The organism is Streptomyces sp. AJS327 (genome assembly GCF_013450295.1).
Classification (GTDB): domain Bacteria; phylum Actinomycetota; class Actinomycetes; order Streptomycetales; family Streptomycetaceae; genus Streptomyces.
This window is the reverse complement of the sequence record NZ_SKBR01000001.1, coordinates 190001-247671: the sequence shown is the minus strand read 5'-3', so window position 1 is coordinate 247671 and position 57671 is coordinate 190001. Positions and strand designations below refer to the sequence as shown.

Below are 57671 nucleotides of genomic sequence, written 5' to 3'. Positions count from 1 at the left end.
GTGTCACCGCCCGTGTCGCCGCCCGTGTCACCACCGGTGTCACCGCCGGTGTCCCCACCTGTGTCGCCACCGGTGGAGCCCCCGTCGTCACCGCCGGTGTCACCGCCCGTGTCGCCACCGGTGTCGCCACCGGTGTCACCGCCGGTGTCGCCGCCCGTGTCACCGCCGGTGTCGCCACCGGTGGAGCCGCCGTCGTCACCGCCACCGATCACACCGAGGATGGCGCCCTCGCTGTCCTCGCCGCCGCCGATGACCCCGACGATGCTGCCCTGCTTGGTCTCGTCGTCGGCCTTCGGCTCGTCCTGCTCGGCCTTGGTGCTGATGTCCGAGTCGGGGTTCTTCTCCCCGCCCAGACCCGCGGCCTGAGCGGCTCCCGCGGCGGTGAGCGAAGCACCGGCCGCGAACACCGCCCCCGCCGCGATGCGCGCCACACGCAGGCGCGTCTTCGAGTTCGTCATCTGCCAACTACCCCCAGTAGCTGTACTTGTCGATAGAAGAGCAGCTGCGCACCGGGCCGCGAATTCGGGCTCCCTCGGACGGGCACGGCTGGCCCGCTCCGGCTCGGACGCCGCCCCTCGCTCGTCGCCGGGGCGCCTTCGGCGCCCCGCACACGCGCCCCCTGACACAGGCATGCCGAGCGAACAGCTTTCCCATATTTCACATCGTCGTCAAGCGGGGGTTGTGTGAAATGTCCACGCTGGACCGGCAGTTGGCCCGCCCCACCCGGAACCGTCGGGGAACCCGCACGTCAGCACGGACGAACGGCCGTACGACGGGCCGAGTTCACGGGAGACGGGCGGAGGCGCGGGCGCGAACGGCGGGAGAGCGACGGGGCGGGAAGGGAGGGAGGGGCAGAGAAAGAGGAGAGGGAGGGGCGGCGAGGGGGGAGAGCGGGCGCCGCGAGACGGAACGGCGCCGGACTTACTCGCCCTGCTGCTCCTGCTGCTTACGCCAGCGGATCCCGGCCTCCAGGAAGCCGTCGATATCGCCGTCCAGCACGCCCTGCGGGTTACCGACCTCGTACTCGGTGCGCAGGTCCTTCACCATCTGGTAGGGGTGCAGCACGTACGAACGCATCTGGCTGCCCCAGGAGTTGCCACCGTCTCCCTTGAGCGCGTCCATCTTCGCCTGCTCCTCCTCGCGGCGGCGGGCGAGCAGCCGGGACTGGAGCACCTGCATGGCGGCGGCGCGGTTCTGGATCTGGGACTTCTCGTTCTGGCAGGAGACGACGATGTGCGTCGGCAGGTGCGTGATCCGGACGGCGGAGTCGGTGGTGTTCACCGACTGCCCACCGGGACCGGACGAGCGGAAGACATCGATCCGGATCTCGTTCTCCGGAATGTCGATGTGGTCGACCTGCTCCACCACCGGCAGCACCTCGACGCCGGCGAAGGAGGTCTGGCGGCGCCCCTGGTTGTCGAAGGGCGAGATCCGCACCATGCGGTGGGTGCCCTGCTCGACGGAGAGGGTGCCGTAGGCATAGGGGGCCTTGACCGAGAAGGTCGCGGACTTGATGCCCGCCTCCTCGGCGTAGGAGATGTCGTAGACCTCGGTGGGGTAGTCCCGCCGCTCGGCCCAGCGCAGGTACATCCGCATCAGCTGCTCGGCGAAGTCCGCCGCGTCCACCCCGCCCGCCTCGGCACGGACGTTGACCACGGCCTCGCGCGGGTCGTACTCGCCGGAGAGCAGGGTGCGCACCTCCAGCTCGTCCACCGCCTTGCGGAGGGTGGTCAGCTCCTCCTCGGCCTCGGCGCGGGTGTCGTCGTCGTCCTCCGCGTCGGCCAGCTCGAAGAGGACCGCGACGTCGTCGATCCGGCCGCGCAGCTCCTCCGCCTTGCGCAGCTGGCCCTGGAGGTAGGACAGCTTGCTGTTCACCTGCTGCGCGCGCGCCACGTCGTCCCAGAGGTCGGGGGCCGCCGCCTGCTCTTCCAGCTCGGCGATATCGGCCCGCATCCGGTCCAGGTCGAGGACGCTCTCGATCGACTCCATGGTCGAGGAGAGGGACTTCAGCGCTTCGGAAACATCAAGGACTGCCACTCCTCCACCCTAACGGCTGGCCGGGCCGGCGGACCCCGAGCGTGCCCTCCACACTGACGAGAACCGGACAGCTCCCCGTTCCGCCGCCCCGGACCGGGCCACCGCGTGCGGACCGCAGCCGTCCGGTCACGGACGGCGGACCACGCGGCGACCGGGGCCGGGGGCGGGGACGACGGGGGGCGACGGGCTACTTGACGGCGCCCGCCATCACGCCGGAGACGAACTGGCGCTGGAAGGCGAAGAACACCGCGAGCGGGATCAGCATCGACAGGAAGGCGCCGGAGGCCAGGATGTCGATGTTGTTGCCGAACTGCCGGACCTGCTGTTGCAGGGCGACCGTCACCGGTGGGTTGGAGTCGTCCGCGAAGATCAGCGCGATCAGCATGTCGTTCCACACCCAGAGGAACTGGAAGATACCCAGCGAGGCGATGGCCGGACCGCCCAGCGGCAGCACGACCCGGGTGAAGAGCCGCAGCTCGCCCGCGCCGTCCAGCCGGGCCGCCTCCAGCAGCTCACGGGGGATCTCCGCGAAGAAGTTCCGCAGGAGGAACACCGCGAACGGCAGCCCGAAGGCCGTGTGGAAGATCACCACACCGATCGTGGTGCCGAAGATGCCGAGGGTGTCGAAGAGCCGCGCGACCGGGATCAGGGCCACCTGTACGGGGACCACCAGCAGTCCGACGACGACCAGGAACCACCAGTCGCGGCCGGGGAAGTCCAGCCAGGCGAAGGCGTAGCCCGCCAGCGCCCCGATGAGCACCACCAGCACCGTGGCCGGAACGGTGATCAGCACGGTGGTCAGCAGCGAGTCGGTGACCTGCTCGTTGGAGAGCAGCGCGTCGTAGTTCCCGGTGGTCAGCTGACCGCCGTCGAGGATCCAGGGAAACTCCGCGCTGAACCCGAAGATCTGCCACCAGCCGCTGCTGGAGATGTCCGCCGGGTCACGGAGCGAGGAGCTGAGCAGCCCGGCCGTCGGCAGCAGCCAGACCAGGGCGATGACGACCAGCGCGAACCGTACCGCCCAGTGCCCGGTGAACGAGGCGATCCGGGAGGCGAACGAGCGCCTGGCGCGGGCGACGGGGGGCCGGGGCGGTGCGGGCAGCGCCTCGCCGTGTCGCTGGGGGCTGACCGTGGTCACCGTCGGGACTCCCTCCGCAGGCGGCGGATATTGACGATCATCACCGGCACGACGAACAGGAACAGGACCACCGCGATCGCGCTGCCCAGGCCCTGGTTGGCGGACGCGCCGAAGGAGGACAGATACAGCTCCAGCGCGAGGACGTTCGCGTCGGACTGGGTGGCGCTGGGCGCGATGATGTACACGAGGTCGAAGACCTTGAGCACGTTGATCATGAGTGTGACGAGGACGACGGCGAGCACCGGCGCGAGCAGCGGCACGGTGATCTTGCGGAAGACCTGCCACTCGCTGGCGCCGTCCACCCGGGCCGCCTCCATCAGCTCCCGTGGGACGCTGGCGAGCCCGGCGGCGATCAGCACCATCGCGAAGCCCGCCCACATCCAGATGTAGGAGCCGATGATCGCGGGAGTGACGAGCGCCGGGCCCAGCCAGTCCACGCCGTTGTACGGTTCCGCGAAGTTGGCGGCGGGCAGGCGGAGCTGGGCGCCCTCGGCCGCCCTGGGCAGAGTGAAGGTGCCGTCGCCCGCGGTGGTGGCGCTGGCCACCCGCTTCCCGTCCTTGACGGCCTGCACCTCGATCCCGCCGAGGCCCTTCTCCCCGCCGTCGATCACCCCGTGCTCGCTGGCGCCGCCCTTGACGAAGTCCAGCCAGACGGTTCCGGTGACCTCGCCGTCGGCGGGTTTGGCGGGCACCGCCTTCTCCGCGTCCGCGACCTCCTTCGGGGGCAGCCCGACCAGCGGCAGCGCCGCCGGGTCGCGGGAGCTGACGGTGGAGCCGGTGGTGAAGTCGCCGTCGCCGGTGGGCTTCAGGTCCGCGTCGGCGCGGGGGCGGGCGCCCGGGAACGGCGAGGTCTCCGCGAAGGTGTCGTGCACCCCCGTCCACACGGCGTTCGCGACGCCGCGCTCCGGGTCCTGCTCGTAGACGAGGGTGAAGATGATCCCGGCGGCGAGCATCGAGATCGCCATCGGCATGAAGATGACGAGCTTGAACGCCGCGCCCCAGCGCACCCGTTCGGTGAGCACCGCGAAGATCAGGCCGAGCGCCGTCGCCAGGGTCGGCGCGACGATCACCCAGACCAGGTTGTTCCGCAGGGCGGTGAGGATGCCGTCGTCGGTGAATATCTCGGTGTAGTTGTCCAGCCCGACGAAGCCCGAGCCGGAGGCGTCGAACAGGCTCCGGTACCCGGAGTAGAGGATCGGGTACACCACCAGGACGCCCAGCAACAGCAGCGCGGGCAGCAGGAAGCAGAGCGCCACCCAGGGGCGGCCCCGGGTGACCGACGATCCGCCCCGGCCGGGCGTGCCCCCGCCCCGTGCCGCGCCGGAGGGCGGGGCTCCGCCACCGCCCTCCGGCGGCGCGGGCTCCGCCGCGTCCGTCGGACGGGACGCCCCCTCGGGCGGCGGGCTGGTGGTCGGGCTCGGCATGACGGTCTCCCTGTCCGGTCCGGCCCCCGGTGGGGCCGGATCCGCCAGTGCGGTCGGCTAGTTCTTGTAGGACTGGGCCGCGGCCGACTCCAGGGCGCGCTGCGCGCCCCGCACGTCGTCCGGGTTCTTGAGGAAGTCCTGGAGCGCCTTCCACTCGCCCTTGCCCTTGGTGCCGCCGAAGGCGGCGGGGGCCTGGTCGGACATGTCGAAGCGGAAGTCGTCGCCCGCCCTGATCAGCGCGGTGGCGATCGCGCGCTGGACGTCGTTGGGGTAGGCGGAGCGGTCCAGCTTCCGGTTGGGCGAGAGGTAGGCGCCCGCCTCGGCCCAGATGCCCGCCGCGTCGGTGGAGGCGAGGAAGGTCAGCAGCGCCTGCGCGCCCTCGCCGCTCTTCAGCGCCACCGCCGCGTCGCCCGCCGTCACCACCGGCGGCTTCGCGCCGACCGCCGGGAAGGGGTGGACCTGCGCGTCCTCGCCGATCCGGGCGTTGGTGTCGCCCTCGATGTTGACGCCGACGAAGTCGGCCTCGAAGACCGAGGCGGCCTCGGGCGAGGCGATGTCCGCGAAGGGCTGGGCCACCGAGTCGGGGAAGGCGGTCTTGAGCGCGCCGGTGTTGCCACCGGCCAGCAGCTGCCGCTCACCGAAGAGCTGGGCCAGCGTCCGCAGCGCGCGGCCGACGGACGGGTCGGTCCACTTGATGCGGTGCTCGGCGAGCTGGTCGTACTTCTCGGGACCAGCCTGGGAGAGGTAGATGTTCTCGAACCAGTCGGTCAGCACCCAGCCGTCGGCCCCGCCCACCGCGACCGCCGGGACCCCGGAGTCGGAGAGGGTGCGCGCGGTGGAGACGAACTGCTTCCAGGTCTTCGCCGGACGCGCCCCCGCGTCGGCGTAGGCGCGGGTGTTATACCAGATCAGCGACTTGTTCGCGACCTTGTAGTAGACGCCGTACTGGGTGCCCTCGTGGGCGCCGAGGTCCCGCCAGCCGGGCGAGAAGTTCTTCCGCAGCTGCGCCCTGGCCTTCGCCCCGAGCGGCTTGATCCACTTCTTCTCCGCGAACTGCCGCAACACACCGACCTGCGGCAGCATCGCCACGTCCGGTGGCGAACCGCCCTCGATCCGGGTACCGATGTAGGTGGCGACGTTGTCCCCGGTCGGCACGAACTCGACGGTGGCGCCGGTGCGTCGCTCGAACTCGGCCAGCACCTTACGGAAGTTGGCCTGCTCCTCCCCCGTCCACACGGCGGCGACCTGGAGCTTCTGCCCCTTCAGATCGGGCAGTTCGACGGTCGGGCGGTGGTTCCTCGCGTACGCGCTCTCCTCGCCGCCGCTCTCCCCGCCCGCGAGGGTCGCCAGGCCCACCGCCGACACGGCGACGAACACCACCAGGCCGCGCCCGGTGTTCCGGAGCCGCCGTGCGACGAGCCGCCGCTTGCCACGGAACGCAGTCCGCATCTGTCTCCCCGCCGTTTCCCAAGGCCCCGTCGGCTTCCGGTGGCCCCACCCCGGGGCCGCGCCGCACGTCATGTGCGGGACAGTCCTACGCCGGGGCCGGGCACCGCGCAATACTCAAGTGCCCCCCTACGCGGGCTTCTTGATCGGTCCGTGACTTGTACGGGACACCTTTCTCGCCGGGGTCCCACCGGTTCCGACGGCTTTCCCCGCACTTCCCCGTCCCGTCCCCGGCGAGGGTCCGTCCCGTCTCCGGCGAGAGGCGAACGCCCGCCCTCGGCGGCGCCCGCGTCCCCGCCCGCCCTCGCGCGGCAGGCCCCCGCCGGTCCGCTCCGTACGGCGACTACGCGGTGGAGCGGGCCGCCCGGCCGACCGCGCTGGCCAGCAGCGCGAGATCGGTCGGCCCGTTGCCCAGCTCGCGGACCGGCCGACGGCTCGGCGGATCGCCAGCGCGGGCCCAGTCCAGCGGGACGACGGTGGGGCGCAGCGTCGCGGTGCGGGGGATACGGCCGGTGATCCGCCCGGCCTGGAACGGCAGGGACTCGGCGGCCACGTTGAACACCCCCCGCCCCGGCGGCACTTCCGCCTCCGCCTCGGCTCCCCCACTCAAGTCGACACGGTAGAAGGCCACATGGGCGAGGGCCGTGCCCTCGGTACCCTCCGGGTGGCCGGTCGAGGCGACCAGGTGCACCCCCAGCCTGGCCCCCTCACGGGCCACCGACTCCAGCGCCCGGACGACCGAACCGGCCGCCGGGCGCCCGGGGTTGCCCAGCGCCGGATCGACCAGGGTGTCCAGATCGTCGACGAGCACCACCAGCCGGGGCAGCGGCTCGGCCTCCAACGGCTCGCCGCCGTCGGGCCGTTCGCCGCCGGGGCCGTCCGGCCGCCCGGCGAGCGCGGTCCCCCCGGAGCCCGCCGCCGCGCCAGCCACCTCCGCGGGGCGGGCCGCGGCCAGCGGGGCCGGACCGCGCCCGGCGCCGCCCGCGTGCGCGTACGCGGCGGGGCGCTCGACGGGGTCCGGCGGTGCGGTCTCGTGCCGCGCGTACTGCTCGTAGGTCCGGCCGCCGCCGATGAGCTGGGCCCGACGCTTCAGCTCGGCCGTGAGCGCCTGGGCGAACTCCCGCATCCGCAGTGGGTCACCGGCCGTCAGATGCCCCGTTACGTGCGGGAGTTCGGCGCAGATCCGCAGCCCCTCACCCTCGGCCCCCGGCACCCGGCCGTCCACCAGCAGCAGCCCGAGTCGCGCCGGGCGCTCCCCCGCCGCGAGCGAGGCGGCCAGCGAGCGCAGCAGCTCCGTCTTCCCCGCCCCCGCCGCGCCGGTGATCAGGGCGTGGCCGCGCGCCGCGGACAGCTCGGCCTCCACCGGGCCGCGCGGCCCGGCGCCCAGCACCAGCGCCGCCCGCCCCGGCACCGCCTCCGCCACCGGAGACCAGCGGGCCAGCAGCGCCGTGGGCGTGGCGCGGGCCAGCCCCAGTTCGTCCAGCAGGCGGCAGCTGCGCGGAAGTTCGGCGACCGCGCCGGAGGCGGCGCCCTCGCCCGGCACGGCGTCCGGCTCGCGGAGCGGTGCGAGGGCCCGCGCGAAGCGCTCGGCCCAGGCGGCCGAGACCCCGTCCGCCGTGGCGATCGGGCCGGACGGCGGCTCCGCGCCCGGCCGCGACGGACCCGCCGGGAGCGTGCCCCGCGGAGGCCCGCCGGGTATGCGCGCGGCCTCCGGCGCTCCCGCCCGCGCGCCATCCCGGCGTATCAGCCGGACGGCCGTGGCCACGTCCCCGCTCAGCACGGCGACCGCCCCGCAGTCGGCGAGCCCCACGGAGGCCAGCAGGCCCTCCTCCACCGGGGAGTTCGGGGTGGCGGGCGGCGTCTCGGCGAGGCGGAGCAGATGGACCCCGGTCGCGCCGCCCTCGGCGGCCAGCTCCCCCACCGCCGTGCGTATCGCGTCCGCGCCGGGATCGCCGTCCACCACCAGCAGGGTGCGCGGGCCCCGCGGTTCCGCGCCCGCGTCGGCGGGCGAGCGGCGCTCCTCCACCACCCGCCGCACCAGCTCCGCGACCCGGGCTCTGGCCTGCTCGGCGTCGTAGGCCAGCAGCAGACGGCAGTGCTGGCCACGCCCCGGGCGCAGGTGCGGCAGCCAGCCCAGCCAGGACCACTCGGCGGCCCGCTCCTCCACCGGCTGCCGCGGATCGGCGCTGAGCAGCACGATCTCCAGGGCGTTCGGCCCATGCCAAGCGGCGAGTTGGGCCAGCACGGCACGCGCCAGCCCGGCCAGCCGGGGGCGCGGGCCGGCGAGGCCCAGCGCGCCCACCGCGCGCAGGTCGACGGTGAGCGGCCGGGTGCCGCCGTCCTCCCGGGGGACGCCGCCGACGCGTACGGACAGGGCGTCCCGGTCGCCGGGGTCGCGCCGCCACAGCAGCGGGCCCGGGCCGAGCGCCGTCAGCAGCACCGCCGCCGGATCCGGCCAGCGCTCCGCCGCGGCCAGCGCGGCGGCGTCCGGCGGGGGCGGAGCGGAGGCGAGACCGGGGGGCGCGGGGTGCCCCGCGCCGCCACCACGCGCCGTGTCGGAGGCGGAGGGGGTCTCCCATCGCCCCTCGCGGGGGGCGGCCTCGCCCTGCCCGGCGCCAAGTCGCCGCGCCCAGGCGCCGATTCCCCGCGACCGCCGCGCCTCCCCCTCGTCCGAGGGCCGCGTCGGCCGCCGCACGGTACTGGACCGCCGGGTGACCGCGGGCTCGTCGAACTCGGCGGAGGCGGGGAACGGTTCGCCCGGCGGATGCCCGGGCGGGCCGGGGGCGCTCAGGGGAGCGCTGACGGGGGCGCCGGGGGCGGGCGGCGGCTCCGGCGGCGCGGGCACGGGCGAGAGCGGCGCGGGCGGGAGCGGAGGCTCCGCCTCCTCCCGAACCAGCCGCAGGGTGCCCTGCCCCTCGGCGACGGTGCGCAGCGGGGCGGGCAGCGCGGTGGACCCGGACTCCGGGGTGCGGGGCGGGCCCGCCGCCTCCAGCCGGAAGGCGGTCTCCCCGAGACGGAGCACCGAGCCGGGGCGGAACAGCACGGGCCGGGTGCCGACCGGACCACCGTCGATGGTGGTGCCGTTGGTGGAGCCGAGGTCGGTGACCGAGACGGCGCCGCCGTCAGTGACCGTCACCGCGCAGTGCGTACGGGAGACGTCCGGATCGTCCACCGGGACGTCGGCCTCGGCGGAGCGGCCGAGGTGCACCCGGCCGCCCTGGAGCAGGTGGATCCCGCCCGCGTCCGGCCCGGCGACCACGTGCAGCCGGGCCTTGGCGGGGCCGTAGGCGGAGACGGCGGTCAGCGCGGCGGCCGGGCCGTGCAGCGAGATCACCGCGCCGTCCACCAGCGGCGGTTCACCGATCACCTGCCGCTGGGGGTCGAGGCGCTGGGTCCCGGCGTAGACCGCGACGGACTCCTGCGGTGGGGCGGGCTCGGGCGGCGTGGCGCCGCCACCGGAGGCGGGCGCGGCGGAGGCCGCGACGGCGGTCGCGGTGGTGGCCAGCGCCCCGGCCACGGTGGCCAGCACGGTGCCCGCGGGAGCGGTCACCAGGACGTCGGCACGCGCCCCCGGTACCGGTGGCGCCGACTGTGCCGGTTGCACGGGTCGCGCCGGTGGTACTGGTGGTGCTGGTTGTGCCGCCCGCGCCGAACGTGCCCCCGAGCCCCCCGCGCGGTGGTTGCCACCGCGCGCCCCGAGCACGACAGTCAGCCGGATCTGCATCGGCCCTCCCGGTCCCGTCCGCGCGGTGCCCGACGAGCCGCCAACTCCCCCGCGCCCGCGGCGTTCCCGCGCTTCACACCCGCACGCTGTCGAGTGCTGGGAGCATCCTCGCACCCGCCGCCGACAACCCGCGCCACTTCCCCCATCAATGATCTTGATATCGGCCACCGGAGCGCAAGACCGTGCCCCTTCCCCGCCCTTTCGCCGCCCCCTCTCCCCTCCTTCCCTCCTCCCCTTCCCTCCCGCTGCTCCGCCCCCGTCCCCGGCGGCCGGCCCCGACGTCCGGTGCCCGGCCCGGGGCGACGTCCGGTGCCGCGCGGCGGGAACGGCCGCCGCGCAACTGGCGTGGGGCGGCCGAGCGTCCATGGGGATGGCCGACCCACCACGGTCGACGCCGTGTGGGGGCGCCGACCGGACAGCGTGGAGCGAAGGAGGCGTACCGGACATGGCCTGGCGACAGACGATCACACAGGCGTTCGCGGCGGTGGGGGCCGCGTTCGTCGCGGTGCGGGTGACGAGAGCGCTGAGCAACCGCTTCGCGCCGGGGGCTCTCCTCAAGCGGGCGGAGAGGGAACTGGACAAGCGGGATCGCGCGCTGCGCGAGGAGCCCCCTGACTCCGTGGCGCTCCGGCACCGAGCCCACTACCTGAGCGAGATCGGGGACCTGGCCGGCGCCGTGGAGCTCTCCGAGCAGCGGCTGGCCGGGCGGGTGCGGGCGCTGGGCGAGGACCACCCCCAGGTCCTCACCACGCGGCACAACCTGGCCAACCTGCGCGGCAGGGCGGGAGACGTGGCCGGTGCCGCCGCGGAGTTCGAACAGCTGGCGCTGGACATGGAGCGGGTGCACGGGCCCGACTACGTCTACACCACCGAGGCCCAACGCGCCGCCGCCCGCTGGCGGGAGAAGGCGGAAGGCGACGCCCGGAACACCGAGGACGACAACGGGACCACCTCCACGTAGCCGCCGAGGCCCGGCCGCTCACCACCGGCCCGGCAGAGCACCGCGCCACCGGAGGCCTCCGGACGGTCCGCGGCCCGGCGGCACATGAGCCCCTCCTCCACCCAGGGGGTCGGGGGCGGGGTCGTACGAGGACGGCGGGGCGCGGGCGGAACGCGGGGCGGCGCGCTCGGGGCGTGGGGGGGCGGCGTACTCGGGCGGGCGGGGTGGCGTCCTCGGGGCGTGTGGCGGCGCGGCGCGACGGGTTACGGCCGTGCCGCAACCGTCGGTGGACGTGCCGCGTCTCCCTCCGGACCACGTCCGTCCTCCGGCGTGCACCCGCCGTCCGATGGCGGTCGCTCCGCGTATCGGATGCGGCCACTGCCGCCACCCCGGTCGGCAGTATTGTGGGCGGGACACTCGCGACAGGCGGACAGCAGTACGAGACCAGGGAGCGCATGACGTGCGGCCGGTAGGCAGCAAGTACCTGCTAGAGGAGCCGCTCGGGCGCGGCGCCACGGGCACCGTGTGGCGCGCCCGTCAGCGGGAGACGGCGGGCTCCGAGGCCGCGGTCGCCGGGCAGCCCGGCGAGACCGTGGCGATCAAGGTCCTCAAGGAGGAGCTGGCGAACGACCCTGACGTGGTGATGCGCTTTCTCCGGGAGCGCTCCGTCCTGCTGCGTCTGACCCACCACAACATCGTCCGCACCCGCGACCTGGTCGTCGAGGGCGATCTGCTGGCCCTGGTGATGGACCTGGTCGACGGCCCCGACCTGCACCGCTACCTGCGGGACAACGGCCCCTTCTCGCCGGTCGGCGCCGCCCTGGTCACCGCACAGGTCGCCGACGCCCTCGCGGCCAGCCACGCGGACGGCGTGGTGCACCGCGACCTCAAGCCCGCCAACGTGCTGCTGGCCGACGGCGAGGACGGCATGCGGCCGATGCTCACCGACTTCGGCATCGCCCGGCTCGCCGACTCCCCGGGGCTGACCCGCACCCAGGAGTTCGTCGGCACCCCGGCGTACGTGGCGCCCGAGTCGGCCGAGGGCCGTCCGCAGACCTCCGCCGTCGACATCTACGGCGCGGGCATCCTGCTCTACGAACTGCTCACCGGGCAGCCTCCGTTCAGCGGCCAGAACACCCTCCAGGTGCTGCATCAGCACCTGGGCGAGGAGCCCGCTCGCCCGCCCGGCCTGCCCGACCCGATGTGGACGGTGCTGGAGCGCTGTCTGCGGAAGCGCCCCGAGGAGCGGCCGAGCGCGGAGAACCTCGCGCGGGCGCTGCGCACCGTCGCCGAGGGGATCGGCGCGAGCGCGACCCCGGCCCAGGCGAGCGCGGCGCTCGGGGTGGCCGCGCTGCTGGCGCCCGACCCGTCCCCCGCCACCGTGCCGGACGCGAACGGCGCCACCACCGCCGCCTCCGGGGACGGCTCCGGCGCCGGGGACGCCGACCCGACGCAGGCCCTGCCGCACAGCGGCGCCACAGGGGGACACGACCCGGCGGCGGAGACGAACGTCCTGCCGCGGACGGCGGCTCCGGGCGGGCCGGGCGCCGGGGGCAACGCCGATCCGACGCAGGTCATGCCGCCGGTTCCGGGTGGCCCACCGCAGCAGCCGGACGGCCCGCATCCGTGGCAGAGCCAGCTCCGGGCGGCGCGGGACCGCAACGAGCAGACCCAGGTGCGGCCCGTCGACCCGGAGCTGGACCCGCTGCGGCGGCGTCCCACGCGGCGCCCGGCCCCACAGCAGCAGGCGTACGGCCAGCAACAGGCGTACGGCCAGCAGCACGCGCCGCAGCAGCACCCACCGCAGCAGCAGTACGCGCCGCAGCGTCCGCCCGCGCAGCAGCCGCCCCAGCGCTACGAGCCGCGGCAGGCGCCGCAGCGGGAGCCGCGCCCCCGGCGGGAGCCCCGGCAGCGCAGCGCCAACCCGATGCGGATCCCGGGTCTGGGCTGCCTGAAGGGCTGCCTGTTCATGGTGCTCATCCTGGTGGTGATCGGGGTGCTGGTCTGGAACTTCACGCCCGTTCCCGAGTGGTGGGCCGAGGGCAAGAGCTTCTGGGAGTCGACGAAGGACTTCTTCACGAAGATCGGCGACTTCGTGAAGGACCTCAACAACTGACCCGTCCGTCCCGTGGCGCGGTCTCCGTCCCGGCGTGCCCCCGACGGCCGGAGCCGTGCCCGGGATGACGGGCGACTCGGCTCCGGCTCGCTCCGCCGGCCCTCCCTCGCCGGAGGCCCCCGGCCCCTGCGCGCGCGGCCTCCGTCCAACCGGCCAGCGCCGTACGGCGGTTGACTAGCGCTCCGGCCGAACCCCGCCCGCGCCGCCCGTCTTGTCCCGCCGTCGCGGCGCGCGGTTCGGTGACGGGTGGGGCGCCGCCCACCGCGCCGTCCGCCCGGAAGCGGCCCCGGAACTGACACCGGCCCCGACTTCGCGGCGGCGCCGGGAAGCGGGCGGAGGCGGGCGGGGTGCGACGCCGGACGGGCCGGGGCCCGGGTGGGGCGGGACCCGAACGGAGCGGCGACATCGGAGATTTGTCGACTCCCAGGGGGCGAAATCCCGTACAGAAGTGACGGTTACCCCGCACCGGGCCTGCCAACTGGCGCGTCGCGGCGTAGCTTTGCGGCTATGGCTAGGAAGATCGGCAGTCGCTATACCGCCCTCCAGGTCCTGGGACGCGGCAGCGCGGGCACCGTGTGGTTGGGCGAGGGTCCCGAAGGGGCCGTCGCCGTCAAGCTGTTGCGTGAGGACCTGGCCTCCGACGAGCGGCTGGTCGAACGGTTCGTGCGGGAGCGGAGCGCGCTGCTCTCCCTCGACCACCCCCGGATCGTCGGCGTCCGCGACCTGGTGGTGGACGGAAACGACCTCGCCCTGGTGATGGACCTGGTCCGCGGTACGGATCTGCGTACCCGGCTGGAGCACGAGCGGCGGCTCGGCCCGGAGGCGGCCGTCGCGATCGCGGCCGACGTCGCGGAGGCCCTGGCCGCGGCGCACTCCGCGGGCATCGTGCACCGGGACGTCAAGCCGGAGAACGTGCTGCTGGACGCCCTGGCGCTGGTGGGCCCGGGTGGGGCGCCCCCGGCGCTGCTGACCGACTTCGGGGTCGCGAAGCTGATCGACTCCCCCGGCCGCACCCGGGCGACGAGCGTGATCGGCACCCCCGACTACGTGGCGCCCGAGCTGGTCGAGGGGCTGCCACCGCGCGCGGCCGTGGACATCTACGCGCTCGCCACCGTGCTGTACGAGCTCCTCGCCGGATTCACGCCGTTCGGCGGTGGCCACCCCGGAGCCGTCCTGCGGCGCCATGTCACCGAGACGGTCGCGCCGTTGCCCGGCGTCCCGGACGAACTGTGGCAGCTGATCCACCAGTGCCTGGCGAAGGCCCCGGCCTCCCGGCTCCGCGCCGCCGAACTCGCCTCCCGCCTGCGGGAGTTGCTGCCTTCCCTGGAGGGGATGCCCCCGCTCGACATCGACGAGCACCCGGACGACGGCTACGCGGACGGCGACACCGGTGAGGCGCGCGCGCCCGGCGAGGGCGAGGGCGAGCCGGGGGCGGCGGGTGCGGAACCACCGCGCGGCGCCGTCCCGTTGGTGCCCAGCGGCGCCAGCCCGGACGCCAACCGCGACACGCACACGAGCATGCGCGTCCCCGAGGCGGACGAACTCGCCGGCGGGGCCCACGGAACGGCACGCGCCCCACGCCCGGCCGGGGAGCCGCGCGCGGGTTCCGCCAAGCACCGGGCGGCGCTGCGGCGGCGCCGGGCGCGGGTGGGCGCGGTGGCGGCCGGGGTGCTCGCGGTGGCCGGGGTGGGCGGCTGGCTGGCCCTCTCCGGGGACGACGACGAGGGCACCACCCAGCCCGCCCCGGCCGTCGAACAGCCCGACGGCCCCTGAGCGTTCAGCCGTCGTCGAGCGGGGTGTCCCGCTCCGAGAGCCGGGTCTCGCGTCGCGTCGGCTGCTCGGACAGCAGGGTGAGCAGGTCCCGCAGCACGTCGGCGCGGTGTTCGGCCACGCAGTGCAGCCGGATCCGCTCGTCGGGCTTCAGCTTCCGCCGGACGCCGGGTGTCAGGAACTCCTCGACGAGCGGGGCGGCGAGGCCGAAGTTCTCCCGCCAGACCGGGCCGGGCTCCCGCAGCAGCCGTGGGCCGAAGGGCCGCAGCACCTTGAGCCGGAAGGGCCGCACCATCGCGGTGTCCCGGTTCGGCCCGGGCGGCACCAGCCGCGTGATCAGCTCCAGTTGGGTCCGCGCGGCGAGGAAGCCCTCGGCCCGGCTGCCCGCGCTGGTGAGGTTGCCGCCGTCGGTCCGGCCCACGATGTAGAGGCAGGGGTAGTCCGCGACGATGGAGATCCCGTCGGCCCGCAGGCTCGCCTCCAGGGTGAAGCAGGTGTCCTCCCCGTGGTGCAGGTCCTCCATGAACCGGATGCCGTGCCGCTCCAGCAGCTCCCGCCGGAAGAGCTTCTCCGCGCTCATGGTGTTCAGCACGTGGTTCTCGAAGACGCTGGTCCGCTCGGCGTTGGCGCGGAACATGGAGCGTGGGGCCCGGCGGTTCACCCCGGTGATCCGGCCGAGGACCATGTCGGTGTCGTTGCGGTCGGCCATCGCCACCATGCGCTCCAGCGCCTCCGGGCCGAGGTGGTCGTCGGCGTCGAGGATGAACACGTAGCGCCCGGTGGCCAGGGAGAGCCCGACGTTCCGGGGGCCGCTGGGGCCACCGGAGTTGGGCTGCCGCACCACCCGCGTCGGCAGTTCCGCGTCGACCGCGAACTTCTCCGCGTACTCACCGCTGCCGTCGGTCGACCCGTCGTCGACCACCACCAGCTCCAGACGGTCCGGCCCGATCGACTGCCCGCTGACCGACTCCAGGCATCTGGTGAAGTACGGCAGGCCGTTGTAGACGGCGACGATGACTGTCACATCCGGAACTCGCACAGCACTCTCCCTGGACCGACGGACTGATCCGCTCTCCGGCTCGCTCCCCCACCCGCTCCCCGGCACCCCCGGCCGTACTCCGCCCCGCTGGGCCCCCGCCGGTCACCACAGCACGTAGGGGTCGTCCGCCTCCGGCTCCGGCTCCGGGGTCCCGGAGCGGGGCAGGTCGGCGCTGCTCAGTCCGGCGGTCAGGGCGTCGAGCAGGTCCTCCTGCACCTGCTCGACGGGCCGGTCCAGCGCCGAGACGTGGTCGATCCACTTCAGGTCGCCCCCGACCACCAGGTCGTTCGGCAGCCGTACGGCCGGAATACCCCAGGACTGGGCGGTGATGAGGCCGTGCAGCGAGGAGGTGGCGATCGCCGCGCAGGAGCCGATCTCCTCGATGACCTCGCTGACCGGCCGGGTGACGTCGATGACCCGGTCCGCCCAGGCGAAGGTGCGCCGGTCCACGTAGTGCGGCACCACCCCGAGCCGGTACCGGACCGGGGGCCGCTTCCACAGCCGGGAGACCAGGAGTCCCGGATCGCCCAGCGGCACGTCCGCGCCGAGCGTCCGCGCGGTGATCCGGCCGCGCAGCGCGCAGATCCGGAAGCGGTGCCGGGCGTCGTGCGGGATCCGCAGCAGCCCCGAGCCCCAGACGACGAGGCCGTGCGGCTTGCGACGGAGCGCCGAGCCGAGGATCGAGCCCACGGTGATGATGTCGGCGGAGCCCAGCGGGGCCCGCCGCACGCGGTAGCCCAGCCGCTGAAGGATCTCCGGTCCCAACTCGTCGCCGAAGTTGGGCTTTCCGGTCTTCTTCGACCGGAACCAGTGCGTGGCCAGTTCGCTGTCGTTCGGCATGGCTCCTCGGCATTCACGGCGGGCGCCGGCACGGCACACGGTGCGGCGTTCCAGGGGACGGGGTTCCAGCGGGACGGGGATCCGACGGACGGGGATCCAGCGGACGGGGATCCAGCGGGACGTGCGGTCCCGCTCCGTCCGGCACCCCGGTGCAGTCCCCGGTACCCACCGGTACTACGCGTCGGCCGTCCCGCTTCCCTCCGGTGGCCGCAGCCGCGCCCCGCGTACGCCGGGGACGGGCCGGGAGGAGCCGTCCGTCGTCCCGTCCGCCGTCCGGTCCAGAGACCGGTCCGCCACCCCGTCCGCCGTCCGGTCCAGGGGCCGGTCCGCCGTCCGGAAGCGCACCGCCCGAGGGGGCCGCGGGCCCGGCCACCGGCGCCCGGTGAAGACCAGCGGAGGCTCGTCACGCCTGGTCAGAAGGGGGAAGCGGGGGTCGGGGAGCCGCCCGTGAACGACCGGTGCCCACCGCGCTCCGGGGCCGGTCGGCGAGTCATACGGGTGAGATTCCGCGCGGTCCCTCATAGCGAGCACCGCAGCCAGTAATTCATATGAACGGAGAACTGTGGAGCCGCGGAGCGACTCACCGGGACGGCACACGCCACCCCGGGTGCCCGGGCCGCCCCGCGCGGTCGGTCACCGACCGCACCGCCCCCAGGAAGGGAGTCGGCCACCATGACCGCCACCGGGACCCCGCCGCACACCACCGCCGTCGTACTGGCGGCGGGCACAGGGCAGCGTGTCGGGCTCGCCACGCCAAAGCAGCTCGTCAAGATCGCGGGAAAGACGATCCTCGAACACACCCTGACCGCGTTCGAGCTGGCCCCCGGCGTGGACGACATCATCGTGATGATCACCCCCGGTTACCAGGAGGAGGCCGCGCGGATCGTGGCCAAGGGCGGGTTCACCAAGGTGACCCACGTCCTGGAGGGCGGAGCCACCCGCAGCGCCACCACCGAACGCGCCACCGAGGCGCTCGCCGCGCGGCTCCCGGACGGCGGCGACCAGAACGTGCTGCTGCACGACGCGGTGCGCCCCCTGCTGTCCCAGCGCGTCATCGAGGACTGCCTGACGGCCCTGGAGACCTACCAGGCGGTGGACGTGGCGATCCCCTCCGCGGACACCATCATCGTCACCCGCACCCACGGCTCCGACGGCGAGTTCATCACCGACGTCCCGGACCGGACCCGGCTGCGGCGCGGCCAGACCCCGCAGGCGTTCCGGCTCTCCACCCTGCGCCGCGCCTACGAGCTGGCCGCCGCCGACCCCACGTTCCACTCCACCGACGACTGCTCGGTGGTGCTCAGCTACCTGCCCGACGTACCGGTGCACGTGGTCACGGGCGACGAGCACAACATGAAGATCACCGAGCCCGTCGACATCCACCTCGCGGACCGGCTCTTCCAGCTCTCCTCGAACACCGTGCCGCCACGCGCCGACGAGACCGTCTACCGGAAGCTGCTCGCCGACAAGACCATGGTCGTCTTCGGCGGCTCCTACGGGATCGGCGCGGACCTCGCCGAACTGGCCGAGCGCTACGGGGCCCGGGTCTTCCCACACGGCCGCTCCACCACCGGCACCCACGTGGAGAACCCGGAGCACATCAGCGCCGCGCTCGCCGACGCGCACGCCCGCACCGGCCGCGTCGACTACGTGGTGAACACCGCCGCCGTCCTGCGGATCGGGCGGCTCACCGAGTTCGACGACACCGGGCTCCGGGAGTCGCTGGAGGTCAACTACCTCGGGCCGGTGCGGATCGCCAGGGCCGCCCACCCCTACCTCGCCGAGACCCACGGCCACATGCTGCTCTTCACCTCCAGCAGCTACACCCGGGGCCGGGCGGACTACAGCCTCTACTCGTCCTCCAAGGCCGCGATGGTCAACCTCGTCCAGGCGCTCTCCGACGAGTGGGCCGACGACGGCATCCGCACCAACTGCGTCAACCCCGAGCGCACCCGCACCCCGATGCGCGTGCGGGCCTTCGGCGAGGAGCCCGAGGGCACGCTGCTCACCTCGCAGACGGTCGCCAGAACCTCCCTCGACGTCCTGCTGTCCGGCCTCACCGGACACGTCATCGATGTACGACTCGACGACCCGATGGAGAGCACCTGATGACCCGACGGGAATCGAACGTGCCGCTCCGCCTCCTCGCCGAGCGGCCCGCCCCCACGCTCGCCGCCCTGCTGGGCTGGCCCCTGCTCGTCCTCGCCGCCGTGCGCGGCCACCCGCTGCTGTTCGCGGTGGCCCTGGTCGCCACCTACCTCGCGGACGAGCGGCTCGGCCGCGAGCCCAGCCGCCTCGACCGGCTGCTGCGCAGTACCCGCTTCCCGCTGACCGTCCGCTTCGTGCTGCGCCAGCTGCTGCTCCTCCTGCTGCTGGTGCGGCTGCCGGTGGAGACCCGGGTGCTGACCGTGGCGGTCGCCACCCTCGCCGCGTTCTACGTCCTCCAGGTGCCGCAGAGCGTGCTGCTCTCGCTCGTCCGGCGGTCCCGTCGGCTACCCATGGCCAGCCGCAACATCGACCTGAGCGCGCTGCGGCTGCGGCCCGCGCCGTCCCGGCTGCTCACCTCCCGGGCGTTCGAGAAGTCCATGCACCTGGACCTCTGCGCGACGGCCGGGCTGCTGGCCACCGCCCACACCGGCGACCCGCGCCACGCCTACCTGGGCTGCGCCGCGACGCTGGGGCTCTGCCTGCTGTACGCGGCGCTGCTGGCCCGGCTCGCCCTCCGCGTCCGCGGCGCGCCCGGCAGGGGTCGGGTACTGGCGCACCTCGACGCCTGGCTGCGCGAGTACCAGCCCACCGTGGTGCTGTACTTCTCCGGCACCCGGGGCTCGGCGTACCAGGTCAACATGTGGCTGCGGACGATGGCGACGGTTGACGGGCGGCCGCTGGTGGTGCTCCGCGAACGCCACATCCTGGACGCCCTGGAGCCCACGGCGCTCCCGGTGGTCTGCCTCCCGGCCGCCACCGACGTGATGAACCGCGACTTCTCCTCCGTACGGGTCGCGCTGTACCCGGCGAACGTCGGCCCCAACATCCACCTGCTGCGGCTCCCCCGGGTCCGGCACGTCTTCATCGGGCACGGCGACAGCGACAAGGTCGCCTCCGTCAACCCGTACGCCAAGGTGTACGACGAGGTGTGGACGGCGGGACGCGCTGGACGCGACCGCTGGTCGAGCGCCGGGGTGGGGGTGCGGGACAGCGCCATCGTCGAGGTCGGGCGGCCGCAGCTGGACGCGGTGCGGCGGGGCGGCGGGGACACCGTGAAGGCCACCAACGGCGCCCCGTTCACCGTGCTCTACGCCCCGACCTGGGAGGGCTGGACCACCGAACCGGGCAACACCTCGCTCATCGAGTCCGGCGAGGCCATCGTCAGACTGCTGCTCTCACTGGAAGCCCCCGTACGGGTGCTGTACAAACCGCACCCGTACACCGGCATCCGCGCCCCCGAGGCCCGCGCCGCGCACCGGGCGATCGTCGCCATGCTGGAGGAGGCGAACGCCGAACGCGCCGCCACCGTCCCGGGGTTCGCCCTCGCCGCCGGGGACGACGCGGCCCTGCGGGAGAGCGCCAGGGCCGACCTCGCGCGGGTCGAGAAGGAGCTGGCCGCGCTGGACCCGCGCCCGCGCAGGGGCGTCGACGACGCGGAGCGCTCCCGCGACGCCCTGCTCACCCCCGCGGAGGCCGCCCAGCGGGACGAGCTGCGCCGCTCCCGGGACGAGCTGTTCTGGCGCAGCCGCGAACCGTGGCGCCACCAGCACATCACGGCCCGCGGACCGCACCTCTACTCCTGCTTCAACGCCTGCGACCTGCTCGTCTCGGACATCTCCAGCGTGGTCTCGGACTTCGTGGCCAGCGAGAAGCCGTACGCGATCACCGACGTGGAGGGGGTGGGCGAGCGGGAGTTCCGGCGGCGCTACACCGCGGCCTCCGCCGCGTTCATCCTCTCCCGTGACGCGCACGAGCTGAACGCCGTGGTCCGGGGCGTCCGTTCGCCCGAGGACGACCCGCTGACCGAGGAGCGCCGCCGTCTCCGGCACTACCTGCTCGGCCCCGACACCCCGTCCGCGTCGGCCCGGTTCAACACGGCGCTCCAGGCCCTGTCCCCGGCCCCGCCCCCCGGCACCAGCGAGGGACCGCCGTCCCCCGGCCCCGAGCCGACCTCGGTCCCCACCCTCTGAGGCAAGTGAGGAACCGTGAAGATCTCCTTCCTGATCCACTCCGTCTACGGAGTCGGCGGCACCATCCGCACCACGCTGAACCTCGCCGCCGAACTCGCCCGGCGGCACGAGGTGGAGATCGTGTCGGTCTTCCGCCACCGCGACGTCTGCGCCCTGCCCGTCGACCCCCGGGTGCGGCTAGTGCCGCTGATCGACACCCGCCCGCACGTGTCCGGCTGCGAGAAGCGGCACCCGCTGCACCAGCGGCCGTCCGTCCACTTCTGCCCCGCCGAGGCCCGCTACCGGCAGTACAGCGAGCTGACCGACGAGCGGGTGCGGGCGCACTACGCGGTCTCCGACGCGGACGTCGTGATCGGCACTCGCCCCGGACTGACCGGCTACGTGGCGCGGTTCGCCGACCCGAGCGCGCTCCGGCTCGGGCAGGAGAACATGACCTACCGCAACCACAGCCCGGAGCTGCGCGCCCAACTGGCCGAGCACCTGGCCCGGTTGGACGGCTTCGTGACCGTCTCCGAACGGGACGCGGCGGACTACACGGCGGCGCTGCCCGCCTCCTCCGCCCGGGTGCGGTTCATCCCCAACAGTGTTCCCGACCCGGGCGTCCGGCCCGCCGACGGCTCCAGCCGCACCGTCGTCGCCGCCGGGCGGCTCGCCGAGGTCAAGCAGTACGAGGTGCTGATCGCCGCCTTCGACCGGGTCGCCGCGGCCCGCCCGGACTGGCGGCTGCGCATCTACGGCGGCGGTGACCAGCGCGGCTGGCTGCGCCGCCGCGTCGAGCGCCGGGGGCTCTACAACCACGTCCGGCTGATGGGCCCGCGCTCCCCGCTGGAACCGGAGTGGGCGAAGGCGTCGATCGCGGTGTCCACCTCACGGCACGAGTCCTTCGGCATGTCCCTGGTGGAGGCGATGCGCTGCGGACTGCCGGTGGTCAGCACCGACTGCGACTACGGGCCCCGCGAGATCATCCAGCACGGGGTGGACGGGCTGCTGGTCCCGGTGGGCGACGCCCGGGCGGTCGCCGGGGCGCTGCTCACCCTGATCGACGACCCGGCGCTGCGGCGGCGGATGGGCGCGGCGGCGCTGGACGCCTCCCGCCGCTACGAACCGGCCCATGTCGCCCGGCGGTACGAGGAGTTCTTCGCCGAGCTGGGCGCCACCGGCGCCGTAGCCCCGCTGACCGGCCGGGTGGCCGCGCCGCAGCCGCTGTCCGCGGCCCTGGCGACGGAGGACGCCGGGACCGCCGGGGCCACCGGGCAGCTGGGGCACGCGGAGGGTACGGGGCCCACCGAGCACGTGGTGGACACGGCGACCGTCGAGCACGCGGAGCGCGCCGGGGCCCAGGTGTGCGCGGACGGCTGGGGGGCCGGGGCACCCACCGGCGGGGTGAGCGAGCACACCGGGTTCGCCTCCACCCTGCGCGCCACAGCGCCGTCCGCCACGCCCCCCGTCTCCGCCGCGTCCAGTGTCTCCGCCGCGTCCAGCGTGACGGATCCGCCCGGCTCACCCGGCCCGGCGGGCTCGGTGGGGTCAGCGGGGTCCTCCACCGCGCTGGAGGACGCACCCGGGGTGTCCCTCGCCCCGGAGGATCCGGCCCCCGTCGAGCCGGGGGCGCACGAGCGGGTGGTGGGCGCCTCCCCTCCCCTGGTCGCCCCCACCGCTGACTGCGAGGCGCACCCCGACGGCGGACTGACCCTCCAGCTGCGGCCCACCGGCCCCGAGGACGCGGAGCGTCCGCACCTCCCCGGCGGGCTGGAAAGCACCGACCGCACCACCGTCCGCGACGGCCCCCACGCCCCCGGGGCGACCAACTCCGGCCGCCGGGCGGGCCGTTCGGCGCCCACCGGGAAGCTGCTGCTCGTCCGGCGCGGACGCGGCAGCACCGGCCGCACCCGCCGGGCCGGGGACAGGTCGCACCGGCACACCTTCCCGCTGGACACGGCGGGGCGCGCGACCATCCCCGGCGACCGGGTCCTCGCCGAGGGCGTCTGGGACGTCTTCCTGGTGACGCCCGGGGCGCGGAAGACGCCGGTGCTGGCCGGGACGGTCGACCAGCGGGGCGCCCTGGAGGCGCACGCCCGCGCGGTGGCCTCCGGGCCCGTCCGCAACCTGGTGCCGCACCGCGCCGAGGACGACGGTCGTCTCACGCTCCGCGCCTGGGCCAGGGCCGTGCACGCGGAGGTGTTCGACGTACGGGTGGACCGGCGCGGGTTCACCGTCACCGGGACGCTGCTGGGGCCCGCCACGCTCGCCGACTCCCCCGCGCTGCTGCTGAGTTGCCGGTCCGATCCGGCGCGGCAGCTGGCCTTCACCGGGGAGCGCCGGGGCGCCAGCACCTTCCGCTGCACCGTCTCCGCCGCCGCCCCGGTGCTGCACCAGCGGGAACGCCACGACGTCTGGGACGTCTGGCTGATGTACGCGCCGGACGCGGAACCGGTTCGCGTCGGCCGGTTCCTGGACGACATCGTCGACCGCAAGACCGTCGACGACTATCCGCGGATCGTGCTGCCGCGGAGCGCGGCCGGTCCGCGCGGGCCGCTCCGGCTGTCGCTGCGCCCCGGCGCCCGCCCCCGGGTGCGGGTGCGGCTCTTCCACTCCCGGCGGAACGACCTCGCGCTGAACGTGGTGGACCTTCCGCCCGGCTCTCCCCGTCCGCGCTCCCTTCCGGAGCGGCGGCGGGAGGCGGAACGTTCGCTGCGCGTCCTGCGCGGACGGCTGCGACGCCGGTTCGCCGCCCGCCGCGAGCGGTGAGGCGGGGACCGCCGCCGTGAGCGCCACCGGGGTGCGGCGTTGAGGGCGGTGGGTACCGCGGGTGCCGGGCGGCGCGGAGGGGGGACGCGCCCGCCGCCGCCGTCCCGGCCGTCAACCCGCCGGTGTGCGGGGGCCGATTCGCCCCGCCGCGATCAGCGCCCCCGGCCGACGACCCGGCGCAGCCTCCCTCGTACGGCGGAGGCGGTGCGGAGGGCGGTCTTCCGGACCGGGCGGTCCCGCCGCTCCAGCGCGTCCAGCCGCTTCTCGGCCGACGCGGCGCGGCGCAGCAGCGCGGTGCTGAGCATCTCCAGCTCGTCGTTGCGGGTCTGGAGCGCGGAGATGCTCTTCGACGCCGTCTCCAGTTCGCGCTCCACGCCCTGCTGCCCGCGCCGGGCCTGCTCGCGCAGCCAGCTGATCCGGTAGCCGAGCGAGCCGTCGTCCGAGCCGTCCCAGAGCTGGAGCGGCTCGGGGTACTTGAGCGCGGCGACCCGGGCGTCGAACTCCGCGCCCTGGTCGCCGTGGGTGAAGGTGTTCTCCAGCCCGTGCTTGTCCAGGAAGGTGACGAGCCGCTCGAAGCGCTCCTGGTGCCCGGCGGCGAGACCGGAGAAGTCCGCCTTCTCGTACAGCTCGGCCGGGTCCACGTCCGGCGGGAGTTCGGCGAGCATCTGGTACGGGATCTCGAAGTAGCGGCAGAGTTCGAGGGTCCGTGAGTCGTGGCAGAGCACCACGCTGGGGGTGCCCGCCAGCAGCGCGGCGATGTTCCCGTGGATCCGGGTGCCGAAGGAGAACTCGTGGTCGCGCAGCTCCGCGAGCCAGGGCGCGGAGTCCATCGGGACGCGGGTACGGCCGTCCCGGAGGAGTTCGTGGGAGACGGCCGTCGGCATCACCTTCCGGAGTCCGGCGGCGGCCGAGGTGTCCCCCCAGAAGAGGAGTTCGGCGTCCACGAGGTTCTGCGCGTAGTAGGTGATGTTCGGATAGCGCCGGTAGGCGTTGCGCGCGATGGCGGCGATCTCCCCGACCCGGTTCGCGCCGCGCGAGATGTTGATGGCGAGGCGCGAGTCGGTGGTCAGCTTCTTTCTCGTGTCGAGCGCGGGGAAGGTGTCGCCGTACAGGAACATCGAGGGGCAGCCGATGACGTCGACGTCGCGGAAGCCCAGGTCCCTGAGGTACTCGGCGGTCATCTCGCCGCGCACCCCGATGCTGGGCGACCGGTCGAGGACGGCCCTGGCGAACCGCTTGACGGAGGGCCGCAGCGAGCTGATGGCCTCGGTGTCGAAGTCGGTCCCCGCCTGCGCTCCGACGCCGAGGACCACCACCGGGATGGTCAGCTGCTCGATGAGTTTCGTCAGCCGGTCGAGCGCGTCCCGAAAACTGGGGCGGAACGCGTTGGCGAGCGGGATGACGAAGACGTCGTACTGCTCGTTGATCTCGGCGGCCCGGGCGGCCGAGGAATTCGTGCGGATTCCGTTGGACGACACCTCGGTGTTCTTGGTGAGCAGCAGCTTGTGCGCGGCGTCACTGAACAGCAGGTTCCCGGAGTTCGTGCCGATGAGGTCCTGATGAATGACCTGTTCCGGGGTGGCCACATGGAAGGGACTCTTTCCGGAACGGATAAGGATCTGTTTCATTTTCACCCTGCTCCATGGAACCTGTCGAGGAATGCCGAAATGACTGGCGACATCGTTCCAGCCGGTCCGTCGGGGAATGCCGCTTTCACTCCGGCGCTCACGTCACTGCTACCCGATTGGGCGACGCCCCGGGCCGGTGCGCCGGGCCCCCACCCCGGGGCACCGCGCACACCGGCCACCCACCGGCCGCCCGCCGCCCCAACGGCCGTCCCGCACACGGCGGTTGCGTCCGCCGACGGGGGTCCGGCGAGGCGGTGGAGTGGCCTCAGGACGGACTCCGCTCGCGCTCCCGGCGCGGGATGAGCGGCCGGGGGAAGCGGCCCTCGATCACCGGCCGGAGCACCCGCCGCACCGGGACCGAGCTGAGCGGCACCGTCAGCGCCGCCGCGCACACCGTCGTCAGCACGATCGCCAGGTGGCCGCCCGCGGCCGTGAGGTCGTGGAAGCCGACGCTCTCCACGCCCTTGATGACCAGCCCGTGCAGCAGGTACGGGTACATGGTGACGGCGCCGAGCACCGTGAACCAGGTCCGCCCGGTCGGGACGAGCGCGAGGAACGCGGCGCACAGCACCGCGGCCACCCCGAACAGCGCGCAGCGTGTGCCGAGGTACCGCTCCGGGCTCACCCCCAGGTCCGCGTAGCCGACCTCCATCCCCAGCCAGTTCGCGCCGAGGAGAGGGGAGGCCCAGTAGGCGGCCGCCACCCCGCCGAGCAGCACCGGCAGCGCGCAGCGGCGCGCGGCCACGGTGCGCAGGGGCCGGAAGTGCGCGGGACGCAGACACAGCCCCAGGACGAACCAGGGCAGGAAGCCGAGCACCTTGGCGAGCGCCAGGCTGTCCCCCGTATAGGTGAGACCGGCGGCGAGCGAGATGAGCAGCGCGAGGACGATCGGCCAGCGCACCGCGCGCCAGAGGGGGGTGCTCAGCCGCCAGACGAACAGCGCGACCAGGAACCAGCACAGGTAGCGCGGCTGGGCCGGGGTGATCGAGAAGGGCTCCCCCCAGCAGAGCGTGTACATGCCCGCGTAGACCGTCTCGAAGACCAGGTACGGCACCAGCACCGTGGTGATCAGCTTGCGGATCTGCTCCGGCCGCCCGGTGAACCCGCGCGAGAAGTAGCCGCAGAGCAGCGCGAACAGCGGCATGTGGAAGGCGTAGACGAAGAGGTATCCGGCGTGCACCGACCGCGCCGCGCCCGTCATCGGGCCCCAGTGGTGACCCACCACCACCAGGACGATCAGCAGGAACTTCGCGTTGTCGAAGAACGGGTCGCGGCCCGCGCCCGCGGGGCGCCCCTTCGCGAGGGACGCCCCGCGGGGCACGGCCACGGGGACAGCAGCGGGCTCACGGTGGCCGGGATGGACCCCGAGGGCGGACGGGGCCCGGCTTCCGGTGTGGTGCGGACCGGGGTGCGGGGACGAGGTCGGGGGGTGGGCGGGGGAGCCGGTGGGGACAGCGGGGGTGGCGGGGACGGCCGACCCTGGGCGGTGACCAATGCTCTCGGGGACCATTGATCAGACCGTAAGCGCGGCTCCGCACGGCGCCGGGGCGGCGTGCCGCCCGGAACGCGCTGCGGCCGCTGAACGAGGGACGGCGTCCGGCCGCCCGACGTAATCCACCCTCTTCCGGTCAACACGGATGTAGCACGCCGAAGGTTCACACCCCCGTGATCCACCGCTCTGGGAATAATTACGCGATACGTGCACAACCTGTGGTGAGCGAGAGGGAGCAGAGCCCTGATGAAGATCGCGTTCCTGCTGGACAACGCCTACGGAATCGGCGGAACGATCCGGTCGACCGTCAACCTCTCCCGGGCGCTGGCCGGCCGGCACGAGGTGGAAGTGGTCACCCTGCGCCGTACCGTCGACCGCCCGGCGCTCCCCTTCGACCCACGCATCACCCTCACCCCGCTCCTCGACCTGCGCCCCGACTCCCCCTCCTACGACGGCGGCCACCCCTCCTTCCAGCGACCGAGCGCCCGCTTCACCGAGGGCGCCGACCACTTCGAGCGCGGCATCTCCACCCGCCTCGGCGACGAGCGGATGCGCGAGTACCTCACCAGCACCGACGCGGACGTGGTGATCGCCACCCGCCCCAAGATCAACGACTACCTGGCCGCGTACGGCAGCGACCGGTACCTGCGCGTCGGCCAGGAACACCTGACGCACGCCATGCACAGCGAGCACAACCGGATCCACCAGGACGCGGCCATCGCCCGGCTCGACGCCTTCGTCACCGTCTCCTACGCCGACGCCGCCGACTACCGGTCGCTGCTGGCGGGCACCGGCACCCGGGTGGTCTGCGTGCCCAACGCCGTCCCCACCCCCGAGGTCGAGCCCTCGACGGGCGAGGCGAAGCTGATCGTGGCGGCCGGACGGCTCGTCAAGGTCAAGCGGTACGACCGGCTGATCTCGGCCTTCGCCCTGGTCGCCCGGGAGCATCCGGACTGGCGGCTGCGGATCTACGGCAGGGGGCGGCAGCGGGCGGCCCTCCGCGCACTGATCAACGAACTCGGCCTCTACGACCAGGTGTTCCTCATGGGCCCGCACTCCCCCATCGAGACCGAGTGGGCCAAGGGCTCCATCGCCGCCGTCTCCTCGGACGCCGAGTCCTTCGGCATGACCCTCGTCGAGGCCATGCACTGCGGGGTGCCCGTGGTCAGCACCGACTGCCCGCACGGCCCCGGCGAGATCATCAGCAACGGCCGGGACGGGCTGCTCTCCCCGCTCGGCGAGACCGAGTTCAGCGTCCAGGCCTTCGCGGACGCCCTGCTGCACCTCGTCGAGGACCCCCAGCGGCGGCGGCGGATGGGCCTCGCCGCGCTGGAGAAGGCCCGTCGGTACGCGCCCGAGCGGATCGCCGGAGAGTACGAACACCTCTTCGCGGAACTCCTGGAGCGGCGCCCAGCGCACCGCGCCGCCCTGACGCCCCCCGCGCCCACCCGGTCCACCACCGTGCCCGCCGCCCGCGCCGCCTCGGCCCCCAGCGCGGCCGCCAGCGTGGCGGAGCCCGCGCCGGGGCGCGAACGGGGGCTGCTGCGCCGGATCGTCGCGCCCCTCGGGCGGCCCCTGCTGCGGGCGCTGCGCCGCCTGAAGGACCGGTCCCGGCGCGAGCGGGGCGGCTCCCCGGGCATGCCGCGTCCGGCCGCCCGGGTGCTGGTGGCGGAGGACGGCACCGTCGTGGTGCGGCTGCGCGCCGCCAAACTCCCCGAGGGGCAGGCGTCGTTGCTGCTCCGGCCGCGCCGCCAGCCCACGTCCGGCGCCCTGCGGCTGCCCATTCCGGAGGACCGTGCCAGCGGCGGCGGCCGGGTCCGACTGGAGGTCAGCCCCGGCCGGTACCCGATGTTCGAGGGCCGCTGGGACGCGTACGTCGAACGCGCCGCCGACCGGAAGCGGCGCCGTGTCCGCGCGGAACTCGTCGAGACGGCACGGCTGTTGACGATGCCCGCGCAACGGGACCCGAACGGCGACCTGATCGCCCGCATCCCGTACACCACCGCCGACGGCTACCTCGCCATCCGCAGCTGGCAGCGCTCCGGGCACGCCGAGGTGGCCTCCGTCGCGGTCGAGTCACGGGGCTTCGTGCTGCGGGTGCTGCTGTACACCGACCTCGGCGCACCGGCGAACGGCGGCGGAAGCCGGAACGGAGCCGAGAGCGGGAACGGGAGCGGCGCCACCGGCGGTGACGGCGGGCCCGGCACCAGCGCCGCGGACGACGGAGCGTGGCCGGTGCTGCTGGCCGTCCCGCGCGGGGAGAAGGGCCGCGGCTTCGACCTGCCCGGCACCTGGGAGAGGCCCACCCCACCGGCCGCGCGCACCACCGGAACCAACGGCGGCGCTGGAACCAGCGGAGGGCCGGGAACCAACGGCGGCGCGGGGGCCGACGCGGGCCCCGGAACCAGCGGGAACGGCGCCTCCGGGGCGGCCCCGGGCGAGCCGGACGGACGGTGGGTCCTCCGCTTCGACCTGCCCTACGACCTGCCCGCGGCCCTGAGCGACGCTGTCGACGACCCGGTGTGGGACCTGTGGGTACGCCCCGGGGAGAACGCCGTTCCGCTACGGCTCTCCCGGCTGCTGGACGACCTCGCGGACCGCAAGAAGATCGACATCTCCCCCGTCGCGCGGCTCGCGGACACCGGGACCGGCGCCCGTCTGTACTTCACCGTCGGCAACAACCTCGCGCTGGCGCTGCGTCCGCTGCCGGAGGAGACCACGCCCCCGGCGCCCGGAACCACCTCCCGGAACGCGGCCACCCCGACGAGCTGAACGACGCCCCGGCGCCACGCCCCCGGGAGGGTGGCGCGGCGCCGGGTTCGCTGGCTCAGCGGTTGCTGCGCAGCAGGGTCCGCATGGTGCGCATGGCCACCGAGAGGTTCGCCAGATCGAAGGTGTCCGAGGACTGGATCTCGTCCAGCGTGGCCCGGGCACGCACCAGCACCGTGCGGTTCTTCTCCTCCCACGCGGCGTACCGCTGGTCGGGGGTGGCCGTGCCGTCCCCCGCCGCCAGCACGTCGGCGGCCAGCAACTGGTGCGCCGCGTACAGGTCCTCGCGGATGGAGGCCCGCGCCATCGACTGCCAGCGGTCGGCCCGGGGCAGCTCGCTGACCCGCTCCTGGAGCTGGGTGATGCCGAGCCGGTCACCGAGGTCGTAGTAGACCGCGGCGACGTCGATCAGGTCGATCCCGGTACGGCCGGCCACCGCGACCACGTCCAGCGCGGGGAACGCGGCGGAGAAGCCCGCCACCCGCAACGCCAGCCCGGTGGGCACCCCGGCGCTCTCCAGCTCCATGTGGATCTGCTGGTGCCACTTCAGGTCATCGCCCTTGAGAAGCTTGGGCAGTTCGGCCCAGACCTCCGCCACCCGCTGTCCGAACAGCTCGATGGTGTCGGCCAGCAGCAGCGGCTGCGGACGGTTGTTGAGCAGCCAGCGGGTGCCGCGCTCGACCAGCCGCCGGGCGTGCAGCCGGATGCTGGTCAGCACCTCCGCGGGGACGACGTTGTCCAGCGACTCCGCCTCGTCCCAGATCTCCCCGAGACCGAAGATCGCGCGGGCCGCGGTGTGCGCCCGGACGATCTCCTCCGTCGAGGCGCCGGACTCCTCCTTCATCCGGAAGATCAGCGTCGAACCGCCGGTGTTCACCGTGTCGTTGACCAGCAGGGTGGTGACGATCTCGCGGCGCAGCGCGTGCCCGTCGATCTCGTCGGGGAAACGTTCGCGCAGCGGCTTCGGGAAGTAGGCGTGTGCCAACCACCGCAGGTACGGGTCGTCCGGCAGGCCGGTGCTGATCAGCTCGTTGGTCAGCGTGATCTTCGTGTAGGCGAGCATCACGGCCAGCTCCGGCTCGGTCAGCCCCTGCCCGTTCGCCAGCCGCTCCTTGATCTGCCGGTCTCCGGGCAGGAACTCCAGCGCCCGGTCCAGATGCCCCTCCTTGACCAACTGCCGCATGTGCCGCTGGTTGGCCTGGAGCAGACTCGACGCCTGGTGCGTGGAGTTGGCCAGCGCCGCGTTCTGCGCGTAGTTGTTCCGCAGGACCAGCGCCCCGACCTCGTCGGTCATCTCAGCGAGCAGCGTGTTCCGCTGCTTGACGGTCATGTCGCCGTTGGCGACCACCGCGTTCAGCAGGATCTTGATGTTCACCTCGTGGTCGGAGGTGTCGACACCGGCGCTGTTGTCGATCGCGTCGGTGTTCACCCGGCCACCGGTGTGCGCGTACTCGATCCGGCCCAGCTGGGTGAGGCCGAGGTTGCCGCCCTCCCCGACCACCTGCACGCGCAGGTCCTGACCGTCGGCGCGGATCATGTCGTTGGCCTTGTCCCCGACGTCCGCGTTGCTCTCGGTGGACGCCTTGACGTACGTGCCGATGCCGCCGTTCCACAGCAGGTCGACCGGCGCCTCCAGGATCGCCTTCATCAGCTCGGCCGGGGTCAGCTTCGCGACGCCCTGCGGCAGCCCGAGCACCGCCCGCACCTGCGGGGTGATCGGGACCGACTTGGCGGTACGCGGGTGCACGCCGCCACCCGCCGAGATCAGCTTGGTGTCGTAGTCCGCCCAGGAGCTGCGCGGCAGTTCGAACAGTCGGCGGCGCTCCGCGTAGGAGACGGCCGCGTCCGGCTCCGGGTCGAGGAAGATGTGCCGGTGGTCGAAGGCGGCGACCAGCCGGACGCACTCCGAGGCGAGCATGCCGTTGCCGAACACGTCCCCCGACATGTCACCGACGCCGACGACCGTGAACTCCTGCGTCTGGGTGTCGTGCCCCAGCTCGCGGAAGTGCCGCTTGACCGACTCCCAGGCGCCGCGCGCCGTGATGCCCATGCCCTTGTGGTCGTACCCCGCGCTGCCGCCCGAGGCGAAGGCGTCGCCCAGCCAGAAGCCGTAGGCGCCCGCCACCTCGTTGGCGATGTCCGAGAAGGTGGCGGTGCCCTTGTCCGCCGCGACCACCAGGTAGGTGTCGTCACCGTCGTACCGCACGACGTCCTCGGGGGGCACGACCTCGCCACCCACCAGGTTGTCGGTGATGTCCAGCAGACCGGAGATGAACGTCCGGTAGCAGGCGATACCCTCCGCCTGCCAGGCGTCCCGGTCGACCGCCGGATCGGGCAGCTGCTTGCCGACGAACCCGCCCTTGGCGCCGACCGGCACGATGACGGTGTTCTTCACCTCCTGCGCCTTGACCAAGCCCAGGATCTCGGTACGGAAGTCCTCCCGCCGGTCCGACCAGCGCAGACCGCCCCGGGCGACCTTGCCGAACCGCAGGTGGACGCCCTCGACCCGCGGGGAGTACACCCAGATCTCGTACGCCGGGCGCGGCGCCGGCAGTTCCGGGATGGCCTGCGGATCCAGCTTCATCGAGACGTAGGCGTGCGGCTGGCCGCGGCTGTCCATCTGGTAGTAACTGGTCCGCAGGGTCGCCTTGATGACGGTCAGGAAGCGCCGCAGGATGCGGTCCTCGTCCAGGCTGGCGACCTGGTCCAGCGCCCCCTCCAGCTCCTCCAGCAGACCGTCCGTCAGCTCGTGGCCCGCGCCCGACCGGGTCGGGTCGAGCCGCGCCTCGAACAGGCTGACCAGCAGCCGGGTGGTGTGCACGTTGTTCCGGAGGGTGTCCTCCATGTAGCTCTGGCTGAAGGTGGCGCCAGCCTGCCGCAGGTACTTCGCGTACGAGCGCAGCACCATCGCCTGCCGCCAGGTCAGCCCGGCGGACAGCACCAGCGCGTTCAGCCCGTCGTTCTCCGCCTGGCCGGTCCACACCGCGGAGAAGCAGTCCTGGAAGCGCTCCCGCGCCTCCTCGTCCATCTCCTGGGCCTGCGCCTCGGAGAGCCGCAGTCCGAAGTCGTAGATCCAGGCGCTGCTGCGGTCGGCGGGGCGCAGTTCGTACGGCCGCTCGTCGACCACCTCGACGCCCATCGCCTGGAGCACCGGCAGCACCGCGGAGAGCGAGACCGGACGGCCGGTGCGGTAGATCTTGAAGCGGCGCTCGCCCGGCGCCGCGCCCACCGGCTCGTACAGGCTGAGCGCGAAGCCCGCGCCGTCCGCGTCCCGCGGCAGCCTGCCCAGGTGCAGCAGGTCGGCGACGGCGGCCCGCGGCGAGAAGTCCGCCTTGTACCCCTCGGGGAAGGCCTGCGCGTACTGGTGGGCCAGCTCGGCCGCGTGCTCCTCACCGAACTCGCTGACCAGCGCCTCGGAGAAACCATCCGCCCAGGAGCGCGCGGCCTCCGCCAGCCGCGCCTCGATCCGCTCCGACTCGCTCTCCGGCAGCACGGCCAGCTCCGAACCGGCGGGCAGTCGGATCACGAAGTGCAGCCGGGAGAGCACCGACTCGGTGTTCCAGGCGGTGAAGTCGACGCTGGTACCGCCGAGTTCCTCCATCAGGATCTCGGTCAACCGCAGCCGGACGGCGGTGGTGTACCGGTCCCGGGGGAGGTAGACCAGCGCCGAGTAGTACCGTCCGTACTCCTCCTGCCGCAGGTACAGCCGCAGTCGCCGCCGCTCCTGGAGGTAGAGCACCGAGGTCACGATGGAGCGCAGCGGGTCGACGTCCGTCTGGAACAGCTCGTCGCGCGGGTAGGTCTCCAGGATCTGGAGCAGGTCCCGGCCGGCGTGGCTGTCCGGCGCGAATCCGGCGCCGGCCAGCACCTCGCTGACCTTGCGGCGGATCACCGGCACCCGGCGCACCGACTCGGTGTAGGCGGCCGAGGAGAACAGGCCGAGGAAGCGCCGCTCCCCCACGACGTTCCCCTCGGCGTCGAACCGCTTGACGCCGATGTAGTCGAGGTACGAGGAACGGTGCACGGTGGCACGGCTGTTGGCCTTGGTCAGCACCAGCATCCGATGCTCCCGGGCCTTGGCGCGCGCGTCAGCCGGAAGGCGGTTGAAGGAGGGCGAGACCGGGTGCCCGTCGTCCGCGGCGTGCAGCGGGTCGGAGCGCAGGATGCCGAGGCCGGTACCCGGCTTGGCGGTGAGGGTCAGCTGCTCGTCGGGCGACTCCCCCATCTCCGGTTCGCGGCCGAGTTCGTACTCCCGGTAGCCGAGGAAGGTGAAGTGGTCGTCGGCCAGCCACCGCAGCAGCTCCCTGGCCTCCTCGACCTCCTCCGACGCCAGGTCCCCGGCCAGCGGCTCGGTCGGCAGCTCGTCGGCGATCCGGAGCGCGGCGCCGCGCATCTTCTGCCAGTCCTCCACGGCCTCCCGCACGTCGGAGAGGACCCGCAGCAGGCCCGTGTTGATCTCCTTGAGGTCGTCCCGGTCGGTCTCCCGGTCGACCTCGACGTGGATCCAGGACTCCACCACCGCGTCGTGCGGAAGCTCCTCCGCGAGGCCGTCCGCGGACAGGCTCAGCGGATCCCGGCCCTCGTACAGGACCTCGAGCAGCTCACCCGTGACGTTCCTGCGCACCACCATCTGCGGGTGGATCACGACGTGGATGCCGCGCCCCTCGCGGGACAGCTCGTTGGTGACCGAGTCGACCAGGAACGGCATGTCGTCGGTGACGACCTCCACGACGGTGTGGGTGCACGTCCAGCCGTTCTCGTCGACCGACGGGGTGAAGGCACGGACGTTGGCCGTGCCCTGGGGGCGCTGCTGGGCGAGCCGGTGGTGGGAGAGGGCCGCCCCGAGGATGTCCACCGGATCCCGCTCGATCAGGTCCTCGGGAGCGGTATGCAGGTAGAAACGCTGGAGGTAGGCGGCGAGTGCACCGCCTTCGAGGCCCTGCGGGGGATGGTGCCCACCCGCTGGTCCCTGCTCAGCTACCCGGGCGGCCTCGGCCAGCCGCTCGGCCTTTGCTTCGTCCAGCTTGGTCTGCATGTTCTCAGGCTCCTGTCGCGCGCCATTGCGTGACGTCGGTGGTGGTAGGGCACGGCGCACGGGGGCCACGGGGCCCGGTCGCCGCACCACGAACAGAGAGACCAGCCACACCCGCGCGTCACCGGGACGCGTCAGGCGTGCGCCGATGGGCGGGCTGCCCACCAACGGCTCTCGCGCTGATCACCCGTGCAAGGCTATCTCTCCGCACCCTAGGCCGGTCATGGGTCGTATGCGCACAAAAACCAGAGATGGTCTTTGACTATCTGGACAGCCCGACAGTCCTACTGTCACCCGCCGGATTGACCGGTCCACGGAGCGCCACCACCGAGCCCCACCGGAGGTCCCAGCTCCGGATCGACCCGGCCCGGGACCGCCCAGGCCAGCCCCCTCCAACCCGTCCCAGCGCGATTCAGCCCCGTTCTCCCCAGTTGAGCGCGGTTCAGCCCACGGCTATCTCCTCCGCCAGCCCGACCGCCTCCGCGAGGGTGTCGACCACCGGAACCCCCGCCGACCGCAGACTGGCCCGGCTGTGTGACCCCCCGGTGTACAGCACGGCACCCGCCCCGACATGGGCGGCGGCGTCCGCGTCGTCCAGCGCGTCCCCTATGACGACGGTCCGCGCGGGGTCCGCTGCCTTGGGCAGCGCGCGCAGCGCCTCCAGGTGCCGGGCCATCTGCGCCGCCTTGCCCCCGCCGTTCGGCCCGACCGCCCCGTCCACCCGGACGAAGCGCCGCTCGATACCGTGCCTGCCCAGCAGCCGCACCAGGTCCTCGTGCGGCGCGAGCGAGCAGAGCGACTGGGTGCGCCCCGCCGCCAGCCACCCGGCCAGCAGCTCCTCGACACCCTCGGTCAGCCCGGCCTCCAGCACCCGCTGGCCGTAGTGCCGGTGGAAGGTGGCGTCGAGCACCTGCCACTCCGCCGGGCTCGGCTTCCGGCCCAGCAGCCGCTCGTAGAACCGCGGCACCGGCACCCGGAACAGCTCGCGGTACCGCTCCAGGGTGATCGGCTCCATACCCAGCTCGCGGAAGGCGGCGTTGCTCGCCTCCAGCACCACGTGGATGTCGTGCAGCAGCGTGCCGTTCCAGTCCCAGACGATGTGCGCCGCCGCGTGCTCCGGTAGCTCTCCCTCGCTGCCGCCTCGCGCGGCCCCCGTCCCCTGCGTCATGCTCCGACGGTACGCGCCGCCGCCGACAGCGCGGTAGGACCCGGTGCGCCCTCCCGGACCACCGGCCCCGGGCGGACGCGCCCCCGGACCCGGCGCCCGGCGCCCTCCCGGAGGTACGCCGGAGCACGCGACGACGGTCCCCGCGCCGGACGGGACGCCCGCGGGGAGGGCGAACCCATGGGCCGCTCTGGGGTACCGCTGGGGGCGCGCGGCGACGCCCGGCCGCCCGCACGCCCCGAACCTCCCCGCTCCACCCCACCGCGCGCCCCGGCGCGGAACCACCCGCCACGGGCGGGCCGTTGAGGGGACGGACGGCGGGGCTGACGAGGGACCGGCGAGCGGACTGGCGGCGGAGCGGACGGTCGGGCCAGGGCCCGGGCGATCGTGGTGCCGGGGCGAACCGGCCGTCGGCCCGGAGTCCGGGTCAGGGCTTGAGCAGCGCCGGGATCTCCTGCGTCGCGAACCAGAGCAGCTCGTGCTCCTCCGCGTCCTCGACCGTCTCCCGCGCCGCCTCGTCACCGAGGTCCGCCGCGTCCAGCAGCCGCACGGCCGCCGCGACGTCCGCTTCGGCCCCCGCCTCGTCCATGTGGACGGCCGCGACCTTCCGCAGCGGAACGGCCCCGGCGATCCGCACCGCCCCCGGCCCCGCGGGCTCACCGCCCTGCGTACCGGGCGCGGTGCCGGTGTCGAGCGCGCCGTCCGGGTCGGGCTCCACCGCGTCGTCCGGTACGTCGAGCGCGAGCACGATCCGGCGGCTCAGCACCTCCGGATCGCTGGCCAGCAGCCGGAGGGAGGCGCGGGCCGCCCGGCCGAAGGCCGCGTACTCCAGCTCCTCCAGCGCCGCCTCCGGCGCGTCCGGCCCGACGGGGTAGGCCGCCGTGTACCACCGGCGCAGTCCGGGGGTCACCGCGTAGGCGCCCAGCGCGCTCCGGCCGGGCGCTGGCGACAGTTCACCGGTGTGGTGCGCCTCGGCGAGTGCCGGGTGAGTCAAGGGAACGTAGACGCGCATGGCCTCCGCTTTCGGGTAACGCCGGACGGTACGCACGGTCAGCATACGGTCCACCCCGTCGCGTCCCGCTCGTCCACCGTCCCCACACCGGGAGCCGCCGCCGCGCGCCCTCCACCACCCCGGCCGTCACCCCCGGTCCGCCCCGACCTCCGCGACGGTGACGCCGGTCAGCACGTGTACGCGGGGACGCGCTCGTGTTGCGGCGGGATGACCACCGGCATAGAACCAAGCAAAGCTACCGCTCGGTATTTTCCCGGCCGAGCACACCGACGCGGGGGAGCGCGCACCATGCCCAGTCAGCAACCACCGACCACCAGCCAGCCGTCCCGCCGCGTCCGGCGCCCGTCCAGCCGCCCACCGGGCCGCTCCGACACCCGGCGTCCCGGCGCGGGCCCCCGCCCCACCGGCCACGGCGGCCCCCGGCCGACCGGCGGATCCGTCCGGCGGTCCGTGGCCCGCCAGGCACACGAGGCCCAACCGCCGTACTGGTTCGCCGAACGGCTGCTGCTGGTGCTCAGCGGACGCCGCCCCCTGCACACGCTGATGCGCCACACCCGGCCGAGCACCTACGAACGGCTCGCCCAACTCGTACCGCTCGCTCCCCTGCACCCCGGTCCGGGCGACCGCTCCACACCCGTCGTGCTGGAGGCGCGCGGCAGGCAGCCGTGCTCGGGGGTGATCGAAGCCTTCGCCCGGATCAAGTCCGGTAACCGGCAACGGGCGATGGCCTTCCGCCTCGAACTCGACACCCCGGCACAGTGGCGCTGCGCGGCGATCGAGCTGGACGGCGAGGACGAGCCCCGCTGACCTCTCCGCGCCGCGCCGACTCACCCCGCACCACTCACCCAGGGACGGCCCATACCCGGACCGGCCCATCCCCGGGCCGCGGGGGCTCCGCCGTCCCCTCGACGGATGGCGGACCCGTACCGGTGCCAGCGCGACCGCCGGGCCCGGTACTCCACGGCCGTTCCGGACCCGGGGGCTCCGCCGCCGATCCGTGGCCGTCCAGCGGGTTCGTCCGGCGGCTCCTCGTGGGTGGTGGCCGCGCCGGTCCGTGGGCCGGTGGCGTCCGCGTCAACCGGTCCAGCACCACGGCCAGGCCAGGGTGATCACTGGTGCGGTGAGGACGGCGACGAGCGGGTGGCGAAGTCCGGCACGGTCAGGCGGACCGGCTCGCGGCCGCGACGAACTGGCGTGTGTCCGCGAGCCGTTCGGGATCGTTCGGAGCCGTTCAAAGCCGATCAGGGGGCGTTTCGCGGACGTTCGGGGCGGCGTCGGCGGCGAGATGGCCGGGTGGGCCACGTCCGCGGCGAGGTCGCGGGACGGCCCAGGTGCGGGCACGGCGGACGTGATCTGCCGGTACCCGCGGGTCCCGTGCCTGAGGCGATAGTTGGCCGGGCCCGAACCCGGTGGTGCCGAGCCCGACCTGGCCCGGGAGCCCGGCGGCGAGGGAGCGCACCGGGCGCGGGCGGCGTCGGCGTCCCGACGGGCCCGGCGCGGCACCTGCCGCGTCCGCCGGTATCGGCCCGGGCCCGCACCACGAGCCCGCGAGGTCCGAACGGGCGGCGCCCACCGGGGCACTCGGGGTACGAGACGGGGTCAGCGCCGTCAGCCGAGGGCGTCGAGCACCGCGCGCTCGCGCATCGGGCTGAAGCCCGCGCCCGGCTCGGGGTCCACGTCCGCGGCGGGTTGCGCCCGGCCTGAGGAGGCGTTCCCGCCCGCCGTCGAGCCGGTCACGAGGCGCGGCGGGGGCGGACAGACCGGCGGGCCGGTCACCGGAGCACCCCGGTGACCGGCCCGCGGCCGACGCTCACTTCTTCTTCTTGCGGCCCTTCTGCGCCTTCCGGCGTTCGGCCCGCGTCATGCCGTCGGCGGAGGAGCGCACCGGCTCACCGGCGTCCTCGCCGGGATCCGCCGGGGTCAACTCGCCTTCCTCCACGCCGCCTTCGGCGTTCGGCGCGGAGAAGTGCAGCCGGTCCGGACGCTGCGGGGCGTCCAGGCCCTTGGCACGGATCGAGGGCGCCGCACCGGCCGGGACGGCCTCGCGGCGGTCGGCCTGCTTGCCCAGCGAGGGCTTGGCCTCCTCCTCGGCGGCCTCGGCGCTCTCCACCGGGACCTCCTCCACCTGCTGCTCCACCTGGACCTCCAGGTTGAACAGGTAGCCGACGGACTCCTCCTTGATGCCGTCCATCATGGCCTGGAACATGTCGTAGCCCTCCCGCTGGTACTCGACCAGCGGGTCCTTCTGGGCCATCGCCCGCAGGCCGATGCCCTCCTGGAGGTAGTCCATCTCGTAGAGGTGTTCACGCCACTTGCGGTCGAGCACCGAGAGCACCACACGCCGCTCCAGCTCGCGCATGATCTCCGAGCCGAGGTCCTTCTCGCGCTTGTCGTACTGCTCGTTCACATCGTCGGTGATCGACTCGATGATGAAGTCGGCCGTGATGCCGGCGCGGTCGCCCGCCGCCTCCTCCAGCTCCTCGACGGTGACCTGGACCGGGTACAGCTGCTTGAACGCCCCCCACAGCCGGTCGAGATCCCACTCCTCCGCGAAGCCCTCGACCGTCTCGGCCTGGACGTACGCCTCGATGGTGTCGCTCATGAAGTGCCGGATCTGCTCGTGCAGGTCCTCGCCCTCCAGCACCCGGCGCCGCTCGCCGTAGATGACCTCGCGCTGCCGGTTGAGGACCTCGTCGTACTTCAGGACGTTCTTGCGGATCTCGAAGTTCTGCTGCTCCACCTGCGACTGGGCGGAGGCGATGGCGCGGCTGACCATCTTGGCCTCGATCGGCACGTCGTCCGGGACGTTGGCCATGGACATCACGCGCTCGACCATCTGCGCCTTGAACAGCCGCATCAGGTCATCGCCCAGCGACAGGTAGAAACGGGACTCGCCCGGGTCGCCCTGACGGCCGGAACGGCCGCGCAGCTGGTTGTCGATCCGGCGGGACTCGTGCCGCTCGGTGCCCAGGACGTACAGCCCGCCGAGGTCCTTGACCTCGTCGGACTCGGACTCCACCGACTTCTCGGCCTTCTCCACGGCCTTGGGCAGCTCCGCCGCCCACTCCTCCGGGGTCGCGACCGGGTCGAGGCCCTTGGCCCGCAGCTCGTTCTCCGCGATGCCGTCGGCGTTCCCGCCGAGCTTGATGTCGGTACCGCGCCCGGCCATGTTGGTGGCCACCGTGACCGAGCCCTTACGGCCCGCCTCGGCCACGATCGCCGCCTCGCGCTCGTGGTTCTTGGCGTTCAGCACCTCGTGCCGCACACCGCGCTTGTTGAGCTGCTTGGACAGGTACTCGGACTTCTCCACGGAGGTCGTGCCGACCAGGACCGGCTGGCCCTTCTCGAACTTCTCCGCGATGTCGTCGACCACCGCGTCGAACTTGGCGACCTCGGTGCGGTAGATGAGGTCCGCCTGGTCCACCCGCGCCACCGTGCGGTTGGTCGGGATCGGGACGACACCCAGCTTGTAGATCTGGTGGAACTCGGCGGCCTCGGTCATGGCCGTACCGGTCATGCCGGAGAGCGTGTCGTAGAGCCGGAAGAAGTTCTGGAGGGTGATCGTGGCGAGCGTCTGGTTCTCGTCCTTGATCTCCACCCCCTCCTTCGCCTCGATCGCCTGGTGCATGCCCTCGTTGTAGCGGCGACCGGCGAGGATACGGCCGGTGTGCTCGTCGACGATCATGACTTCGCCGTCCATGACGACGTAGTCCTTGTCCTTCTTGTACAGCTCCTTGGCCTTGATGGCGTTGTTCAGGTACCCCACGAGCGGGGTGTTGACCGACTCGTAGAGGTTGTCGATACCCAGCCAGTCCTCGACCTTGGTGACCCCGGCCTCGTGGATCGCGACCGTGCGCTTCTTCTCCTCGATCTCGTAGTCGCCCGTCTCCGGCTTCTGGGTGCGGGCGTCGCCCGGCTCGCCCTTCTCCAGGCGCTGGACGAGCTTGGCGAAGTCGCCGTACCACTTGGTGGCCTGGTCGGCCGGGCCGGAGATGATCAGCGGGGTGCGGGCCTCGTCGATCAGGATGGAGTCGACCTCGTCGACGATCGCGAAGTTGTGGCCGCGCTGGACCAGTTCCTCCTTCGACCACGCCATGTTGTCGCGCAGGTAGTCGAAGCCGAACTCGTTGTTCGTGCCGTAGGTGATGTCGCAGTTGTACTGCTCACGACGCTGCTGCGGCGTCATGTTCGCGACGATGCAGCCGACCGTCAGCCCGAGGAAGCGGTGCACCCGCCCCATCCACTCGGAGTCCCGCTGGGCGAGGTAGTCGTTGACGGTGATGATGTGCACACCCTTGCCCGAGATCGCGTTCAGGTACGCGGGCAGCGTGCCGACCAGGGTCTTGCCCTCACCGGTCTTCATCTCGGCGACATATCCGAGGTGCAGCGCGGAACCGCCCATGACCTGCACGTCGTAGTGGCGCTCACCGAGCAGCCGCTTGGCGGCCTCCCGGACGGTGGCGAACGCCTCGGGCATGAGGTCGTCGAGGCTCTCGCCCTCGGCGTACCGCTCCTTGTACTCCTCCGTGAGGGCCCGCAGCTCGGCGTCCGTCAAGTCCACGAAGTCCTCTTCGATGGAATTCACCTGCCGCGCGATGCGGTCCAGCTTGCGCAGGATCTTCCCTTCACCTGCGCGCATGAGCTTGCCGAAGACGGACACGTAGGGTGGCTCCTTGCCGGTCGGGCCTGGCACGGTCGGTGCGCGGGCACGGCGATCCTCTCCTGTCCGAGGGCCTTGCCGCACCGGCCATCGTAAGCGAGGGACGTACGCGCCTGTACCCCCAACGTGCCGGTGGCCCGGAAGGTGCCGGCGACGCCCGGCCGCACGGTCGTGATCCGGCGGCACAATCGTGGTATGGAACCCGTCACCCTCCGTACCAGCCGCCTGTTGCTGCGCCCCTTCGAGGCGCGTGACCTCGAAGCGGTGCGCCTCGCCTGCCAGGACCCGGAGATCACCCGCTGGCTTCCCGTTCCCGACCCGTATCTGCGCGAACACGCTGAGGAGTTCGTCCTCGGCACCTCGCCCGCGGGCTGGCGCGAGGACACCATGTACAACTTCGGTGTCTTCACTCTGGACGGTGAGCTGACGGGCTCGATGGGACTGGTCCGGATCGAACGACTCCGCACCGTGGAACGGCAGGCGGAGATCGGCTTCTGGACGGCGCGGGAGCGGCGCGGCCAGGGCTACACCGACGAGGCCGCGCGAGCGGTGATCGACTGGGCCTTCGGCACGCTCGGTGTGGAACGCCTGGAGTGGGTGGCGCAGGTGGGCAACGAGGGGTCACGCGGCGTCGCGCGCCGACTGGGCTTCGTACTGGAGGGCGTCCAGCGCGCCCGCATCGTGCACCGGGGCACCCGCCGGGACGCCTGGATCGCCGCCCTGCTCCCCACGGACTGGCAGCGCCCCCTGCACACCCCCTACCTCCCGGCCCCCACCCCCCGCTGACCACCCGGAGCCCGCAGGCCCTCCGGCCCCTCCGGTCACGCGGGCCCCTCCGGCCCCTCCGATCGCCTCAGCATTGACCGCGCTGATGCGCGGCCCCGGTGGCCCCGTCGCGGCCCATGCCCGGGTCCGGCTCCGGGACCCGTCGGGGTCCGCCCGGTCCGGCTCCGGGGCCACGCCGCCGTCTCCGGCAGGTGCGCCGCTCCCCAACGGGGGTGCCGGTGACGTCGGTTGACGCGGAGCACCGTTGACGCGGAGGTCGTTGGCGGGAGCGGGGACTTCCTGTCCCGATCGGTGTCTTCGCCAGGTCCTAGGGTGACCGTCATGACCCCACGCACCTCCCCTCCCGTCACGTCCCCCGGGCCCGCCGACTCCCCCGGGCCCGCCGCGACGGCCCGTGTTCCCGCGCCCGCCAGCTCCGGACCATCCCCCGAACTGTCGCTCTCCGCCGACGAGGCCCGCAGGCTCGCGCTGCGCGCGCAGGGGTTCCTGGGCGCGCCGGACCGACGGGGCGGGGTGCGCGGGGTACTGCGCCAGCTGGGCGCCGTCCAGCTCGACACCATCTCGGTACTGGCCAGGTCACACGAGCTGATCCCGTACGCCCGGCTGGGCCCGGTAGGCCGCCGGACCATCGAGAGCGCCTACTGGTCGGGGGACCAGAGCTTCGAGTACTGGTCACACGCGGCGTGCGTACTGCCCATCGAGGAGTGGCCGCACTTCGCCTTCCGACGGCGCGCCATGCGCGCGAAGGAGCGGCGCTGGCATGATCTCGCCGACCGCGAGCGCTCCTGCGCCGCCGTACGGGAGCGGCTGACCGCCGACGGCCCGCTCACCACGGCCGACCTCGGCGGCGGCCGGAACGGCGGCGAGTGGTGGGACTGGTCGGACACCAAGATCGCGGTCGAGTCACTGCTCGACTACGGCGAGGTGGTCTGCACCCAACGGCGCGGCTGGAAGCGGGTGTACGACCTCGCGGAACGCGCCATCCCCGCCCACCTGCTGCACGACGACGTCGAGGACGCGGAGTGCCTCCGGCGACTCGTCACCCAGGCCGGCGCCGCGCTGGGCGTGGCCACCGTGGCCGACCTCGCCGACTACCACCGGCTGCGGGCCGAGCAGGTCCGCTCGGTGATCGCGGACACCGGACTGCGGCCGGTGGAGGTGGCGGGCTGGGCGAAGCCCGCCTGGGCGGACCCGGTGGCGCTGGACTCGGCCGACCGCCGGGGCAGGCACCGCACCACGCTGCTCTCCCCGTTCGACTCCCTGATCTGGGACCGGCCACGGACGGAGCGGATGTTCGGCTTCACGCACCGCCTGGAGGCGTACACCCCCCGTCCGAAGCGGATACACGGCTACTTCGCGATGCCGCTGCTGACCGGCGGACAGCTCGCGGGACGGGTGGACCCGGCACGCGAGGGCCGCACGCTCGTCGCCCGCCAGCTCTCCATGGACGGCGCCGGAACCGTCGAGCCGATGGCGCGAGCCCTGCGGGAAGCCGCCTCGTGGGTCGGCTGTGACGCGGTACGGGTGGAGCGCTGCGCCCCCGAAACCCTCCGCGCACCGCTGGAAAAGGCACTCAGCTGAGCCGGTGCCCGCGCGGGCGGAAGCGCGGGCGCCGGACGGGAGAGCGCGGCGGAACCGTGCGACGAGGCCGGGCCTGGGCCGGACGGTTCGTGTGACGGGCGTCCCGGCTGAGGGTCCGAGAGATTCGAGGGGAGCCAAGGGAGGTAAGAGGGGAGCCGAGGGGCCCGGGTGAGGGGGCGGGCGGCCGGTCCGGCTGGGGTCGTCCGAGGGATCGCGTACCGGGATCGCGGCGAAGTGCCGTCGGATGACGGCCCGTTGGCCGGACGCGGGTGACGGCCCGTTGGCCGGGTTCAGGTGACGTGCCGTCGCGCGGCCGCGGTTTACCAACCCGCCGAACGGGGCCGATGACCGTTCAGGCCCACACGCGGTGCGGCGGCCACCGTGGACCGCCGAAACGGGCAGACGTCGGTGGCCGAGGACGCACCGCGTCCGTTCCCGCCACCGAACAGCCGTCGGAGAGCAGCGAGTTGATGCCGGGACACGCGCGCCGTCCCGGCCCACGAGCCACGAGCCACGAGCCACGAGCCACGAGCCACGAGCCACGGATGATGATGCGCTGGGCTCGGTGACCGGCTGACGGTTGGCGTCTGACGGTGGGCCCGTTGCTGGGGTGTCGGTGCGGGACGGGGCAGATGGCGGAGGGGCGAACCGGGCCGCTGGTTCGGGGGCTCCGGTCGGGCATGGGCCGTCCGCCTACGGCCGGTTCAAGAGCACTCGTCAGCGCGCGCCCGCGCCCGGAGGCACCCCTGCCTTGGAGGACCCCCACCCGAAGAGCCCGTCCGAGGACACCCGTCCTGGGAACCCGTCCGAAAAGGGCTGGCCCGGGGGTCAGTTGGTCCGGGGACCAGTTGGGACTGACGGATCGGGGATGGCGTACGGCTCGGCGTCGCGGCCCGGCCGTCGGGGGCGGGCGGAGGGGCCGCCCCAACGAGCCACCGCTCAGCGGATTTCGAGGATCTTCTCGCGCATGGCGTACACCACCGCCTCCATCCGGGAGTGCAGTTGGAGCTTCTCCAGGATGTTGCGGACGTGGTTCTTGACGGTGTTCTCGGAGATGAACAACTCCTTGGCGATATCCCGGTTGTTCATCCCGGTCGCCACCAGCTTCAGTACCTCCAGCTCACGATCGGTCAGCTTGGGCGCGGGGACCAGTTTGCTCTCGTCGGTACGCTGGATCATCGACTTGAACTCGGTGAGCAGCTTCGCCGCCATCGACGGGCTGATCTGCGACTGTCCGTCCGCGACGGCGCGGATCGCGGTGGCCACCTCGTCCGTCGAGATCTCCTTCAGCAGGTAGCCCGTCGCCCCCGCCTTGATGGCCTCGTAGAGATCGGCCTCCTCGTCGCTGATGGTCAGCATGATGATGCGGGCGCTCGGCGCCACCTCCTTGAGGGAGGTGCACGCCTCGATCCCCCCGCGCTTGGGCATCCGCACATCCATCAGCACGATGTCCGGAAGCAGGTCCGCGGCCTTCTCCACCGCCTCAGCGCCGTCCCCCGCCTCCCCGATGACCTGGATGTCCTCCTCCTGTGCGAGGACGATCTCCAACCCCCGCCGGAAGAGCGCGTGGTCGTCGACCACCAGGACCCGGATGGGCTCCTCGCACGACTCACGGTCGCGCGGCTCCTCCCCCACAGGACCCGGGTGTGCGTCGGGCCTGGGCATCGCGGGCCCGAAGCTCTCCACCATCGTTCCTCCCCCTGCAAGCTGTGCCGCACCAACCCGGCGGCAGAGCACGCCCGTTGGTGTGGATCCTGATGTTACTCATGCCCGCGCCCCCGGCCGGGCCGTCGACCATGCCGGGGGCGCTACATCAGGCCGGTACCCCACGGGGCCGGTCAGCCGCCCAGGGCGCCGCCCGCACCGGGCGGCGGTTCCTCGACGAACGGATCCGTCTCCAGATGGATCACGCCGTAGTCGTAGCCGTGACGCCGGTAGACCACGCTGGGCTGTTTCGTCTCGGCGTCGACGAAGAGATAGAAGTCGTGCCCGACCAACTCCATCTCGTAGAGCGCCTGGTCGAGCGCCATGGGCGCGGCGGCGTGGGTCTTCTCCCGGACCACCAGCGGACCGTCTCCCCGCACCTCCAACGGGCCGACCCGCTTCACCGGTGGCTGCGCGTCCTCCTCGGGGGCCGCCGCGGCGGCCTCGTCCAGCTCCCGGTTCAGTTCCTCCGCGAGGTGAGCGGTGGCCTCCGCCACGCTCTGCGGGCCGCGGTTCCCCGACCGGTGCACACGGCGCTTGTCGTGCTGCTTCCGCAGCCGGGCCTCCAGCTTGGAGGAGGCGAGATCGAGGGCCGCGTACGGATCCCGGGCCGCCGCCTCCGCCCGGATGACCGGCCCCCTGGAGCGCAGGGTGATCTCCACCCTGTCGGAACGGTCGGCCTGCCGGGGGTTGTGCTCCTTGCACACCTCGACGTCCAGGCTTATCACCTTTCCATCGAGCTTCTTGATTTTCTCCAGCTTCTCGGCCACGTGCTTGCGGAACCGGTCGGGCACCTCGGTCTTACGGCCCTTGACGACGATGTCCACGCAGAACTCCGTTCCGGAAGGCTTCCGCGGTGCGCGGAGCGCATCCTTGGTGCACTGACTTCCGGCGGCTCGGCCTCGTGGCCGTTCACCACCGGCATGACGTCGGCTTGCGGCTTTCACCTCCTTCTCCCCCATTGGGAAGATCGCCACCCCAATTCCGAACGTACCTCCAACGGAGGAGGCGCGGCACCCCCTACTGATACGTACCTGGGATTCGCCGCCGAATTTCGCTGCTCCCCACCTGCGACGATGTACCGCCTCTCGCGCCGCCGCCGGCTCCCGCCCCGGAGTGGAGTCCTCCCCTCAGCCACCGGTCCGCACCGCGAGCACGGCCGCGCCCGTCACCCGGCCCGAACCGGCCCGCACCGCACGGACGGCCTCGCCGAGCGTGGCGCCGGTGGTCATCAGATCGTCCACCAGCACCACCGGGGCACCACCGAGCGCACGGCCGCTGCCGGGCAGCGCCTCCAGCGCCCCGCCGATGTTCCGCGCGCGCCGGGTGGCGCTCAGCCCCGCCTGGTCGGCCACCGCCCGGCGCTGGCGCAGCACCGGCAGCACCCTGGCCGGGAACCCCTCAGCGCGCAGGGCACGGGCCGCCGCGACCGCCAGCCGACGCACCGGATCATGGCCACGACGCGCGGTCGACCGCCGGGCCGAGGGAACCGGCACCAGGGTCACCGGAGGTATCCGCCCGTCGGGGGCCCCGCCCTCGGCACCGCGCCCACCGTCCAGGCTGTCCACCCGGCGCACCGCACGGGCCAGCGCCGATCCCAGGGGAGCCGCCAGCCGCAGGGCGCCCCGTTCCTTGTGCGCGAGCAGGACCGCGCGTATCTCGTCTCCGTAGGTGCCGACCGCGTAGACCGGGGGAAGGCCGGGGAACAGGGAGGAGGCACCGGCCCGCCACGGGGCGGTGCCGAGAAGGGCGCGTGCGCACCCCACACACAGGCCGTCCCGCGTCCGCGGTGCGCCGCATCCGGCGCAGTCCACGGGCAGGAGCAGTCCCGCCAGCTCTCTCAGGAGCGTCTGCCAAAGCCCTCGCATGGCTCCCACTCTGGCAGCACGCCCCACCGGCTACCACCCCTGTGGATAACTCCCGAACCGGTCGGAAACCCCTGGAAAACTCCTGGTCAGCGCGTTACCTGACCTGCGGTTAGGCGGTGGCCGCCAGCTGCCGCGTCCCGGCACCCACCCCACCGGGGCCTGCCCGGGCTCAGGCCCCGCGACCCGTTCTCGCCACCCGGACCCGAGCGGGGCGAGACCATGACAGGGAGCAGGGAGCAGGGAGCAGGGAGCAGGGAGCAGGGAGCAGGGGGCGCGGCCCGGCGCACCGGCTCAGCCCGGGTAGGCCGGGGCCGATCCGCCGTCGGTGACCCGCTTCCAGTTGGCGTCCGGCGGCAGCCGCACGATCCCGTCCTCCGAGTCGGCCAGCAGCGGCTTGCTCTGGTCCTCCGAGGCGGCGACGCCGGTCACGTCGTTGATCCCGGGCAGCGCCGGCTGGTTGGAGACGGAGCCGTCCGTTTCCAGGTACTGCAACTGCTGGACGCTGCCGGACTGCCGTCCGACCACCACCAGCGTGCTGCCGCCCGCCCAGGACGCGGCGACCACGTCCTCCAACTGGGGTGCGAGGGGCCGCAGGTCCGCGATCCTGGCCCGCGAGTCCGCGTTGCTGCCGTACCGCTCCACCCTGCCGAGCCGCAGCGAGGCGTCGCCGTCCGGCTCCCGGATGCGCAGCGCGATCCGCACCCCGTCCGAGGAGACCTTCAGCGACTCGATACGCCGGTCCTTGCCGAGTCCCGGCACCCTGACCTCCTGCGGCTTCTCCTCTCCCCCTCGGGAGCGCAGCAGCCGCTGCCCGTCGGGGTCCCGGTCAGCCACCCAGAGGTCGCCCAGGCCGTCCCAGCTCGGCACGGACAGCCGGTCCTCCTCCCGCTTCGCGCCGCTGGTGACCAGCGGTTTCGGCAGCGGACCGGCGTCCTCCAGCGAGGAGACGTACAGTTCGCCCCGGCCCCGGGAGACGGCGGCGCCCATCTCCTCCACCCGGTTGACGGCGATGCCACCCATCTCCGTCTCGCCGCTGCCGAGCGGCCCGGTGACCGGCTTCGCGCGCTCGCTGCTGCCCGCGAGGGCGGAGACTCGGTGCTTCTTGTCGATGAAGTACTGGTGCTCGGCCCGGCCGTTGAGGCGGCCCGGCTCGTACTCCTCGGCCTGCTCCCGCGTCTGCGAACAGAGGTCCTCGCCGTCCGGCCCCTCCAGCGCCACCTTGCTGACCTTGGCCGACGCCTGGTTCTGCACGGTGTGCAGGGTCTGGGCGGCCATGCGCACACAGCGCCCGCGTTCGGCCCCCGCCCCCGCCTCGTTCAGCCGCACGGTCAGGGCGCCCGAGTCGTCCAGGGAGAGCCGCTGCCGTGGCGCGAGCGCCGAGCCCCGGGGGAACGCCGAGGTCACCACCGGCCGCAGCCAGTCCGAGGGCCCCTTGAGCAGCGCGGTCACCGTCTGGGTCACCGGGTCTATCCGGCGGCGCAGGTAGACGGGGTCGGCGACCAGCACGTCCTGGCCGCCCTCCACCACGTCCGGTGCCAGCCGGGCGTAGTAGTACGTGTTGATCGGCCGGTATATCCGCTGGAAGTCCGACTCCCCGAGGACCAGGCCGTCGGGCAGCCGGTCGATCCGCCACTCGCCACCAACCTTGACCAGGTCGAACGCCCGTTGGAAGGTGCCGCCCCGGGGCGCGTACGCCTTGTCGCGGTCCACGATCGCCATACGCGGACCGGAGACCCGCACGGTGTACGGGCCGTCATCACCGCCGTAGGAGTCCCGCCCGTTCGAACGGTGGCCCTGCGGTTCGGCGCTGGGCCCCTCGGAGAGCACCGTGGTCCTGGCGAACGGGTCCCAGCGGTCGCGCGCCTCGTCGGTGAGGTACTGCCGCGCCGTGCCGAACGCCGCCTCGTCGCTCGTGGTGGCCTCCAGGAAGCCACGGACGATCTGCTGCGGCGTCTCGCCCTTCTGCGGGCTGACGCTGAACACCCGGACCTGCGAGTCGGAATCGGTCCGGTGTGACGAGTCGACGTGATCCACCTTCCCGCCGTCCGGCATCGAGGCGCAGCCCGACAGCAGCAGTCCCACCGCCGCGAGCAGCACACCGGCACACCGCGGGGCCCGGGACCGAGGCGCGCTCCGCCGCCCCCGTCCGGCGCGCGGTTCAGCGCTCCCGTACCGGGTTATTCGGCGCTCAGCCGTCATCGCCGCTGCCCTCCCAGGTCTCCTGAGCGTCCCGCGCCCCCGTCCGTACCCCGTCCGCGCCCCGCCGCCGGTCCGCGCCGTTCGTCTCCGCCCGCGCGCCGCCCGGCTCCTTCGCGGACGACGGCTCGATGGCGGCCCGCGTGGGGACGGCGGGCGCCACGGACGCCGCGGAGTTCACGGACGTCGCCGAAGCCGCCGACTTCGCAGCGCCGGGGGTGGACGGCGGAACCGCGTCGTCCGCCCGGGCCGGGACGACCGCGCCCAGACCACGCTTGCGGCGCGAGTCGGCCGGTTCCAGCGGGATGGGGGACGCCCGGAGCGCGTCCCCCGCCGCACACGGAAGAGTGAGCCGGAACTGGGAACCGCCCCCCGGCTCGCCCCACGCCTGGAGCCAGCCGCCGTGCAGCCGCGCGTCCTCCAGGGCGATGGAGAGGCCGAGGCCGGAGCCACCGGTGGTGCGAGCCCGGGCGGGATCGGCCCGCCAGAAACGGTTGAAGACCCGGTCAACCTCGGTCTTCCGCAGTCCGACGCCGTAGTCCCGCACCGCCACCGCCACCGTGCCCTGCGCCGAGGCCAGCCGCACGACCACGTCGCGTCCCTCACCGTGTTCGACCGCGTTGTCGACGAGGTTGCGCAACACCCGCTCGATCCGGCGACTGTCGGCTTCGACAACGACCGGCCGCTCGTCACCCGTGATCAGGATCCGGCTGCCCTTGCACTCCGCGAGCGGCTCGGCACCGGTCACCACCCCTCGCACCACGTTCCGCAGATCGACCGGGGACGCCTCCAGGTTGGCCGCCCCCGCGTCGAACCGGCTGATCTCCAGCAGGTCCGCGAGCAGCGACTCGAACCGGTCCAGCTGACCGAGCAGCAGCTCGGCCGAGCGAGCGGTGACCGGATCGAAGTCGTCCCGCGCCTCGTGGATCACGTCCGCCGCCATCCGCACCGTCGTCAGCGGGGTACGCAGTTCGTGGGACACGTCCGAGACGAACCGGCGCTGCATCCGGGACAGGTCCTCCAGCTGGTGAATCTTGAGCTGGAGATTCTTGGCCATCTTGTTGAAGGACTCGCCGAGCCGCGCGATGTCGTCCTCGCCGGTGACCTTCATCCGCTCCTGGAGCCTCCCGGCCGCCAGCCGCTCCGAGATCCCCGCGGCCATCCGCACGGGGGTCACCACCTGCCGCACCACCAGCCAGGCGATCGCGCCGAAGAGCACGACCACGAAGACCCCCGCGGTGGCGAGCGTCCCCTTCACCAGCGTGAGCGACTCCTCCTCCTGGCTGAACGGATAGACGTAGTACAGCTGGTACGGGTTACCCCGCGGGTCGTTGAGTCGCTTGCCGACGATCAGCGCCGCCTCGCTGTCCCCGTTCTGGTGGTGTGCGCGCGCGTAACGGCGGTGCGTGCCGGGCTGTTCGTCCAACGCGCGGCGCAGGTCCGCGGGCACCGTCTCCTCCGGCCGGATATCGCCGGAGGAACGTGGGCCCCTGGTACCGGTCCCCGAGTCGAGGAACGGCGCCTCGTCGTTCTGCGAACCGAGCGCCACCACCGAGTAGACGCCCTGCCCACCACTGGCCAGCTGTTCGACCAGGTTGTTCAGCCAGGTACCGACGTTCTGCGCGCTCCGCCCCGCGTTCCGCGCCGCGCCATCCTCGCCGCCACGGGTGGCGCCCACCCCGTCGGCCATCTGCTGGGCGGCGGCGAATCCGCCCGCCGCCTGGCTCTGCGCCGCCTTCTCCTTGGCCTCCAGCAGACCGTTCCGCACCTGCCCGATCACCACCACGCCGAGCAGCAACACCACTCCGAGCGTCATCGCCAGCGTCGCCGCGACCACCCGAAGCTGGATGTTCCGGCGCCACAGCCGCAGTACCGGAAGCAGGGGCCGACGCACCCAGCGCACGAAGAACCGCACCATCGGATGAGCGCGCGGGCCGGTGGCGCCCTCCGGGAGGAGGCTGTCGGAGAAGAGCACCCCACTGCGCCACAACCGCCGAAACTTCGACATTTCGGACTCACGGTCCGTGGTCCGCCCCCCGCCCTCCGGGGGCCGGACCGAACCGTTCACCGACATCTCAGCTGGGCCCGGCCTTGTATCCCACGCCGCGCACCGTCACCACGATCTCCGGACGCTCCGGGTCCTTCTCCACCTTGGACCGCAGCCGCTGCACATGGACGTTGACCAGCCGCGTGTCCGCCGCGTGCCGGTACCCCCAGACCTGCTCCAACAGCACCTCACGGGTGAACACCTGCCACGGCTTCCGCGCCAGCGCCACCAGCAGGTCGAACTCCAGGGGCGTCAAGGCGATCGACTGCCCCTCCCGCTTGACCGAGTGACCGGCGACATCGATCACCAGATCCCCGATCGCCAGCTGCTCCGGAGCGGGCTCCTCCGACCTCCGCAGCCGGGCCCGGATCCGCGCCACCAGCTCCTTCGGCTTGAACGGCTTGACGATGTAGTCATCGGCCCCGGACTCCAGGCCCACGACGACGTCCACCGTGTCGCTCTTGGCCGTCAGCATGACCACGGGCACCCCGGACTCGGCCCGGATCAGCCGGCACACGTCGATGCCGTCCCGGCCCGGCAGCATCAGGTCGAGCAGCACCAGGTCCGGCTTCGTCTCACGGAACGCGGCGAGCGCCTTGTCACCGTCCGCCACGAACGACGGTTCAAAGCCTTCGCCGCGCAGCACGATGCCGAGCATCTCTGACAGTGCGGTGTCGTCGTCAACGACGAGGACGCGTCCCTTCATGAACTCATCATCCCATTGCCCGATCGTGGCTCTGCCCTCCGTGACGTGGAACACAGCGCCGCCAGTCCTTCCCCGGTCACCGGCGACACCACGCCCCGCTCCGTGACGATCGCCGAGACCAGCTCGGGCGGTGTCACGTCGAAGGCCGGGTTGTACGCCGCGGCTCCAGCCGGAGCCGTCCGCACCCCTCTCCCCTCTCCGGAGGACGAACCGAACCAGGTCACCTCGTCCCCCGATCGGTGCTCGACCTCGATGTCGGCGCCCCGCTCCGTCTCCGGATCCACCGTGGACACCGGCGCGACGACGATGAACGGCACCCGGTGGTAACGCGCCAACACGGCCAGCGGATAGCTGCCCACCTTGTTCGCGACCGAGCCGTCCGCCGCGACCCGGTCCGCCCCGATCAGCACCGCGTCCACCTCCCCCGCCCCGAACAGCGAACCCGCCGCACCATCGGCCAGCACCGCGTGGTCCATCCCCGCGCGCACCGCCTCGTACGCCGTGAGCCGCGCCCCCTGAAGCAGCGGCCGGGTCTCGTCAATCCACAGCTTCCGCAGTTCCCCCGCCTCGTGCACCGCGCTGACCACACCCAGCGCGGTCCCCCGGCCACCCGACACCAGCGCCCCGGTGTTGCAGTGGGTGAGCAGCCGCATCGGCCCCTCCGGCAGCAGCTCGCGGAGCAGCGTACGGCCGTGCGCCGCCATCCGCTCGGCCGCCTCGGCGTCCTCCCGGTGCAGCGTACGGGCCTCCGCCAGCGCCGCGGCGGCCGCCTCCGCGGCACCCCGGCCCAGCGCCTCCCGGTACGCGCGCTCCGTCCGGCGCACGCCGTAACCGAGGTTCACCGCCGTGGGCCGGGCGTACGCCAGCAGATCCGCGGCCTCCGCGACATCCGCGCCACGGACCGCGGCCAGCGCCACCCCGTAGGCGCCCGTCAGCCCCAGCGCTGGTGCCCCCCGCACCGCGAGCCGCTGGATCGCCTCCACCAGGGACGGCACGTCCGCGCATACCAGCTCGACCTCCTCCGCCGGAAGGCGCGTCTGGTCCAGGATCCCGACCGCTGGCCCCGTGGGCGGCTCCACCCAGCGCAGGGTGGGCACAGATTCTCCAGCCATCCGCACAGTCTGCCCCCTCACGGGGGGCTCCAGAAGCCACCCGCGCACCAGCACCGGCGCCTTGGGCCCACCAGCCCCATGACACGATGGCTGAGAATCAGCCGACAGCGCCACACGACCCGAGGTGACCACACGTGAACGACTCTCCGGGCCGGGCGTCCTCCGGATCCTCCGAGTCCGGGGCCGATCGCCCCTCCGGAAACCCTGAGGGTGGGGACGCACCCCGTGGAGAGCGGCCCGCCCCCGCCGCCCAGCCCGGCCCCAACTGGTCCCCGGACCAGCCTCCACCGGCTCGGACGCCCGGCTGGGGAACCGCTGGCCCGCGCCCAGGCGGGCCCGGCCGAGGTCCCGGAGGCGGCGGCTCCGCACCCCAGCCCGGGGTCGTCCCCCTACGTCCCCTGAGCGTCGGCGAGCTCGTGGGAGGGGCGTTCCGCACGGCACGCACCCACTGGCGTACGGTGCTGGGCCTCACGTTCGCCGTCGCGCTCGTCACTGAGCTGGTCTCCCTGCTGGTGGCCCGCTACTGGCTGGACGGTGACGGGCTCAACGCGCTCCAGGACAACCCCGAGCCGACGTCGGAAGAACTGGTCACCGCGCTCAGGTCATCCATCAGCGCGCTCGCCGCGGACAGCGTCGTCATACTCATCGGCAACGTGCTGATCACCGCCCTCCTGACGATCATCGTCGGCCGGGCCGTCCTCGGACGGCGGGTGACGCCCGGCGAAGCATGGCACGACGGCCGCCGTCACCTGTCCCGAGTCCTCGGCCTCACCCTGCTGTTGGGCCTGATCATCATCGGCGCCGTGGTCGCCTGCGTCGTGCCCGGTGCCGCGATGATGGCCGCGGGCTCGGACGAGGGCGGAGCCTCCCTGATCCTCCTGGGCAGCGCGGTGGGCATCGTGCTGGCGGTCTGGCTCTGGATCCGCTTCTGCCTCGCCGCACCGGCCCTGGTCCTCGAACGGCAGGGCGTCGTCGCAGCGCTGCGCAGGTCCGCGAAGCTCGTCGAGAACGCCTGGTGGCGGACGTTCGGGGTCCAACTGGTCGCCCTGGCCGTCGTCCTCATCGTGGGCGTCCTCGCGCAGCTGCCAACCTCCCTGATCGCAGCGGCGGTCGGCGTCGAACCCCCAGAAGACGCCGGTCTCGGAGGCTCGTTGGACACCAGTTGGTCATACCTGATCGTCACGGGAATCGGAGGCGTGCTCTCCTCGACCGTCGCCCTGCCGATCACCGCGGGCATCACCACGCTCCTCTACCTGGACCAGCGCATCCGCCGCGAATCCCTCGACCTGGAGCTGGCCCGAGCCGCTGGCGTCCCCGGCTACGGCGAGGACGGCCCAGCGACACCGCCAACTCGCCGCTGACGCCCCGATATCCACACCACCGACAAGGGACGCCGCACCACCGCGGCGTCCCTTCGTCATATCTATCCCTACACCTGTCCCTCCGGCAGTCCCACCGCCGTGCCGAAGGACGTCCTCGAAGCCTGATGGCCCGAAACGCCCAGCGCCGACTCCCCCTGGACGGCGCCCGGTCGTACGTGGTCGGCCGTCACCTCCACACCGCCCTCGCGGTGCCAGTTGGGGCTCACCCTCGCCCCGGAGGATCGGCCGGAGATGACGAGCCCCAGAAAGCACCCACCCGATCCCTCTCTGAACGCGAAAAAGGGCAGCGGCCCTCACGGGGACACCCCCATGAAAACCACTACCCTCAGAAAACGACACCCCACAAACGCGAAGAGGCCCTGGAACCAGTGCTCTCACACCGGCCTCCAGGGCCTCAACCACACAAAGTTCGGCGGTGACCTACTCTCCCACGAGGTCCCCCTCGCAGTACCATCGGCGCTGGCAGGCTTAGCTTCCGGGTTCGGAATGTAACCGGGCGTTCCCCCACCGCTATAACCACCGAAACACACCCACACCAACAACCCACCCCCACAAACAAGGGCATGAGCCACATCGGCATGGAAAACACGCAACACACTCTTCAAAAATAAACAAAGAAGAATAGTCGTTGTCTCAGAAACCACACAGTGAACGCGAGCACCTACGGACAAGCCCTCGGCCTATTAGTACCGGTCAACTCCACCCATTACTAGGCTTCCATATCCGGCCTATCAACCCCGTCATCTCCAGGGAGCCTTAACCCCACAAAGGGGGTGGGAGTCCTCATCTCGAAGCAGGCTTCCCGCTTAGATGCTTTCAGCGGTTATCCCTCCCGAACGTAGCCAACCAGCCATGCCCTTGGCAGAACAACTGGCACACCAGAGGTTCGTCCGTCCCGGTCCTCTCGTACTAGGGACAGCCCTTCTCAAGACTCCTCCGCGCGCAGCGGATAGGGACCGAACTGTCTCACGACGTTCTAAACCCAGCTCGCGTACCGCTTTAATGGGCGAACAGCCCAACCCTTGGGACCGACTCCAGCCCCAGGATGCGACGAGCCGACATCGAGGTGCCAAACCATCCCGTCGATACGGACTCTTGGGGAAGATCAGCCTGTTATCCCCGGGGTACCTTTTATCCGTTGAGCGACGGCGCTTCCACAAGCCACCGCCGGATCACTAGTCCCGACTTTCGTCCCTGCTCGACCCGTCAGTCTCACAGTCAAGCTCCCTTGTGCACTTACACTCACCACCTGATGACCAACCAGGCTGAGGGAACCTTTGGGCGCCTCCGTTACCCTTTAGGAGGCAACCGCCCCAGTTAAACTACCCACCAGACACTGTCCCTGATCCGGATCACGGACCCAGGTTCAGGCATCCAGCACGACCAGAGTGGTATTTCAACAACGACTCCACCAACGCTGGCGCGTCAATATCACAGTCTCCCACCTATCCTACACAAGCCGAACCGAACACCAATATCAAGCTATAGTAAAGGTCCCGGGGTCTTTCCGTCCTGCTGCGCGAAACGAGCATCTTTACTCGTAGTGCAATTTCACCGGGCCTATGGTTGAGACAGCCGAGAAGTCGTTACGCCATTCGTGCAGGTCGGAACTTACCCGACAAGGAATTTCGCTACCTTAGGATGGTTATAGTTACCACCGCCGTTTACTGGCGCTTAAGTTCCCAGCCCCGCCACCCCCAAAAGAGCAGCTCACCGGTCCCCTTAACGTTCCAGCACCGGGCAGGCGTCAGTCCGTATACATCGCCTTACGGCTTCGCACGGACCTGTGTTTTTAATAAACAGTCGCTTCTCGCTGGTCTCTGCGGCCACACCCAGCTCACACCGAAAAGGTGATCACCAAACATGGCCCCCCTTCTCCCGAAGTTACGGGGGCATTTTGCCGAGTTCCTTAACCATAGTTCACCCGAACGCCTCGGTATTCTCTACCAGACCACCTGAGTCGGTTTCGGGTACGGGCCGCCACACACCTCGCTAGAGGCTTTTCTCGACAGCACAGGATCATCCACTTCACCACAATCGGCTCGGCATCAGGTCTCACCCCTATAACGGTGCACGGATTTCCCTGCACACCGGGCTACACCCTTACCCCGGGACAACCACCGCCCGGGCTGGACTACCTCACTGCGTCACCCCATCACTCACCTACTACAGACTTGGACCGTCGGATCCACCCTCAAGCCTCCGAAGAGAACAAGAAGACTTCACGGACTTAGCATCACCTGATTCAATGCTTGACGGTGCATAGCGGGTACCGGAATATCAACCGGTTCTCCATCGACTACGCCTGTCGGCCTCGCCTTAGGTCCCGACTTACCCTGGGCAGATCAGCTTGACCCAGGAACCCTTAGTCAATCGGCGCACACGTTTCTCACGCATGTATCGCTACTCATGCCTGCATTCTCACTCGCATACCATCCACGGCTCGCTCACACGACCGCTTCACCCGGCACACGACGCTCCCCTACCCACCCACACACCCGTTAAGGCACACATGTGAGTGACACGACTTCGGCGGTGTACTTGAGCCCCGCTACATTATCGGCGCAGAATCACTTGACCAGTGAGCTATTACGCACTCTTTCAAGGATGGCTGCTTCTAAGCCAACCTCCTGGTTGTCCCTGCGACTCCACATCCTTTCCCACTTAGCACACGCTTAGGGGCCTTAGTCGATGCTCTGGGCTGTTTCCCTCTCGACCATGGAGCTTATCCCCCACAGTCTCACTGCCGCGCTCTCACTTACCGGCATTCGGAGTTTGGCTAAGGTCAGTAACCCGGTAAGGCCCATCGCCTACCCAGTGCTCTACCTCCGGCAAGAAACACACGACGCTGCACCTAAATGCATTTCGGGGAGAACCAGCTATCACGAAGTTTGATTGGCCTTTCACCCCTAACCACAGGTCATCCCCCAGGTTTTCAACCCTGGTGGGTTCGGGCCTCCACACGGTCTTACCCGCGCTTCACCCTGCCCATGGCTAGATCACTCCGCTTCGGGTCTAGGACACACTACTCAACGCCCTTATCGGACTCGCTTTCGCTACGGCTCCCCCACACGGGTTAACCTCGCAACATGCCGCAAACTCGCAGGCTCATTCTTCAAAAGGCACGCAGT

General features: G+C 72.4%; 33 protein-coding genes and 2 rRNA genes (2 of these 35 running past the window's edge). 11 read left to right on the top strand and 24 right to left on the bottom strand.

Annotation, left to right across the window (positions count from 1 at the left end):
• The 6 genes from E0L36_RS27260 to E0L36_RS00870 form a co-directional block, all read right to left on the bottom strand.
• Nucleotides 1-458, bottom strand: the 5' portion of a protein-coding gene (locus E0L36_RS27260) for a hypothetical protein (protein WP_258015850.1). Its footprint begins 88 nt before the window's first position; the window shows 458 of its 546 coding nt (coding positions 1-458); it begins with the start codon at nucleotides 456-458; the stop codon falls past the left edge of the window.
• 463 nt (nucleotides 459-921) lie between these two features.
• Nucleotides 922-2037, bottom strand: coding sequence for a peptide chain release factor 2 (gene prfB, locus E0L36_RS00890; protein WP_180926937.1), 1116 nt, complete (start codon nucleotides 2035-2037; stop codon nucleotides 922-924).
• Nucleotides 2038-2224: 187 nt separating this feature from the next.
• Entirely contained in the window at nucleotides 2225-3175 is a 951-nt protein-coding gene (locus tag E0L36_RS00885; protein WP_374705467.1) for a carbohydrate ABC transporter permease, read from the bottom strand.
• On the bottom strand, nucleotides 3172-4599 hold the full coding sequence (locus E0L36_RS00880) for a carbohydrate ABC transporter permease (RefSeq protein WP_180926936.1): 1428 nt from the start codon (nucleotides 4597-4599) through the stop codon (nucleotides 3172-3174). The genes E0L36_RS00885 and E0L36_RS00880 overlap by 4 nt, the downstream gene beginning before the upstream one ends.
• A 57-nt stretch (nucleotides 4600-4656) precedes the next feature.
• Nucleotides 4657-6048, bottom strand: a complete 1392-nt coding sequence (locus E0L36_RS00875; protein WP_180926935.1) for an ABC transporter substrate-binding protein — start codon at nucleotides 6046-6048, stop codon at nucleotides 4657-4659.
• A 340-nt stretch (nucleotides 6049-6388) separates the two neighbouring features.
• Nucleotides 6389-9595 (bottom strand): FHA domain-containing protein, encoded by a 3207-nt coding sequence (locus E0L36_RS00870; RefSeq protein ID WP_308416584.1) that lies wholly within the window; start codon nucleotides 9593-9595, stop codon nucleotides 6389-6391.
• Nucleotides 9596-10214: 619 nt separating this feature from the next.
• On the opposite strand from E0L36_RS00870, the gene E0L36_RS00865 reads away from it, so the two are divergent.
• From E0L36_RS00865 to E0L36_RS00855, 3 genes are all read left to right on the top strand, one after another.
• Entirely contained in the window at nucleotides 10215-10730 is a 516-nt protein-coding gene (locus tag E0L36_RS00865; RefSeq protein ID WP_180926933.1) for a tetratricopeptide repeat protein, read from the top strand.
• Nucleotides 10731-11169: 439 nt separating this feature from the next.
• Nucleotides 11170-12825 carry a serine/threonine-protein kinase gene (locus tag E0L36_RS00860; protein WP_180926932.1) on the top strand — a complete coding sequence of 552 codons (1656 nt, stop codon included), beginning with the start codon at nucleotides 11170-11172 and terminating at the stop codon, nucleotides 12823-12825.
• 507 nt (nucleotides 12826-13332) lie between these two features.
• Nucleotides 13333-14598, top strand: a complete 1266-nt coding sequence (locus tag E0L36_RS00855; protein ID WP_180926931.1) for a serine/threonine-protein kinase — start codon at nucleotides 13333-13335, stop codon at nucleotides 14596-14598.
• A 4-nt stretch (nucleotides 14599-14602) separates the two neighbouring features.
• On the opposite strand, the gene E0L36_RS00850 is transcribed toward E0L36_RS00855, so the two are convergent.
• Entirely contained in the window at nucleotides 14603-15634 is a 1032-nt protein-coding gene (locus E0L36_RS00850; RefSeq protein WP_180926930.1) for a glycosyltransferase, read from the bottom strand.
• Between the two features lie 102 nt (nucleotides 15635-15736).
• Nucleotides 15737-16474: a hypothetical protein gene (locus tag E0L36_RS00845; RefSeq protein WP_180926929.1), complete on the bottom strand. Its 738-nt coding sequence runs from the start codon at nucleotides 16472-16474 to the stop codon at nucleotides 15737-15739.
• A gap of 672 nt (nucleotides 16475-17146) precedes the next feature.
• Here E0L36_RS00845 and E0L36_RS00840 point away from each other — a divergent pair.
• The 3 genes from E0L36_RS00840 to E0L36_RS00830 are packed head-to-tail and all read left to right on the top strand — an operon-like array spanning nucleotide 17147 to nucleotide 23400.
• The gene (locus tag E0L36_RS00840) at nucleotides 17147-18583 is read left to right on the top strand and encodes a bifunctional cytidylyltransferase/SDR family oxidoreductase (RefSeq protein ID WP_180926928.1); all 1437 of its coding nucleotides are present in this window, start codon (nucleotides 17147-17149) and stop codon (nucleotides 18581-18583) included.
• Nucleotides 18583-20652: a hypothetical protein gene (locus tag E0L36_RS00835; protein ID WP_180926927.1), complete on the top strand. Its 2070-nt coding sequence runs from the start codon at nucleotides 18583-18585 to the stop codon at nucleotides 20650-20652. Before E0L36_RS00840 ends, E0L36_RS00835 begins: the two co-directional genes overlap by 1 nt.
• Nucleotides 20653-20667: 15 nt before the next feature.
• Complete coding sequence (locus E0L36_RS00830; RefSeq protein WP_180926926.1) at nucleotides 20668-23400, top strand: glycosyltransferase; 2733 nt, start codon at nucleotides 20668-20670, stop codon at nucleotides 23398-23400.
• A gap of 152 nt (nucleotides 23401-23552) precedes the next feature.
• On the opposite strand, the gene E0L36_RS00825 is transcribed toward E0L36_RS00830, so the two are convergent.
• Together E0L36_RS00825 and E0L36_RS00820 are read right to left on the bottom strand one after the other, a co-directional pair.
• Complete coding sequence (locus tag E0L36_RS00825) at nucleotides 23553-25028, bottom strand: polysaccharide pyruvyl transferase family protein (protein WP_180926925.1); 1476 nt, start codon at nucleotides 25026-25028, stop codon at nucleotides 23553-23555.
• Nucleotides 25029-25293: 265 nt separating this feature from the next.
• On the bottom strand, nucleotides 25294-26355 hold the full coding sequence (locus tag E0L36_RS00820; protein ID WP_180926924.1) for an acyltransferase family protein: 1062 nt from the start codon (nucleotides 26353-26355) through the stop codon (nucleotides 25294-25296).
• Between the two features lie 411 nt (nucleotides 26356-26766).
• Here E0L36_RS00820 and E0L36_RS00815 point away from each other — a divergent pair, with 411 nt between their 5' ends.
• The gene (locus E0L36_RS00815) at nucleotides 26767-29292 is read left to right on the top strand and encodes a glycosyltransferase family 4 protein (RefSeq protein ID WP_180926923.1); all 2526 of its coding nucleotides are present in this window, start codon (nucleotides 26767-26769) and stop codon (nucleotides 29290-29292) included.
• Between the two features lie 55 nt (nucleotides 29293-29347).
• Here the strand turns inward: E0L36_RS00815 and E0L36_RS00810 are convergent, their stop codons facing one another.
• From E0L36_RS00810 to E0L36_RS00800, 3 genes are all read right to left on the bottom strand, one after another.
• Nucleotides 29348-34324, bottom strand: a complete 4977-nt coding sequence (locus E0L36_RS00810) for an NAD-glutamate dehydrogenase (RefSeq protein WP_180926922.1) — start codon at nucleotides 34322-34324, stop codon at nucleotides 29348-29350.
• A gap of 439 nt (nucleotides 34325-34763) precedes the next feature.
• A complete protein-coding gene (locus E0L36_RS00805) occupies nucleotides 34764-35489 on the bottom strand; it encodes an HAD family hydrolase (RefSeq protein ID WP_180926921.1) in 726 nt (241 codons plus the stop codon).
• A 424-nt stretch (nucleotides 35490-35913) separates the two neighbouring features.
• Nucleotides 35914-36498 (bottom strand): hypothetical protein, encoded by a 585-nt coding sequence (locus E0L36_RS00800; RefSeq protein ID WP_180928506.1) that lies wholly within the window; start codon nucleotides 36496-36498, stop codon nucleotides 35914-35916.
• A 288-nt stretch (nucleotides 36499-36786) separates the two neighbouring features.
• On the opposite strand from E0L36_RS00800, the gene E0L36_RS00795 reads away from it, so the two are divergent.
• Nucleotides 36787-37305, top strand: a complete 519-nt coding sequence (locus E0L36_RS00795) for an Rv3235 family protein (protein ID WP_180926920.1) — start codon at nucleotides 36787-36789, stop codon at nucleotides 37303-37305.
• 801 nt (nucleotides 37306-38106) lie between these two features.
• Here the strand turns inward: E0L36_RS00795 and E0L36_RS00790 are convergent.
• Together E0L36_RS00790 and secA are read right to left on the bottom strand one after the other, a co-directional pair.
• Nucleotides 38107-38274 (bottom strand): hypothetical protein, encoded by a 168-nt coding sequence (locus tag E0L36_RS00790; protein ID WP_180926919.1) that lies wholly within the window; start codon nucleotides 38272-38274, stop codon nucleotides 38107-38109.
• Nucleotides 38275-38308: 34 nt separating this feature from the next.
• The gene (gene secA / locus E0L36_RS00785) at nucleotides 38309-41158 is read right to left on the bottom strand and encodes a preprotein translocase subunit SecA (protein ID WP_180926918.1); all 2850 of its coding nucleotides are present in this window, start codon (nucleotides 41156-41158) and stop codon (nucleotides 38309-38311) included.
• A gap of 195 nt (nucleotides 41159-41353) precedes the next feature.
• Between secA and E0L36_RS00780 the strand changes: the two genes are divergently transcribed.
• Complete coding sequence (locus E0L36_RS00780) at nucleotides 41354-41944, top strand: GNAT family N-acetyltransferase (RefSeq protein ID WP_180926917.1); 591 nt, start codon at nucleotides 41354-41356, stop codon at nucleotides 41942-41944.
• A gap of 321 nt (nucleotides 41945-42265) precedes the next feature.
• Complete coding sequence (locus E0L36_RS00775; protein WP_180926916.1) at nucleotides 42266-43525, top strand: winged helix-turn-helix domain-containing protein; 1260 nt, start codon at nucleotides 42266-42268, stop codon at nucleotides 43523-43525.
• Between the two features lie 939 nt (nucleotides 43526-44464).
• Here E0L36_RS00775 and E0L36_RS00770 read toward each other — a convergent pair.
• From E0L36_RS00770 to mtnA, 7 genes are all read right to left on the bottom strand, one after another.
• A complete protein-coding gene (locus tag E0L36_RS00770; RefSeq protein ID WP_180926915.1) occupies nucleotides 44465-45214 on the bottom strand; it encodes a response regulator transcription factor in 750 nt (249 codons plus the stop codon).
• Nucleotides 45215-45363: 149 nt separating this feature from the next.
• Nucleotides 45364-46056, bottom strand: coding sequence for a ribosome hibernation-promoting factor, HPF/YfiA family (hpf, locus tag E0L36_RS00765; protein WP_308416583.1), 693 nt, complete (start codon nucleotides 46054-46056; stop codon nucleotides 45364-45366).
• 303 nt (nucleotides 46057-46359) lie between these two features.
• Complete coding sequence (locus E0L36_RS00760) at nucleotides 46360-47097, bottom strand: ComF family protein (protein WP_180926914.1); 738 nt, start codon at nucleotides 47095-47097, stop codon at nucleotides 46360-46362.
• Between the two features lie 291 nt (nucleotides 47098-47388).
• The gene (locus E0L36_RS00755; RefSeq protein ID WP_308416582.1) at nucleotides 47389-49194 is read right to left on the bottom strand and encodes an LpqB family beta-propeller domain-containing protein; all 1806 of its coding nucleotides are present in this window, start codon (nucleotides 49192-49194) and stop codon (nucleotides 47389-47391) included.
• 91 nt (nucleotides 49195-49285) lie between these two features.
• A complete protein-coding gene (mtrB, locus tag E0L36_RS00750) occupies nucleotides 49286-51367 on the bottom strand; it encodes an MtrAB system histidine kinase MtrB (protein WP_180926912.1) in 2082 nt (693 codons plus the stop codon).
• A gap of 1 nt (nucleotide 51368) precedes the next feature.
• On the bottom strand, nucleotides 51369-52046 hold the full coding sequence (mtrA, locus tag E0L36_RS00745; protein WP_180926911.1) for a two-component system response regulator MtrA: 678 nt from the start codon (nucleotides 52044-52046) through the stop codon (nucleotides 51369-51371).
• The gene (mtnA, locus tag E0L36_RS00740) at nucleotides 52043-53158 is read right to left on the bottom strand and encodes an S-methyl-5-thioribose-1-phosphate isomerase (RefSeq protein ID WP_180926910.1); all 1116 of its coding nucleotides are present in this window, start codon (nucleotides 53156-53158) and stop codon (nucleotides 52043-52045) included. Before mtnA ends, mtrA begins: the two co-directional genes overlap by 4 nt.
• 416 nt (nucleotides 53159-53574) lie before the next feature.
• Here mtnA and E0L36_RS28150 point away from each other — a divergent pair, with 416 nt between their 5' ends.
• Nucleotides 53575-54519, top strand: a complete 945-nt coding sequence (locus tag E0L36_RS28150) for a glycerophosphoryl diester phosphodiesterase membrane domain-containing protein (RefSeq protein WP_308416581.1) — start codon at nucleotides 53575-53577, stop codon at nucleotides 54517-54519.
• Nucleotides 54520-54947: 428 nt separating this feature from the next.
• Here the strand turns inward: E0L36_RS28150 and rrf are convergent.
• Nucleotides 54948-55064, bottom strand: a 5S ribosomal RNA gene (rrf, locus tag E0L36_RS00730).
• Nucleotides 55065-55203: 139 nt separating this feature from the next.
• A 23S ribosomal RNA gene (locus tag E0L36_RS00725) occupies nucleotides 55204-57671 on the bottom strand (it continues 659 nt past the right edge of the window).

Excerpts from the sequence above, each read along its gene's own strand:
- E0L36_RS00835 (WP_180926927.1), top strand. The coding sequence starts at position 18,583 with ATGACCCGACGGGAATCGAACGTGCCGCTCCGCCTCCTCGCCGAGCGG.
- E0L36_RS00780 (WP_180926917.1), top strand. The coding sequence starts at position 41,354 with ATGGAACCCGTCACCCTCCGTACCAGCCGCCTGTTGCTGCGCCCCTTC.
- mtrB (WP_180926912.1), bottom strand. The coding sequence starts at position 51,367 with ATGTCGGTGAACGGTTCGGTCCGGCCCCCGGAGGGCGGGGGGCGGACC.
- E0L36_RS00825 (WP_180926925.1), bottom strand. The coding sequence starts at position 25,028 with ATGAAACAGATCCTTATCCGTTCCGGAAAGAGTCCCTTCCATGTGGCC.
- E0L36_RS00775 (WP_180926916.1), top strand. The coding sequence starts at position 42,266 with ATGACCCCACGCACCTCCCCTCCCGTCACGTCCCCCGGGCCCGCCGAC.
- mtrA (WP_180926911.1), bottom strand. The coding sequence starts at position 52,046 with ATGAAGGGACGCGTCCTCGTCGTTGACGACGACACCGCACTGTCAGAG.
- E0L36_RS00880 (WP_180926936.1), bottom strand. The coding sequence starts at position 4,599 with ATGCCGAGCCCGACCACCAGCCCGCCGCCCGAGGGGGCGTCCCGTCCG.
- E0L36_RS00805 (WP_180926921.1), bottom strand. The coding sequence starts at position 35,489 with ATGACGCAGGGGACGGGGGCCGCGCGAGGCGGCAGCGAGGGAGAGCTA.
- E0L36_RS00760 (WP_180926914.1), bottom strand. The coding sequence starts at position 47,097 with ATGCGAGGGCTTTGGCAGACGCTCCTGAGAGAGCTGGCGGGACTGCTC.
- E0L36_RS00795 (WP_180926920.1), top strand. The coding sequence starts at position 36,787 with ATGCCCAGTCAGCAACCACCGACCACCAGCCAGCCGTCCCGCCGCGTC.
- E0L36_RS00845 (WP_180926929.1), bottom strand. The coding sequence starts at position 16,474 with ATGCCGAACGACAGCGAACTGGCCACGCACTGGTTCCGGTCGAAGAAG.
- E0L36_RS00865 (WP_180926933.1), top strand. The coding sequence starts at position 10,215 with ATGGCCTGGCGACAGACGATCACACAGGCGTTCGCGGCGGTGGGGGCC.
- E0L36_RS00800 (WP_180928506.1), bottom strand. The coding sequence starts at position 36,498 with ATGCGCGTCTACGTTCCCTTGACTCACCCGGCACTCGCCGAGGCGCAC.
- E0L36_RS00875 (WP_180926935.1), bottom strand. The coding sequence starts at position 6,048 with ATGCGGACTGCGTTCCGTGGCAAGCGGCGGCTCGTCGCACGGCGGCTC.
- mtnA (WP_180926910.1), bottom strand. The coding sequence starts at position 53,158 with ATGGCTGGAGAATCTGTGCCCACCCTGCGCTGGGTGGAGCCGCCCACG.
- E0L36_RS00815 (WP_180926923.1), top strand. The coding sequence starts at position 26,767 with ATGAAGATCGCGTTCCTGCTGGACAACGCCTACGGAATCGGCGGAACG.
- E0L36_RS00855 (WP_180926931.1), top strand. The coding sequence starts at position 13,333 with ATGGCTAGGAAGATCGGCAGTCGCTATACCGCCCTCCAGGTCCTGGGA.
- E0L36_RS00810 (WP_180926922.1), bottom strand. The coding sequence starts at position 34,324 with ATGCAGACCAAGCTGGACGAAGCAAAGGCCGAGCGGCTGGCCGAGGCC.
- E0L36_RS00840 (WP_180926928.1), top strand. The coding sequence starts at position 17,147 with ATGACCGCCACCGGGACCCCGCCGCACACCACCGCCGTCGTACTGGCG.
- E0L36_RS00770 (WP_180926915.1), bottom strand. The coding sequence starts at position 45,214 with ATGGTGGAGAGCTTCGGGCCCGCGATGCCCAGGCCCGACGCACACCCG.